Here is a 57671-nt window from a genome sequence, read left to right as displayed (position 1 = left end):
GGCAAACTGAATAGTGATTGCCGATACCATGTTAATCCATAATAATTGAGTGGGTTGTAAAGGCATCTCTTTTTGCATCAAAATTGTAAAAGCAATAATCAACCCTTCAGCAAAGGAAGTAGGCAATAAAAATAAAATACTTTTCTTAATATTGTCATAAATCCGTCGCCCTTCACGAATCGCCACCGACATTGTCCCAAAATTATCATCAGTCAAAATCATATCGGCGGAATCTTTGGCTACGTCAGTCCCTTTCATCCCCATTGCTACACCGATGTCCGCCCGTTTTAAAGCTGGCGCATCGTTGACTCCGTCACCAGTCATGGCAGTTACCTTGCCGCTATCTTGGAGGGCTTCAACGATATCCATTTTATTTTTTGGCGTGGTGCGGGCAAAAACTTGATTATTTAAAACCGCTTGTTTAAAATCTTCACCGGTTAATTCATCTAATTCGCCGCCAGTAATGACTTTAATTTTAGGCGCCAATCCTAATTTTTCACCGATTGCCTTAGCAGTTAAAGGATGGTCACCGGTAATCATTTTGACTGCAACACCAGCATCGTTCATTTCTTTCAAAGCTGGAATAACTTCTTCTCGTGGCGGATCGATAATTCCAGCGACACCGATTAGACAAATCCCTGCTTCTAATAATTCATGGGTAATTTCCGTCACACTGGCTGGCATTTTTTGGTAGCCAACCGCCACTACCCGTTTGCCTTCTGCCGATAAATCAGTGACATGTTTTTGCCAATAATTCTTATCAAAATCACTTTCTGATTCTTCCGCCATCACAAATAATTTATCTGGCGAGCCTTTGATAAATAAGATTTTTTCACCTGCAGGATTTTCGACTAATTTTGCCATGTAACGATAATCGGAATCAAATGGCAGCATGTCAATCTCTTGATATTCAGGTGCGTCACAGCCTAATGCTTTATAATATAAAGTTAAAAATGAGCCATCAGTTGGTTCACCATTGATTTGCCAGCGTCCGTCTTCTTCTACCAAAACTGTATCATTGGCTTCATAACCAGCCTCAAGAAAAAGTTTTAGTTGTTGGCTGATTGTCGCTTTTTGACCTTCTTGCAAAATTTCACCGGTTGGCTGATAACCATCACCAGATACTTGATAATGACAATCGCGGAAAATAATATCTTTAACAGTCATTTCATTTTTTGTCAGCGTACCAGTCTTATCAGTAGCTACTACGTCAACTGAACCTAATGTTTCAACTGCCGGTAAAGTTTTAACAATTGTGTGTTTATTTTTTGCCATGTCACTAACACCCATTGCTAAAACCACTGAGGTTGTTGCTGGTAATCCTTCTGGAATTGAACCAACAATCATTGTCACTACCGCTAATGATAAAACGGAAAGTGAATAAGTTTTCAAAAACAAACTCACAATAAACAATACAATCGCAACACCCATAATCACATAGGTAATCCCTTTTCCTAAATCATCAATTTCTTGCATCAATGGCGTTTTACGATCATCAGCATTATTGACTTCAGTGGAAATTTTCCCGATCTCCGTTTGAGCGCCGACAGCAACTACAACACCCTCACCACTACCAGAAGTGACTGAAGTCGAAGCAAACGCCAAATTATTTTGCTCAGCTAAGGGAGTTTCACTATTTTCCAACGCTTCGATTTCTTTTTCAACGGAATCGGGTTCACCTGTCAACGCTGATTCCTGAATGCGTAGATTATCAGCCTCAACAATTCTCAAATCTGCCGGCACATTGTCCCCAGCTTCTAAGAAGACAACATCGCCTACAACAATGTCTTCTGCTGGCACATCGGTTCGAATGCCTTCACGATAAACCGTTGCCTCTGCTGACATCATTTCCTTAATTCGTTCTAATGCGTCAGAGGCGTTGGCTTCTTGGAAATAACCAATCAAAGCATTGACGATGACTACAATAGCAATAATCATCGCATCAGAACGGTGCCCCATGATTAACGTTAACAACGCTGAAATCATCAAAATATAAATAATCATATTGTTAAACTGTCGTAAAAACAAACGCCATTTTGGTGTTTTTTTACTTTCAATTTTGTTGGGACCATATTTGGCCAATTGTTCTTTGACTTGTTGTTCTGACAAACCTTCTGTTAACTCATTAATCTGATATTTTTCTAAAGTTTCTTCTACAGTTAATTGAAAATCTTTTTTATTCATGTGTCTCTCCATCCTATTTTTTAAATTCAAACAAACAAAATAAGCCCCTTAAACCACACTTGATAAAAGTGCCGATTAACGCGCCAAAGCCTGTTTATTCACGTAAAAAATAAGTTAAAGCTACTAAGATTTTCTGCTCACCGTCGGGGGAGTCACTACTCATGATTTTACCACCTCCAAATTTTTTTGATGACTAAATCATAACAGCAGTTCTGGCCAAATGTCAAATTCAGAGAAAACATTTTAACAAAATGCTCTCTCTAAAAAGTAATCTCAAACACCGAAATTTCTGGTATCACACCAAAACGGGCATGCACTGAGGTCGTACCAATTCCAGTGTTAACATACAGTTTGGTGCCGTCAGCTAAAGTATACAAACCACGAGTATACTTTTTGGCTAACACATTGGTAACTTGATAAAAAGGTAACCAAACTTGTCCACCATGACTGTGTCCAGCTAAAACTAACTGGGTATCCGTTCCAATAAAATCATCCGCCACGTCTGGTTCGTGAGTCAATAAAATCGAATAATCGACTTGCGAACGATAACTTAATGTAGCATCGACTGATGGATTTCCTAACAACGAATCATCCAATCCGCCAATAAAAACTTGCTTCCCATTCACATCAATCGTTTCGCCATCATTTTGCAAGACAGTAAAATCGGCACTATTCATCACATAACGATAAATATTGGCAGCCCCTCCGCCATAATCATGATTGCCCCAGACAGCATACTTACCAATTGTTGCTTGCATATTTTTCAGCTGTTGAATAATTTCTGTTTCATTGGCATATTGACTGTAATTATCAAATAAATCACCGGTAAAAACAATGATATCTGGCTTTTTTTGATTTACTTTATCGACAATTTTGGTTAAACGATTGGCTTGATAACTTTCTGAAACTTGAATATCTGATAACTGCAGAACTTTTAATTCAGTCTTCGCTTCCCCGTAAGACAAAGGAATATGATGAACCACTGATAACCGAGGTTCAATTTTAAAAGCGTAAATCGGAATGAATACGACGATTAAAAAAAGTAACAGTAGGATTTTTTTGATTATTTTTCTTGTCTTCATTTATTTCTCCCGACTGGCACGATCGTCCCAATGTTTTCAGCTAATTTTTGATAAAGGATCACAATTGATAATCCGATAGTCACAGTTAAAGCGATCGCTAGTATTTTAATAATTAATTGTCTTTTTTGTTTGTTGGTCATGTTGTCATCTCCTCTTTAAAAAGAATAAAGAAGAAATGTGCAAAACTTGTGCAAAAAAAGAAGCAATGTCAAAAACATTACTTCAAAGGTAGTTTTATTACTGCAATAAATTGATTGTCTGCTTGCCTTAATTCCAACTGTCCACCTAAAGCGACCAAAGCTTCTTGGACAATCGACAAACCTAAACCTGTTCCAGCTAGATGCTGATTACGAGAAGTTTCTCCTACCACAAAAGGATCTGCTAAATGCGCCAACAGCTCAGCTTCAAGATTATTGGCATTATTCTTGAAGGTTACATAGTAAGCCCCGTTTTTTTCTTTGCCACTAATTTCCAATCTTTTATCTAAACTATATTTCATACCATTCGTAATCAAATTCAATAAAATAATTCGCAACAATTCTAGATTCGTTGTTAACTGACAATCTGCAATCTTTACCGTAAATTGAAATTTCGGATCAATTTTCTGGGCTTGTTGGATTTCTTGCAGGATTACTGGCTGAATCGCTACTTCAGTCATCGTTAAGGCTTCTTTCTCCTGTTGACTAAAGTTAAGTATTTGGCCAACCAGTTGATTCATTTGGTGAATCTGCTGATCTAAATCAGCTAAAAAAGTTGGACTAGTGATACCCATTTTTTCACTATCCACCAGTAGCTGCATTACCGACATGGGAGTTTTAATTTCATGAGCTAAATTACCGGCAAAATTTTTTAATTGCTGATTGCGTTTTAGTAGGCTGGTTTCATGTTGTTGCAGTGATTGATTCATTTGATTAATTGACTGACTTAACAATTTTAACTCATTGGTTTCTTCCACTGGGGTTTCCGCAAAATCTAGTTGCGAGATTTGACTCGTCCGCTGAACCAACCGATTAACCGGTTGAATGATTTGTTTGCGGACAATCAAGTACAATAAACCACTTAAAATCAATAAAAACAATACGACAGCCAATAAAACCAACGGTAACATAATACTCAATGCCTGACGGAAATTGGGAATACTTGTCCCCACCAAATACAAGGTTTGCCCTTTGTGGAAATAACGAGTATAAAAATCGGTTCCTTGGCGGCTTTGATTATACAATCGTTGCACCGCTTCTTGTTGGGTCAACTTCGCTAAAGAAGCTTGATCCACCCAAAATTTATTTAAAGAAATACCTTGTCGCTGTAATTTAAAGCTGATCGCATCATTCAAATCCGTCTCTGAAAAAGATTGATATTCCGGTATTTTGACAATTATGACAGCGGAATCCAGCTGAGCCTCTTGATTATTTTGAATCATTTTTTCGGCTGTTTTTACCGGCTGTTCCATCTTCCAATAATAATAGGTAGGGAAAAGATAGCGATAGAATAAACCAAAAACTGCCAACATCAAAACAAAGACTACTAAAATGCGCTTCATCAATGCCACCGTCAAACTATTTTTCGGGAATTTCAAAACGATACCCCCTGCCGTAAACTGTTTGAATCAGGTCTTTACCGAACTTGTCCCGCAAAATCCGCACAAAACTATCAACCGTTCTTACGTCATTTTCATTATCCATGCCCCAGACCGCTAATAGAATTTGTTCTCGTGATAAGACTAGCGCTTGATTTTGATAAAAATAGTAAAGCAATTCATATTCTTTTTTACTCAACTTTATTTCTTGATCTTCAAATAAAACTTGCTGCTTATCAGGAACCACAACCAATTTCTGGTTAGGAGCTTGACCTAAAATACCTAGTAATTTTGCAACCCGCGCTAATAAAACTTCTGCATGAAAAGGTTTGGCTAAATAGTCGTCTACACCCGATACTAGGGCTTCAACTTCATCATTGGGTAAATTTTTAGCCGTCAGCATCAAAATTTTGATGGTTGTTTCTTGTTTCATTTGTTTTGCTGCCGTCAAACCGCTGATTTTTGGCATCATCCAATCCATGATGACCAAATCAAATTTTGTTTGATAAAAATAATCCAATGCCTCTTCACCATCCCGTGCTTCCACCACTTGATAACCTTGATGTAGTAAAATACGACTAATGAGCTGACGCATCTGATCTTGATCTTCACATAATAATATTTTCATTTTTTTCCTCGTATCATTAATTATCCGCTTATTTTATCGGATTTTTATTCCAGTAGATAGTCCTTTTACAAAAAAATAAAAACCTTCTCGCTCTTGAGAAGGTTTTGACTTAAATAACTTGATCCATTTGCTGCAAAGTCTCTTTGACTTCACCTAGCAACTGTAATTTTCGGATTTTGCTAACAGCTTGTCGTTGCTTTAACATGGCATAATCTTTTTCGCGAATTACTGACAATTGTTCGCGATAAATCATTGCTGCGGCCAATAAAGCTGGTCGACAATCAGCATCGATTAACGGCATCATCACTAGAGAATCATCATATAGAGTTTCGGCATAATTAGCCAATTCTTCCCAGACAGTTACTAAAGCTTGCGTTGGTTTGCTATTGTTAAACATCTTTTCCGTTACGCCAAAAGCCGCTAACTGATCTTGCGGTAAATAAATTCGGCCCATCTGATAATCCTCACCAATATCTCGTAAAATATTGGTAATCTGCATAGCTTCACCTAATTTTTTCGCTGGTTCTTGAATCTCAGCTGCATGACTAGAAAGAATTGGCAACAGCATCAAACCTACGCTACCGGCAACATAATAACAATATTCTGTTAGCTCAGCTAAATCTTTCGGTTGCTTAAAATCAATGTCTCTTCTTTGACCAGCAATCATGTCATAAAAGGGTTGAATATCCATCGGAAAAGTCGCAAAAACAACCGCTAAAGCCCGCCAAATGGGGTCATCAGCTACTATCCCATTTTCAAAATCAACTAATTGATCAGCTAATACTTGCAATTGGACTTCATCTTGCGCCAAATCAATCAAATCATCGGCCCGTCGACAAAATGCGTAAACCGCATAAACACTTTGGGCTTTTTCTTTAGGTAATTGGGAAAAAGCTGTGTAAAAAGTTTTCGAATGTTTTTTGATAACTGTCTCGCAATAGGTAAAATCTTGTTTGTGGGCGCTAAAATCGGTTGAATTATTCTTCATCCTTTAACAACTCCTCTACTGCTAATTTGGCACTTTGCATCACAATCGGCACGCCAGCACCAGGATGGGTACTACTACCACAGAAATATAAGTTTTCCGCGTAGGCAAATTTATTATGGGGACGATAATAATTACTTTGCTTCAAAGTTGGTTTCAAGCCAAAAGTGGCGCCATTATACGCATTGAAATTTTCCTTAAAATCATCAGGCGTGTAATACGATTCTGAAATAATATGTTGATCAATATCGGTAAAATCGGTTTTAGTTTTGATTTTCGCAATAACTTTGTCTCGATATTTCGCCACGGCTTCATCTGACCAATCATCATATTTCGACAATTCTGGTACCGGAACCAAGACATACAAACCCTCTTGATTTTCAGGTGCTAAACTCTTATCCATTTTAGAAGGTCGGTATAAATAAAACGAAGGATCTTCTGGTAAATGACCTAGCTCAAATAAATCATCAACATTTTGTTTAAAATCATCAGCAAAATAAATACTGTGGAGATTTTTGCCTGCATATTCTTTATCCAAACCTAAATACAACAAGAAACAAGAACAAGAATATTCCATTTGCTGAATTTTTTTATCAGTATATTTACCGCGTTTTTTCTCGTCAGGAATCAATTTCTCCATCGCATAAGGAAAATCAGCTCCACAAACTACCGCATCCGCTGAAATTTTTTCACCATTTACTTTTACCCCAGTCGTTTTTTTATCTTCGATTACAATTTCTTCTATCGGAGTATTGTAATGAATCGTGCCGCCTAATTCCGTCAATAATTTTGCCAATGAGGTCGCTAAAGTGAACATGCCACCTTTAATAAAATAAACGCCATAAAATAATTCAATCATGGGAATAATGGTATAAAGTGACGGACCTTGATACGGCGAAACACCAATATATAACGTTTGAAAAGCCAATGACTTTCGTAGCCGTTCATCTTTTACAAACTTAGAAATTGAACTATATGCATCGTTAAAAGTCCGTAATTTCAAACCCGACCATAAAGATTTCGGATTATAAAAATCCCAAACACTACGAAATGATTTATTAATAAAAGCATCTTTGGCAATAATATAACGTTTATATATATCTGCTAAAAAGGCAAAATAACCTTGCGCATCTTCTTCTGAAATACTTTCCAACGTCTTCGTCAATTCCACCAAATCATTGGATAAAGTCAACGGTTCTTCTTGGGAAAAATATAGTTTCAACATCGGCTCCACTTTTTCCATCGGAATATAATCATCTGGATTGACGCCAGCAAAAGTAAAGACCTCTTGATAAATGTCCGGCATCATAACAATCGTCGGACCTACGTCAAAAGTAAAGCCATCTTTTTTAATTTGATTCATTTTGCCGCCAGGTTGACTATCTTTTTCAAACAATTCCACTTGATAGCCTAATTTTTGCAAACGAACCGCTGCACTAAGCCCCGCTACTCCTGCACCAACCACGATTATTTTTTTCATTTTTTTCGAACTCCTTAAAAATTTATCATTTGATTAAAATTATAGCAGTTTTCATCAATATTGTTTGTTTTACTGCTCTAAAAGAACTTTTTGAAAAAAGAAAAAATACCTAATCACAAACCGAAAGATTGTGGTTAGGCACTTTATCACTTTTTTTTATGGTATAGAATTTCTGATTGTATATTTTATTTAAATAATTTTGAAGCCAATAGATTTTTCAACTCAAAGCCAGTATTCATCTTCGAATAAATTGAACACACTACAAATAAATCCTTGTCAGCAAATTTTACAATCTTATAACGCCCAGAAGAAGCGGGAATATGATGATGTCCATGAATTGCACCGATAATCTGATAATCGGCAAATAATTGTTCAATCGCCGGATCCGAGCAAGTATAATCTTGATTGTAAGCCTCACTAGTCGCTGAAAGCATACTCAACTCATTAAACAACGGCGCATGAGAAACAATCACCGTCGGAATTTGATGATCTTCTGCCAATAATTGCTGCAATGTTTCCAGAATAAACTTCTGCTGCTCCTTCTTGCGATCAACCAACGAAACTGGAATCGTTAAACCAATATAACGTGTCCCTTCATGAATCACGCTGCTATTATGTAACACCGCCATTTGCGGAAATCTATTTTCAAGCTCAGTTTTTACTACCTGATAAAACGCATGATTTCCCGTCGGCAATAAATACCACGCTTCATCAGGATCAATTAAAAGCTGTTTGAACCACATATAATTTTTAAATGGCTGCCACTTTTCAGCCGTTGGATCTTCATTTAAAACATCGACAATATCATGATGTCCAATCAGATAAATCCCGCGGATCGCTCTATCTGTCACTTGTGAATCAGAACTATCACCAACTAAAATATTAAAATGCTGATTACTAAAAGGCAATTTGCCATCTGTTGCGTGAATATCAGAAACAACATTTATCAGATTGGTATTTTCAGTCTCATGAACATTTTCAAAATGAGTGGTTAATTCATCTGGATGAACACCATGAGCAATATAGTTTTCCCGCACTCTAGCTAGTTCAGCACCATATTCTGAGCGTAACAATGGTTTGGTGTTAACCTTTGGTACTTGATTTTCACCAACAATTGACCGTTGCAGTTCCTGCGGCAATAAAGCCAATGCAGAAGAAATGTCCGAATCAAAAGTCAATAATTGCTGCTGCTTCCCTTCACTTTGCGCTTCGGTAGCCAACAACTGGACACTTTTCCCATCGGTCATCAATGGTAACGACTGGGTCAACTGAACCACAAAATTCAAATACTCTGCCAAATAACCAGCAATCCCCGTCTTCACATTCTCACTAAATAAAAACTTCCCAGCCAAGTTCGCCGACAGCGGGCCCGTCTCATCATGCTGCAACAAACGCCCCAGAATCTGAATCTCCAACAAAGGATTATCCAAAATAGCCTGATACGCCTCAATCACTTCAGGCGAATCAGCCTCAACTCTTTTTCCCGTCACTTGAAAAATACTCAACGATAAATATTTCTCCAAATTTTTCTTGTGAGACACAACATATTTCCGCACTTCCTCCGGATAAAGCAAATACTGAATCGCTCCTCGCTGAATATAATTTCTCGCTGTATCATAAGGAATCGCCGAATACACCAAATCCCCCCTTGAAGAAATAGCCAAACTGTTTTCCCGCACATTACAAGTCAGTTGAAAATAATCATTTTTAAATAATGTCTTGTTGACGGGACGACGAGCGTTCTCTGGATAGAGGGCGAAACGGGTGGTGAGTTCGGGTGGAAGAAGTTGGATTATTTCAGATGGGAGGAAAGGAGATATATTCCTTTTTATTAAAGCATCGTTTGGTTTTTTTGAGTTCATTAGGTGATCTCCTTTACTAGTCATTCAATAATAACGATCATCTGGAAAAAAATTTTCCAATTAGTTTAAAAATAGCATTGAACAATTTCTTCAACATTTGATTTAAAACAGTGTCTCTCAGAATGTTTCATTTGTGCTTTGAACCAGTTGCTTATTTCTGGGATATTTTTAGCATCATATTCATCAAATAACTCTTCCCAAATTTCTAATAGTAAAATGCCAATTTCAAAAAGCTCGCCTTCCTCATCTTCGATATCAATAAATCCGATTTCATTTAAGCATGAGAATACTGAATTCAAATTAATTACGTTTATGTAGGTGTTTTCTTCCAATCAAAATAGGTTCTTCGATTAATACTATTTTACTACATCAATAAATCAAAAAACACCTAGCTTATAAGCTAAGTGTCAGTAGTTGATACCCATAATACAATGATCATATAAAAACTGTTTTATTTTTGATCAATCAGCAGTTTCGTGAAATGCAACCTAAACCCTTCCTAATTCCTAGTCACCAGATTCTAATCTATCTAGTTTTTTACTGCCAAACCATAAAATAATTCCAAATAAAATCACTACAACTCCTACTATTCCGTAGTTTCTTTGGAATAAAATTGGATTATTCGTCTCTATTAATGAATATATTTTAGGATATATCATCGTAGAGAAGAAAACTGCTACTGGCCAAAAACCTAATAAAAATCCCATCAGTTTTGCTGGGGCCAATTTGGTTATAAAGGCGTTCCCTAAAGGAGAAAAAACCATTTCACTGATTGAGAATAACAATCCAATTATCACAAACCAACCAAAAGAAGCATTCCCATTTCCAATTAAATCTGCAACAACCATGACTACGTAAATTAAACCTGCAAAAATTAAACCTAATGCAGTTTTTTTGAACATACTTATATCACCTTTTGGACGATTTGCCATCTTCGTCCAAAACCGTCCTATTATGGGACCCATGATTATACATCCTAATGCATTTATGGAGTCAACATAAGATGTTGGGACTTGGAAACCTAAAATAATCCAATTTGCTCGCTCCAAAAATCCTGGCCCATCTCCATAACCGAAATAGTAATATACAGGCATAAAAGCCATATACCAAACTGCCCAAAAAACGATCGATAGTAATGTCACTAAAACAATTGCTAATATTCTTTTCTTATCCCCATAAGACAAAGAGGCTTGATCATTATTATTTTTTCCTGCAGAATCATATTTTCTTTGATCTATTTTAAATGGGTATTTACCTGCATCACCTAATGATTTCATATTTAAAATAAACCATAGCGCATCAATAAAAAGAATGATGGCACAGACTAAAAATACTAGATTATATCCGATTACTGGAATTAATAATACTAAAAATGTTGTTCCAATAAACATACCTATGTTTACGAATGAATATTGAATTGAAAAAGCTTCGTTCAGCTCTTTTTCATCATTAAACAACAAAGCATTAACTCCAGATAAATTCCCTTTAAATAGTCCTGTGCCTACAGAAACAAACGCAATCATTAACCAAACCATCGACAAAGAGTTAGCTTGCCATGTAAATAAATATCCGACACCCATTAAAATCATTCCTATAGCTACACACAATCGAGGGCTTATCCAATAATCGGCTAACCAACCACCTAGCATCGGAGTTATATAAGTCATCGCTACGAAAGCGCCGGAAACAGCAGCGCCTTCTGCCGTAGTCAATCCTAACCCTCCAGCACTGACTTTTACAGCAATCCATATCGCTAACATATATTTAACTGTATAAAATGATATTCTTTCAAAAGAGAAACCTAAAGAACATACATAGAATCCAAACGGTTTTTTTATAATTTCCACCTTCTAACTCTTAGAATTTAAATTTTAGATTAATTATGATCCTGCATTTAAAATGCCAAAAGTTTCAGGTATAGTACTACCACCATCAATTACAATACCCTCTCCTGTTATATATGATGATTTATCTGATGCAAGAAATGCTGCTAGATTCCCGATGTCATCAATCGTCGCAAGTCTCTTTAATGGCACTGGTTCAGCCATATCTTTCAAAGCACTTTCTGGATCATCTGGTCTACTAATCTTTGCAGATCTTTCAGCCATTGGTGTTCTTACGTATCCAGGCATGATTGCATTAACAGTTATTTGATATTTAGCAGCTTCCACAGCTAACGCTCTTGTAAAACCTAAAATTCCTGATTTTGTTAGAGAATACGCACACATTCCTTCATCGCAAACGATTGGACCTGTTACTGATGAAGTATTTATAATACGTCCATATTTTTGTTCTTTCATATATTTATAAACGGCTTGTGTCATGTTCCAAACACCATAGATATTCACACCGAATATAAAATCTGTAACATCTTCTGTTTGATCTTCAAACTTGGCTCTTTTGTTTACTCCGGCATTATTGTGCAATATATCTATTTTCTTATATTTCTTAATTATTCTTTCGATAGTCTCCTCAACGTTACTCTTATTTCTAACATCAACAATCATACCTTCAGCTTTGTATCCATCCTTCATGATTTTTTCAGCACTGGAGAAAACGTTCTCATTAATGTCTAAAAGAATCACTGTTGCGCCATCTTCAGCCATCATTCGTGCACTTCCATAACCTATTCCCGATGCCCCTCCTGTAATAACTGCAATTTTATTTTCTAAATTCTTCATACAAACTCTCCTTTTCTTATTTGTAAGTTATTTCACAATACAACTTATTATACATCTTTATTATCATATATCAATAATAATCAATTTTTTCATATATATATATTTCGTAAATTTATCTCAGTCAATATATATATAAACATTATTTACATGCAAGAATAATCAAAATTAATTTAAGCAAAAAAAGACGCTTCGCAAAATGAATTGCGAAACGCCTGAAATTGTCGATATATAAAATATATTAACGTTTTGAAAACTGACTTGCTTTACGGGCTTTTTTAAGACCTGGTTTTTTACGTTCAACCATACGTGAGTCACGTGTAAGTAAGCCAGCGCGTTTTAAAGGTGTACGGAAATCAGGATCTACTTCTAATAAAGCACGAGAGATACCGTGACGGATTGCTCCGGCTTGGCCTCCGTAGCCTCCACCGTTTACGTTTACGAAAACATCGTATGAACCAGTTGTTTCAGTAATGCCAAATGGTTGGTTGATTACTAAACGTAGGTCAGCATGTGGGATGTATTCTTCAACGTCTTTTTTGTTTACAGTAATTTTGCCAGTTCCTGGTACTAAACGTACGCGAGCAACTGCATTTTTACGACGGCCTGTGCCGCTATATTGTACTTGTGCCAATGAAATTCCCTCCTTAAATTAAGTTTGTAATGTCTAATACTTCTGGTTGTTGCGCTGCATGTGGGTGTTCTGCGCCACCGTATACATGAAGCTTCATGCCTTGAGCACGGCCTAAAGTGTTTTTAGGTAACATGCCTTTTACAGAAGTTTCGATCAAACGACGAGAATTTTTAGCACGCAATTCTCCAGCTGTAACAGATTTTAATCCGCCTGGATACATTGAGTGACGGTAATAAACTTTATCATTTGCTTTATTACCTGTTAATTTTACTTTGTCTGCATTGATGACAATTATAAAGTCACCTGTGTCAATGTGTGGTGTGAATGTTGGTTTATTTTTTCCACGTAGCATTGATGCAACTACTGTTGATAGACGTCCCATAGGAACATCTGTTGCGTCTACTACGTACCATTTACGTTCTACTTCGCCTGGCTTAGCCATATATGTTGTACGCACGATTTCTTCCTCCAATTTCAGTTTCGAATGTTTGACAAACACTTGAGTTTCCGGGGCTCTCATGGGGCAAACAATACCATTTACCATAATACTTGCGAAAGTGCGCCATGTCAATCTTTTTCTCAGCTAAATAAAAATAAATATTCTCATTCATTTCCCATCTCTTCTATTGTATAAAAAATTTCTTGTTCGACGAAAATGAATAAACAAACACAAAAACAAAACTTTTTTGCATAAATATTTAAAAAGTGCTTGCGTTTTGTATTTTATGGTGCTAATATAACTACATCGCAAAGATGAAAATTGCATGAAATTTATTAACAAGGGAGAAATGCAGGATGAAAGAAAAAGTAATTTTAGCTTACTCAGGTGGATTAGACACCTCCGTATCAATTAAATGGTTAGTCGACGAAGGTTATGATGTGGTGGCTTGTTGCCTAGACATCGGTGAAGGTCGGGATACTGAATTTATTAAACAAAAGGCTTTACAAGTTGGCGCGTCTGCCTCTTATGCGATTGACGCTAGAGAAGAATTCTCACAAGATTTTGTTTTGATTGCTTTACAAGGCAATACTTATTACGAAAACTCTTACCCATTGGTTTCAGCTTTATCACGGCCGCTAATTTCTAAAAAATTAGTAGAATTAGCTCATGAGACTGGCGCAACAACAATTGCTCATGGTTGTACGGGTAAAGGAAATGACCAAGTACGGTTTGAAGTATCAATCCAAGCGTTAGATCCTAATTTAAAAATTATCGCACCTGTTCGGGAATGGAAATGGTCTCGGGAAGAAGAAATTAATTATGCCGCTGAAAAAGGTGTGCCAATTCCTGCTGACTTAGACAATCCTTATTCAATCGACCAAAACTTATGGGGGCGGGCTTGTGAATGTGGTGTGCTAGAAGATCCTTGGGCAACGCCGCCAAAAGGTGCTTACGATATCACTGCTGAATTAGAAGACACACCAGATGTTCCTTCTATAGTAGAGATTACTTTTGAAAAAGGTGTGCCAACTGAATTAAATGGTCAAAAAATGTTGTTGTCTGATTTAATCATGGAATTAAATGCAGAAGCTGGTAAACACGGCATTGGTCGGATTGATCATATCGAAAACCGGTTAGTCGGCATCAAATCACGGGAAGTTTACGAATGTCCTGGAGCGGAAGTTTTATTGAAGGCTCATAAAGAATTAGAAGATTTAACTTTTGTACGGGAAATGGCTCACTTCAAACCAGTGATTGAGCAACAATTATCACAAATGATTTATGATGGTTTGTGGTTCAACCCGATTATGGATTCATTGATTGCTTTCTTGAAAAAATCACAAGAAGTTGTAAATGGTACTTTGAGAGTGAAATTGTTTAAAGGCAACGTGATTGTTGAAGGACGGAAATCTCCAAACAGCTTATACAATGAAAACTTGGCAACTTATACTTCTGCTGACACATTCGATCAAGAAGCAGCGATTGGTTTCATTAAATTATGGGGTCTGCCAACAAAAGTGAATGCTGAAGTGCAAGCTGAAAGCAAACAACCAACTGTTTAAAATTTGAAAAATGCGGGTGTACTTGATGTGAGGTAGCTTTTACTTGCCGGTAAATAATGCTATCCGGTACACATCGCCATTGCTCTAGGCGAGTTTCTTTTCCCTGTAAGGAAATAAGGAAACCAGCAATGTTTTTTTCATCCTGAGGTATCTTTATGATGCCTCCTCCCTAAAAAATGAAGAGAATTTATGATAAAATCAAGAAAAAGGCCGCTGAGACGGTCTTTTTTGCTAAAAAAATGACGAGGTGAATTATGGCAAAACTTTGGGGCGGTCGTTTCGACGGCAAAAACGAAGCTTGGATTGATGCATTTGGCGCATCGATTCCTTTTGATCAAAAATTAGCCAAACAAGATATTATCGGCAGTCTAGCCCACGTAAAAATGCTAGGCGCAACTGGTATCATTACCACTGAAGAAGCATCTGAAATTACCAAAGGGTTAAATATCTTAGCTGAAAAAGTAGCGAATAACGAAGTCACTTTTACCATCGAAAACGAAGACATTCATTTAAACTTAGAAAAAATGTTAACTGACGAAATTGGCCTTGTCGCGGGGAAACTTCATACTGCCCGTTCACGTAATGACCAAGTAGCAACTGATATGCATTTATATTTGAAGGAACACGTACAAGACATCATCGAAAAAATGACTGATTTCCGAAGAGTTTTAGTGGAAAAAGCCGAGGAACATGTGGAAACCATCATGCCTGGTTATACCCACCTGCAACATGCCCAGCCGATTTCTTTTGGTCATCATTTGATGGCTTATTACGGAATGCTTAGTCGCGACCAAGCTCGTCTAGAAGAAAGCTTGAAGCGGATTGATCTGTCTCCTTTAGGTTCAGCAGCTTTAGCCGGAACAACTTTTCCGATTGATCGCTTTATGACAACAGAGGAATTGGGTTTCGCGGCACCATATAACAATAGTTTAGATGGTGTAAGCGACCGAGATTTTATCTTGGAATTTTTAAGTAACAGCTCGATTTTAATGATGCATCTTTCGCGGTTTTGTGAGGAAATCATTTTATGGTGTAGTAATGAGTTTAAATTTGTAGAATTAACCGATACTTTTTCTACTGGAAGCTCGATTATGCCTCAGAAAAAAAATCCTGATATGGCTGAATTAATTCGAGGAAAAAGCGGCCGGGTCTTTGGTGATTTGATTGGTTTATTGACTGTCATGAAAGGTTTGCCGCTAGCTTATAACAAAGATTTGCAAGAAGATAAAGAAGGCATGTTTGATACCGTCCATACTGTGGCAACCAGTTTAGAAATCATGACTGGAATGATTGCAACTATGTCTGTCAATACTATTCACATGGCCGAATCAACAGAAAAAGATTTCTCAAATGCGACTGAATTAGCTGATTATTTAGCTACTCGTGGGATTCCATTCCGTCAAGCCCATGAAATTGTCGGCAAATTAGTCTTAGATTGCACGCAAAAAGGCATTTATCTACAAGATGTGCCGTTGGAAGAATACCAAGCGATTACGCCGTTAATCGAAGTTGATATTTATGATACTTTAGCGTCTAAAACAGCGGTCATCCGTCGTCATTCTTTTGGCGGAACAGGTTTTGATCAGGTCAAAGCTCAAATTGACTTAGCAAAAAAAGAATTATAATTTTATTTCCCAGCGGTTTTTTACCGTTGGGATTTTTTTGCGTATATTTTTTGAGAAGGGACTGAGACGAACTATGGACAACTGGTCAAAAAAAATCACTAAAACACAAAATCATCTAGATCGCATAGGTATCACTACGATCGAAATTCATCTGCAAACGGATATTCTTAATCAAGCCATCCGAGTAAAAAGTATTTATGATCTTTCTCGCTTATTACACAAACAAGAATTCATTTATAAAATACAATATTTTGTTAAACCACGTGAAGTCTATGTCACACAAAATCATCAGCAAGCAATTCCAAAAATTTATTTAGAAATTTTAACTAAAAATATCTCTGAATATAATCAGGCCGTGGAAGCATTTGACTTTAATTTACCGATAAAAGTAGATTATCTTTGTAATGTTGAAAATAAATGGTTTTTATATCGAATCATTCATCCAACAGAATTTAAGCTAGGCGGCATTGTCTTGCAAGAATGGATGGGTCAGCTTGATCAGCAAGCACCACAGATATCGATTGAATTGGCTTGCCAAATTGAAGCAAAACTCAAATCGGTCTTCTTTTCAATGAAAGAAGAAGCTGACTATATCACCACCACTAGAAAAAATAAACGCACAAAATTTGTCAAAGAATTTTTAGATGATGCATATATTGATGAAGATCTTAAGGAATTGCGGAATTTTCTTTATCGAAGTCATGGTGAAATTAAAACGATTGATGCGCTATGCCATATGATAAAAGCAGACCATGCTAAAAATAACCGCCGAAAAACAAAAGTAAATTTTCAGTAATCTCAGTATTTCGCGTACCTTTATCTAAAGGGGGCAAATCGTCATGCTGCGTTTTATTTTTGGGACAATCATTGGGTCTTTTCTATGTTTAGTTAGTCAACGGTTACCACAAAAAATTTCCGTTGCTCGCCCTGCTTCTTATTGTTTTGACTGTCAGACTCCTTTGAAACCACTCGAAATGATTCCGATTGTCTCAATTTTACGTCAAAAATTCCGCTGTCGTCATTGTGGCAGTAAAATTCCTTTGGAAACCTTCTTGTTCGAACTTTTTTGTGGCGGGGCTTGTTGGTTTTTTCTAACAGAGTATACGTTTGAAAATTGCTGGTATTTATTTTTTATTCTATCTGTACTCGTTTTAGCAGTCATTGATTATCGTTATTTGATTGTGGAAATGCGCTGGTTTATTTTGACTAGCGGGGTTATTTTATTAGCTGCTATTCCTTTAAATATTCAAATTTACTGGGCCCATCCATTGGTCATTGTAGTTTGTTTTCTCTTTTTACAAATTGTCTTGCCAAAAAGTATCGGGTTAGGGGATTTGTGGGTGGTAGGATTTTGGAGCTTATTTTTAAGTGGCTTTGAATTATTGCTCTTACTTTTTATTGCTTCTTTGACTGGAATTATTTATGCTGTCTATCATAAAAAAAGACAGAAAGTGTTACCTTTTCTGCCTTTTTTATTTATTGGATTATTATTTATTTTTGTCAGACGCTATTTTTTCCAGTTTTGACGAATAAAGCCGGCACGGCCAGATCCTTCAGAATAGGCATTATAGTGGGCTGAGTTGGTACGGTAATAATCTTGATGATAGTCTTCTGCTGGATAGAAGGTTTGAGCAGGTTCAATTTTAGTAACGATCGGCTCTTTAAAACGCCCACTATTTTGCAGTTTTTCTTTTGAAGCTTCGGCGATTTCTCGTTGGTCTTCATTTTGATAAAAGATAACTGGACGATAAGAATCTCCTCGGTCAGCAAATTGACCAAAGGCATCCGTTGGGTCGGTTTGTTGCCAATAGGTTTCGACTAATTGATCATAACCAATCACATCGGGATCATAAGTAATCTCAACTGCTTCCGTATGACCAGTTAGACCACTGGAAACTTCTTGATAAGTCGGGTTTACAGTATGTCCACCGGTGTACCCTGAGACAACTTTCTTAATACCAGGTTGACTATCAAATGGTTTTACCATACACCAGAAACAGCCACCGGCAAATATTGCTTTTTCTTCTGCCATATTATTCTCCCCCTTTTTCTACACTATAATCAGATTCCAACAGATACGGTAATAATTTGCTTGAAAAATAATTTTTTAATTTTTTCTTACTATATAAGATGGTTCATCGTAAACTAAATTGTCAGAATTTTGATATTTTATTATTGACTTCTAATATTTCTTATCGTATACTCATATACATCAAACAGTTGGAGGTTATTTTTTATGAATCAGCAATTAAATAAGTGCCATTCACAACTGAATAACCGCTATTACTTTAGCTATTTTAGATAGTGTTTGTATTCATCAAGATGGATGCAAACAGTCAAGGTTTGTGTTTATCTATGATGGCTAGAGCTTTTTGCAATACCCAGCCACGTAGACGTACTAAGTGGCTAAGGGGAATTATAAACTCTTGGTAGATTCATCACCCACTTAGTCTTTCTAGGTGGGTGATTTTTATTTAAAAAAGGAGAGAATAATTATGAAAAAAATATTAGCAGGCATGGGATTAATTAGTTTATTGGTATTAGGAGCATGTGGTTCAAACAATACGGACGGAGACAGCGAAACAAAACGGGTCGGTGTTTTACAATTAGTTGAACATGCTTCATTAGACAATGCTTATGAAGGATTCAAAAAAGGGCTTGAGGCTGGTGGTTATACCGAAGGCGAAAACTTGGAAATTGATTATCAAAATGCCCAAAACAACCAAGACAATCTAAAAAGTATGAGCGAAAAATTAGTCAAAGAAGATCCAGACTTACTTTTGGCGATTGCTACACCAGCAGCACAAAGTTTAGCAACTGCGACAACCGAAATTCCAATTACCGTAACAGCAGTCACCGATTTAAAAGAAGCAAAATTAGTTAAAAGCGACAAGAAACCTGGCGGCAATATCACTGGAACAACTGACATGGTGCCTATCGACAAACAAATTGCTTTACTACTTTCAATCGTACCTGACGCTGAAACCATTGGCATTATGTATAACGCAGGTGAAGCCAATTCAAAAATCCAAGCAGATTTAGCTGAAGAAGCGTTAAAAAAAGCTGGCGTTAAGGTCGAAGTCAAAACAGCCAACACCACTAATGATGTCCAGCAAGTAACAGAATCATTAGCAACATCAACTGATGGCATTTACGTTCCAACTGATAATACCTTTGCCTCTGCTGCCTCAGTCATCGGCGAAGTCGTAAAAGAACATAAAATTCCGCTAGTTGCTGGTTCTACTGAACAAATCGATACTGGTGGTTTAGCAACAGTCGGCATTAACTATGAATCATTAGGTGAACAAACTGGTAAGATGGCTGCTAAAATCTTAGATGGCGATGCAACACCTGCTGATATGCCTGTTGAAGAATCAGATAATTTAGAATTAGTCGTGAATAAAGATATGGCCGAAGCATTAGGCATCGACCCTGAAACAATCAAAGAACCTTAAAAAGAAGAACCAGAAAGAAGGATGAATCATGAGTAATATTTTAGGATTATTATTATCAGCCACATCGCAAGGATTATTATGGTCGCTGTTGGCGATTGGGGTCTGGTTTACTTTTAGAATTTTAGACATTGCCGATTTAACAGCTGAAGGTAGTTTCCCATTAGGCGGGGGGATTGCAGCAGTCGGAATCGTTAATGGTCTAAATCCAGTTGCTGCTACTTTATTGGCATTTGTCGGCGGGATGGCTGCTGGCTTAGTAACCGGTATTTTAAACACAAAATTTAAAATACCTCCTTTATTGGCAGGGATCATCACCATGACCGGTTTATACTCAATCACATCTCGTGTGATGGGGGCACCAAACATTGCTTTATTAGGAGAAGATACTTTGTTTAGCGGGGTTCAAACTTTAGGGCTTTCCCGTAACAACTCAGTCATTTTAATTGGTTTGCTGATTGCATTAATTGCTATCATCTTATTGATTTTATTCTTCCGGACAGAGATTGGTTTAGCAGTTCGTGCGACTGGCGACAATCCTGATATGAGTGAAGCTAATGGTATCAAGATTGAAAACATGAAATTATTAGGTTACATGATTTCAAATGGTTGTATTGCTTTATCTGGTGCTTTATTAGCCCAAAACAATGGCTTTGCTGATTTAAACTCTGGTGTTGGAACCATCGTTATCGGCTTGGCTTCAATCATCATCGCTGAAGTATTATTACGTAACAAACCAATTGCGATTCGTTTAGGAACTATCGTAGTCGGCGCTATTTTATACCGTTTCATTTTAGCTTTGGTTTTCGAAATGAATGTCGAACCGTCAGATTCTAAATTAGCGTCTGCGATAGTCTTAGTCATTTGTCTATCATTACCGCAAATTCGAGAAAAATTAAACTTAAACATCGGAAAAAGCTCGAAACGAGAAAATAAAAAAGGAGAGAAAAGCAATGCAGCCAGTCTTAAAAATTAGTAACTTACATCAAACTTTTGAAAAAGGTACTGTCAACGAGAACCATGTATTGCGCGGCATTGACTTAGCTCTCTCACCTGGTGATTTCGTTACAATTATCGGTGGAAATGGTGCTGGTAAATCGACTTTATTAAATAGCGTGGCAGGAACTTTGCCTGTGGAAGATGGTCAACTATTCCTAAATGATACTGAGATTACCAAACAATCAGTCACTAAACGCTCAAAATATATCAGCCGGGTTTTCCAAGATCCTAAAATGGGTACAGCTGTCCGTTTAACAGTTGAAGAAAATCTTGCTTTAGCTATGAAACGTGGTCACAAACGCGGATTCAGCCGTGGTGTAAAAAGTAAAAACCGCAACTTCTTCAAAGAACAGTTAGCGACTTTAAACTTGAATTTAGAAAATCGCTTAGATGCTGAAATCGGCTTATTATCAGGTGGTCAACGCCAAGCCATCACATTATTAATGGCTACCTTACAACGACCAGATTTAATTTTACTAGATGAGCATACCGCTGCATTAGATCCAAAGACTTCCATTACGGTAATGGAATTAACGCAAAAATTAATCACCGAGCACCATTTGACAGCTTTCATGGTGACTCACAATATGGAAGATGCGATTCGTTATGGCAATCGTCTGATTATGCTACATCAAGGACAAATTGCCTTAGATTTAAAACAGGAAGAAAAACAAGATTTGACGGTGCCAAAATTAATGACGCTTTTCCAAAAAAATTCCGGTGTGGAATTAAAAGACGACGCTTTATTATTAGCCTAGAACTGGTTCATCCTTCTTTAGGACGGGAAGATTTTTCTTCTCGTCCTTTTTTTGATACACTGAGAAAAAATAGACTAGGAATAAAACAGTTCCTAATTAAAAAGGAGACGAGCCTGTGTCAACCAAAGAAATCGTATTACAACGCTTAAAGACTGCTGATCATGTCTTATCTGGCGAAACATTAGCCAAAGAAATTGGTGTTTCCCGTACAGCCATCTGGAAAGCAATCAAAGAACTGGAAAAAAAGGGCTATTTAATCCAACATACTGCTAATGGCTATCGCTATCAGCCTTCTGATATTTTAGAGCAAAAAGAAATCCAGCAAGGCTTAGACAACCGAGTGGCTGTAAAAGTATTGGCGACTTCTACTTCTACTATGAAAGACGCTCAGCTCTCTGTCTTAGAAGGCACGCCGACTCCTTTACTTGTCATAGCCGACATGCAAGAAGCACCTCGTGGACGCTTCAATCGTCCCTTTTTCGCAAAAGAAAAAGCTGGTATCTATATGAGCATGTTATTAGAACCAAAAGAACAATTAGCTGAGTTACCACAATATACAGTGCTAATGGCAGCTGCAGTTGCTGAAGTCATCGATGCATTAACACAACAAGACAGCCAAATCAAATGGGTCAACGATATTTATCTAAACGGTAGAAAAATCGTCGGTATCTTATCTGAAGCGATGACCGATGTGGAGACAAATTCACTCAAATACATCATTATCGGCATGGGCATTAATTTTTCGATTCCCCAAAATAGTTTTCCAACAGAACTTCAAGACAAAGCGAGCTCAATTTTTCCTGATGGCCAGCCAACAATTACCCGCAATCAATTAATCATTGAAATTTGGCAACGTTTCTTCAAACTATTAGCGGCCGACCCCGCTGAATACTTAGAAACTTATCGTAAAAAATCTTTTGTCTTAGGAAAAAAAGTCAGCTTCATTCGTCAAAAAGAAACTCATTACGGCACAGCTATTGCCATTACTAATACCGGCGAACTAGTGGTGGATGTCGATGGTGAACAAATGACCTTGTCTTCTGGAGAAATTAGTTTAAGCAGCATCCAATAAAAAAAGCAAATCCTCGTTGGATTTGCTTTTTATTTTCTAAATTTTTGGAAGCGACGAACTTCTCGCAAACTAAAGATCAAACAACCGAACCAACTCACCACACTCACCGCAAAACTCAAATAAATATACCACGGTACCAAATATTTCACTGTCAATTGATTTTTTCCAACCTTTTCAGTTACTGTCGGACTACCAATTTCTGATAAATCCGTATATTTTAATGGTTGGCCGTTTTGACTTAATTGCGTGCGGCGATAGACAATTACCGGCAAACGAGCCATGCCAGCTGTTTTACTCTCCCAAGTGACCGTCAATTCACCATTTTTAGCGGTTTTTTCAAAATTCTTATCGTTTAAAATTATTTGTTCTCCATATAATTGGTAACTATTTTTCTGATCGCTGTCATAGGTTGGCAAATAGTCTGGACTAGATTTTTGCATATCTTCTAAAGCCAGCTGTAAATCTTTACTGTAAAAATCCTTTTTGGTTTCCTCAACGTTTTTCATCCGATAAGTATGAGGTTTATTTAAAGAAATATTATCCCATCGAGCCAAGCGCAAATTAATTGTTGAAATCGATCCGAGGACACTCAGCAAACAAATGACTGCCATCACTCCATGCCACCAGCGTTTGAACATCAATTGCTCCAACATACTAGCTGCAAAAAATAAGAACAACATCGTAAAAGGCTCAAAGAAACGGAACGGAAATTGAATCAAAGACACAAAAGGTACATGATGCTGGACTAAAAAAGTCCACGGAATCAAACTAGTCGACAACAATAAAAAGAACAAGCTCGTGCCTAGCAACTGTTTGGTAAAGCCTTGAATTTTTTTATGGGTCACAATAAAGATCAGTAGCATCACAATTACTAAAGGTACTAGTATTTGCGGATAATCCAACCAATAACTTCCTTTTAAATTAATTGCCTTGTCACTCATATGATAATTAACAAACGGAAACTGCAAATGATTACCTAAATTCATCATTAATAGACTAGCCCAGACATTGACTGTTAATAATACATACAGCCCGATTGCTTTTACAAGTTGCCATAGTGTTTTTTTAATATCTGACTTTATTAAATAGCTAATGAAAAAAGGTATATAAATCCAACCTAACATAATAGCCGACAACATATGAATCTGGGTCAATACTGCTACACTCAAAGCTACTTTTACTACTGGAAAACGATGCCGCATACTCATATCGACAATCGGCAACAAACATAAAGGCATCAAGCTAGTTCCCCAACTGGTAAAGCCTTGATTAATCGTCCAATATAAAACCGTATAAGTAGTCATAAAAATAATTGCTGTCAATGTCGCCAAAGGTCGTTTAACTTTTCCATAACGTAATAAGCCATACATAGAGAAACCTGAAACTAAATATAAAATAAAATTCGACAGGATTTGATAGCGAAACCAAGTCCCTGCCGCTAAAACTAATAATCCTTGAAAATAAGCAAATACCGGTCCATAGACCGCATTAACCACTCGGGCAGACTGCTGAAAACCATACAATGAAATAAACGGTGAAAAATTATGATGTTTTATCTGCATCGCAGTCTCATAAAAACGATTGTAATGAAAAAGCGCGTCCGCCCCTAATACCATATTTTGACTAATAAAATGCGGCATAATAAATAAAATTGCTACCAACACAATGATCCCTGGATAAATTGCACGTTTCATTTACTCAACTCCTCCGCCTTATTGTACCGAAGTTAGCATTTTTTGAACAATAAAATGATAGATTTGAGAAAAAATTAAAAAAAACAAGACTGTCTTCTGACAGTCTCGTTCTCGTCATTATACTTTAGCTGGAACTTTTTCTTCAGTAGCATTTTTTACCGTCAAAGTAATCTTTCCTTTGCTGGCACCAATAGTCACTGAATCACCTAATTGAATTAAGCCCGACAATAAAGCTTCAGCCAGACGGTCTTCGACTTCTTTTTGGAGTGCCCGACGAATTGGTCGTGCGCCATATTCCGGATCAAAACCAACTTTTCCAATCACATCGATTGCTGCCGGTGTAATTTTAACTTTGATTTCGTGCTCGGTCATCCGCTCAACAATTGACTGGCTCATGATTTTCACGATTTCATGAATTTGATCTTGATTAAGGGATTGGAATACTAGTGTTTCATCAATTCGGTTTAAGAATTCTGGACGATAAGTCCGTTTCAATTCTTCAAAAATACGTTTTTCCATGCTGACATGATCTTGCATGATATCTTTAGCTCCAAAGCCGACACTCTTTTCTTCGCGGACTTCTCTGGCGCCGATATTTGATGTCATAATTAAAATTGTATTTCTAAAGTCTACTCGCCGACCCTTTGCATCGGTTAAGTAGCCATCATCTAAAACTTGTAATAAGATATTGAAAACATCTGGATGGGCTTTTTCAACTTCATCTAGCAAAATGACAGCATAAGGTTTTTGACGGATTTTTTCAGTTAGCTGACCACCTTCGTCATAACCAACATATCCTGGCGGTGAACCAATCAACCGACTCGTACTGAATTTTTCCATATATTCAGACATATCTACTCGAATCAATGATTCTTCAGAACCAAACATCGCTTCTGCTAATGCTTTCGCCAATTCTGTTTTACCCACACCAGTTGGACCTAAGAACATAAATGAGCCAATTGGTCGGTTTGGATCTTTCAGACCACTCCGAGCCCGACGAATTGCCCGCGAAATAGCTTTAACGGCATCTTCTTGTCCTACCACACGTTTATGCAATACATTTTCTAAATCCAATAACCGTTGACTTTCTTTTTTCTCTAATTGTTGCAATGGCACACCGGTCCACTGAGAAACCACTGCAGCGACATCTTCTTCTGTTACTTCATTCGCATAGCCTTTTTCTTGTTTGGCTTCTTTTAAAGCTTCTGCTTCAACAGCCTGTGCCATTTGCTTTTCTTTCAAACGTAGACGAGCAGCTGATTCAAAGTCTTGGTTTTGAATCGCTTTTTCTTTTTCTGCTGATAAGTTTTCTAATTCTTGTTTCAATTCTACCAATTCAGATTCTTCATCTGTCGTATCTAAGCGGACTTTCGCACCACTTTCATCCATTAAGTCAATGGCTTTATCTGGTAGTTGACGAGAATTAATATAACGAACTGATAAAGATACCGCCGCATGTAATGCTTCGTCAGTAATCTTAATCCCATGATGTTCTTCATAACGTGGGCGTAAGCCTTTTAAGATTTCTTCTGCTTCTTCAGGAGTTGGTTCTTCCACCTGTACCCGGGCAAAACGACGTTCCAATGCAGAATCTTTTTCAATATATTTTTGATACTCATCTAAAGTCGTGGCACCAATTGTTTGCAATTCACCACGAGCCAAAGCTGGTTTCAAAATATTTGAAGCATCGATCGCACCTTCTGCACCACCGGCACCAATTAAAGTATGCAGTTCATCAATAAATAAAATAATTTGGCCATCGTTATAGATTTCATCAATCACTTTTTTCAAACGATCCTCAAATTCACCACGATACTTTGTACCCGCTACTAATGCGCCCATATCTAACATCATTAGACGTTTTCCACGCATGTCTTCTGGCACATCATCCGTAATTATTCGTTGAGCTAAGCCTTCTACAATGGCTGTCTTACCAACACCGGGTTCACCCACTAAAACTGGATTATTTTTAGTTCGGCGACTTAAAATTTGAACAACACGACGAACTTCACTATCGCGACCTACCACTGGATCTAAACGTTTTTCCCGAGCTAGTTTGGTCATATCACGAGCCAAACTATCAAGCGTTGGCGTCCCTTGTGAATTGGTTGTCGCTTGTTTCGCTGGTTTTCTACGATTGTTTTGACCATTGCTACCAGTCATCGATTCGTTGACGCCCATTTTACGTAATAGCAATTGACGCATCTTAGGTAAGCTTAATCCAAGATTGACTAAAATATGAGAAGCCAAAATCTCATCATCCCGCAGTAAGCCCAATAAAATATGTTCAGTTCCAACCAATTTAGCATTGAAACGTTTGGCTTCATCATCAGCAAAAATCAAAATTTGTTTTGCTCGCGGTGAATAAGGTAAATAACTACCTTCTGCATAATTGGTCACTGAACCATAACCAGTCATATTTTCAATTTCTTCACGAATATCTGCTTCTGTAGAATTCATTTGACGCAAGGTTTTTCCGGCAATTCCCTGTTGTTCAATAACTAAAGCCAATAATAAATGCTCTGAACCAACTGAACGATGTTTAAAATACTTCGCTTCTTGTTGGGCAATCGTCAAGACTGCTTTCGCTCTTTCAGTATATAATTGATCCATCTATTTCACTCCTTTTTTTCATAACTCAAACGTTCTAAAAATCCATGTAATACACGCGCCCGTAATCTATTTTCAATTTGACTAATTCCCAATGTGTTTTTCGACAATGCACTCAGCATTAAATTTCCTTCATTTTCCGTCACAATTTTCTCTTCAAATAATTTTTGAATAATTCCAAAAGCATTTGCTTCCGAAATTTCCGTTCCAAAAGAATTCATTAACTGTTCTAAGAAATAGTGTTGATCGGAAATCTGTACTTTGCTAATCCGAATATAACCACCGCCACCTCGCTTACTTTCAACAATATATCCCCTCTGAAAAGTAAAACGAGTATTGATCACGTAATTAATTTGGGAAGGTACGCAATTAAACAATTGAGCCATTTCCGCTCGCCTGATTTCAATTATTTCATGGTCTTCTAAGATACCCTTCAAATATGCTTCGATTGAATCTGAGGTATTTCGACTCACTATTATCCTCTCCCATTATCTATTTCTGTTGACTATTTCTGACCTTAATTATAACGAATTTAGCATGTGAAAGAAAGAGTAATAGCTTATCTGTTTAAAAATGAGTAAAAAAAATAGAAGGTTTTCACCTTCTAAGAATCGGGAAGACAGGATTCGAACCTGCGACCCCTTGGTCCCAAACCAAGTGCTCTACCAAGCTGAGCTACTTCCCGTAAAAATAAAAAAAGACTACGCGCCCAAGAGGAGTCGAACCCCTAACCTTTTGATCCGTAGTCAAACACTCTATCCAGTTGAGCTATGGGCGCATCATTATTCGTACTAATGCCGAGGACCGGAATCGAACCGGTACGGTGATCACTCACCGCAGGATTTTAAGTCCTGTGCGTCTGCCAGTTCCGCCACCCCGGCATGTCCCTGGTCTTTTCAGAGAAAGCGGAAAACGGGGTTCGAACCCGCGACCCCCACCTTGGCAAGGTGGTGCTCTACCACTGAGCTATTTCCGCAAACTTTCGTTGCTTTTCTTAAAAAAGTGCCGGCTAAAGGACTTGAACCCTCGACCCTCTGATTACAAATCAGATGCTCTACCAACTGAGCTAAGCCGGCGTTTTATTTAATGCGGGTGAAGGGACTTGAACCCCCACGCCCGAAGGCGCTAGATCCTAAATCTAGTGCGTCTGCCAATTCCGCCACACCCGCATATCTTTATGAGCCGTACAGGGCTCGAACCTGTGACCCTCTGATTAAAAGTCAGATGCTCTACCAACTGAGCTAACGGCTCATATGGAGGTTAACGGGTTCGAACCGCTGACCCTCTGCTTGTAAGGCAGATGCTCTCCCAGCTGAGCTAAACCTCCATAAATCAAAAAATTCGCGTGGCGACGTCCTACTCTCACAAGGGGCAACCCCTCACTACGATCGGCGCTAAAAAGCTTAACTTCTGTGTTCGACATGGGAACAGGTGTATCCTTCTTGCTATCGCCACCACACTATTTAGTTGAGTAAACTTCGCTCACTCAAAACTGGATCAAAAAACATTCCATCTTTTTTTAACTTCCGAGTCCATTTTATCTTGGTTAAGTCCTCGATCGATTAGTATCAGTCCGCTCCGTACATCACTGCACTTCCACTTCTGACCTATCTACCTGATCTTCTCTCAGGGATCTTACTTTCTTTAAGAAATGGGAAATCTCATCTTGAGGTGGGCTTCACACTTAGATGCTTTCAGCGTTTATCCCTTCCCTACATAGCTACCCAGCGATGCCTTTGGCAAGACAACTGGTACACCAGCGGTAAGTCCATCCCGGTCCTCTCGTACTAAGGACAGATCCTCTCAAATTTCCAACGCCCGCGACGGATAGGGACCGAACTGTCTCACGACGTTCTGAACCCAGCTCGCGTGCCGCTTTAATGGGCGAACAGCCCAACCCTTGGGACCGACTACAGCCCCAGGATGCGACGAGCCGACATCGAGGTGCCAAACCTCCCCGTCGATGTGGACTCTTGGGGGAGATAAGCCTGTTATCCCCAGGGTAGCTTTTATCCGTTGAGCGATGGCCCTTCCATGCGGAACCACCGGATCACTAAGCCCGACTTTCGTCCCTGCTCGACTTGTAGGTCTCGCAGTCAAGCTCCCTTGTGCCTTTACACTCTGCGAATGATTTCCAACCATTCTGAGGGAACCTTTGGGCGCCTCCGTTACTCTTTAGGAGGCGACCGCCCCAGTCAAACTGCCCATCTGACACTGTCTCCCATCACGATTAGTGATGCGGGTTAGAGTGGCCATAACACAAGGGTAGTATCCCACCATTGCCTCCGTCGAAACTAGCGTCCCGACTTCTACGGCTCCTACCTATCCTGTACATGTGGTACAGACACTCAATATCAAACTGCAGTAAAGCTCCATGGGGTCTTTCCGTCCTGTCGCGGGTAACCTGCATCTTCACAGGTACTAAAATTTCACCGAGTCTCTCGTTGAGACAGTGCCCAAATCGTTACGCCTTTCGTGCGGGTCGGAACTTACCCGACAAGGAATTTCGCTACCTTAGGACCGTTATAGTTACGGCCGCCGTTTACTGGGGCTTCAATTCGTACCTTCGCTTACGCTAAGCACTCCTCTTAACCTTCCAGCACCGGGCAGGCGTCAGCCCCTATACTTCATCTTTCGATTTTGCAGAGACCTGTGTTTTTGATAAACAGTCGCTTGGGCCTATTCACTGCGGCTGATCGTTAGATCAGCACCCCTTCTCCCGAAGTTACGGGGTCATTTTGCCGAGTTCCTTAACGAGAGTTCGCTCGCTCACCTTAGGATACTCTCCTCGACTACCTGTGTCGGTTTACGGTACGGGTCATTGTTTTCTCACTAGAAGCTTTTCTTGGCAGTGTGACATCAGAAACTTCGGTACTTGTATTTCCCTCCCCATCACAACTTGTCCTTATAAAGATAAGCATTTGACTCATCTTAAGACTCATTGCTTAGACAGACATTTCCAATCGTCTGATTTCTTAGCCTACTGCGTCCCTCCATTGCTCAAACAAAAACAACGAGTACAGGAATATCAACCTGTTATCCATCGCCTACGCCTTTCGGCCTCGGCTTAGGTCCCGACTAACCCTGGGCGGACGAGCCTTCCCCAGGAAACCTTAGTCATACGGTGGACAGGATTCTCACCTGTCTTTCGCTACTCATACCGGCATTCTCACTTCTAAGCGCTCCAGCAGTCCTCACGGTCTACCTTCAACGCCCTTAGAACGCTCTCCTACCATTACACCCTAAGGTGTAATCCACAGCTTCGGTAATATGTTTAGCCCCGGTACATTTTCGGCGCAGGGTCACTCGACTAGTGAGCTATTACGCACTCTTTAAATGGTGGCTGCTTCTAAGCCAACATCCTAGTTGTCTGTGCAACCCCACATCCTTTTCCACTTAACATATATTTTGGGACCTTAGCTGGTGGTCTGGGCTGTTTCCCTTTCGACTATGGATCTTATCACTCACAGTCTGACTCCCAGAGATAAATGTATGGCATTCGGAGTTTATCTGAATTCGGTAACCCGAGATGGGCCCCTAGTCCAAACAGTGCTCTACCTCCATCATTCTTACTCTGAGGCTAGCCCTAAAGCTATTTCGGAGAGAACCAGCTATCTCCAAGTTCGTTTGGAATTTCTCCGCTACCCACACCTCATCCCCGCACTTTTCAACGTACGTGGGTTCGGTCCTCCAGTGCGTTTTACCGCACCTTCAACCTGGACATGGGTAGATCACATGGTTTCGGGTCTACGACCACATACTCATTCGCCCTATTCAGACTCGCTTTCGCTACGGCTCCGTCTCTTCGACTTAACCTCGCATGGGATCGTAACTCGCCGGTTCATTCTACAAAAGGCACGCCATCACCCATTAACGGGCTTTGACTTGTTGTAGGCACACGGTTTCAGGATCTATTTCACTCCCCTTCCGGGGTGCTTTTCACCTTTCCCTCACGGTACTGGTTCACTATCGGTCACTAGGGAGTATTTAGCCTTGGGAGATGGTCCTCCCGGATTCCGACGGAATTCCTCGTGTTCCGCCGTACTCAGGATCCTCCTAGGTGTGATTCAAATTTCATCTACGGGGCTTTTACCCTGTCTCGCAGACCTTTCCAGGTCCTTCGATTATTTCAATCAACTACCATATCGGAGTCCTACAACCCCAAGAGGCAAGCCTCTTGGTTTGGGCTTTTCCCGTTTCGCTCGCCGCTACTCAGGGAATCGATTTTTCTTTCTCTTCCTGCAGGTACTTAGATGTTTCAGTTCTCTGCGTCTACCTCCATTCAGCTATGTATTCACTGAACAGTAACATCCTGTTAAAGATGCTGGGTTTCCCCATTCGGAAATCTCCGGATCAAAGCTTACTTACAGCTCCCCGAAGCATATCGGTGTTAGTCCCGTCCTTCATCGGCTCCTAGTGCCAAGGCATCCACCGTGCGCCCTTATTCACTTAACCTTATCAACCTTACGGTTGGGTCTTTATCTTCCCTCTAGCGATAGAGTTCCAATAAATAAAAATAAGCAATTGAACTATTAAAAAACTCATTCAACGCGGTGTTCTCGGTTTGTTTTAAAAATTTTTGGTTTGTTTTTTGTATCCAGTTTTCAATGAACGATTTGAGAGTAGACCTCTCAAAACTGAACGAATAAAGATAAACTTGTGTAGTCTCCGTAATTTTCCTTAGAAAGGAGGTGATCCAGCCGCACCTTCCGATACGGCTACCTTGTTACGACTTCACCCCAATCATCTATCCCACCTTAGGCGGCTGGCTCCATAAAGGTTACCTCACCGACTTCGGGTGTTACAAACTCTCGTGGTGTGACGGGCGGTGTGTACAAGGCCCGGGAACGTATTCACCGCGGCGTGCTGATCCGCGATTACTAGCGATTCCGGCTTCATGTAGGCGAGTTGCAGCCTACAATCCGAACTGAGAGAAGCTTTAAGAGATTAGCTTAGCCTTGCGACTTCGCGACTCGTTGTACTTCCCATTGTAGCACGTGTGTAGCCCAGGTCATAAGGGGCATGATGATTTGACGTCATCCCCACCTTCCTCCGGTTTGTCACCGGCAGTCTCGCTAGAGTGCCCAACTAAATGATGGCAACTAACAATAAGGGTTGCGCTCGTTGCGGGACTTAACCCAACATCTCACGACACGAGCTGACGACAACCATGCACCACCTGTCACTTTGCCCCCGAAGGGGAAGCTCTATCTCTAGAGTGGTCAAAGGATGTCAAGACCTGGTAAGGTTCTTCGCGTTGCTTCGAATTAAACCACATGCTCCACCGCTTGTGCGGGCCCCCGTCAATTCCTTTGAGTTTCAACCTTGCGGTCGTACTCCCCAGGCGGAGTGCTTAATGCGTTAGCTGCAGCACTGAAGGGCGGAAACCCTCCAACACTTAGCACTCATCGTTTACGGCGTGGACTACCAGGGTATCTAATCCTGTTTGCTCCCCACGCTTTCGAGCCTCAGCGTCAGTTACAGACCAGAGAGCCGCCTTCGCCACTGGTGTTCCTCCATATATCTACGCATTTCACCGCTACACATGGAATTCCACTCTCCTCTTCTGCACTCAAGTCTCCCAGTTTCCAATGACCCTCCCCGGTTGAGCCGGGGGCTTTCACATCAGACTTAAGAGACCGCCTGCGCTCGCTTTACGCCCAATAAATCCGGACAACGCTTGCCACCTACGTATTACCGCGGCTGCTGGCACGTAGTTAGCCGTGGCTTTCTGGTCAGATACCGTCAAGGGATAAACTTTCCACTCTTATCCTTGTTCTTCTCTGACAACAGAGTTTTACGATCCGAAAACCTTCTTCACTCACGCGGCGTTGCTCGGTCAGACTTTCGTCCATTGCCGAAGATTCCCTACTGCTGCCTCCCGTAGGAGTTTGGGCCGTGTCTCAGTCCCAATGTGGCCGATCACCCTCTCAGGTCGGCTATGCATCGTTGCCTTGGTGAGCCGTTACCTCACCAACTAGCTAATGCACCGCGGGTCCATCCTCCAGTGACGCAATTGCGCCTTTCAAAAGAAAACCAGGCGGTTTTCTCTGTTATGCGGTATTAGCACCTGTTTCCAAGTGTTATCCCCCGCTGGAGGGTAGGTTACCCACGTGTTACTCACCCGTTCGCCACTCCTTTTCTTTCGGTGGAGCAAGCTCCGGTGAAAGAAAAAGCGTTCGACTTGCATGTATTAGGCACGCCGCCAGCGTTCGTCCTGAGCCAGGATCAAACTCTCATTAAAAAGTTTGCACAGTCTTGCGACTGTTAGCTCAATTGTATTAATTGACTTGTTGCTAGCATATTGCTTGCTTTGTATTGTTTGTTCCTATAAATAGGAACGCCCTACACATTTGGTTCGTCTTATTCGTTCAGTTTTCAAAGGTCTATTTCTGTTGCATCAGCAACTTTTATATCTTATCACCTTGCCAAGTGAAAGTCAACAACTTTTTTGAATTAATTTTCAAAAAAATAATTTGAAGATTTTCTATTTAATGGCTCTGATTGGCATGTCCTCAACGAGAACATAAAATAATATAACAGTTTTCAAGGCGTTGGTCAACGAAAAAAAAATATTTTTATTCACTTTTTTTAAACCCGATGTATAAATATAAATCAGTGTTTTTTCGTTCGTTTTTTTTGCTTTAATTGATGGAAATCAGCGTTCCCTAAATTATATCTTTCGCTATTTCTATTATTGATTTTTCCTTAACCTGTAGTGATGTTTTTTCACTTCCTAAAGATTCTTTGGTAAAATGGAATCATACCCTTATATAGGAGGAATTAGACAGATGAGAATTTTAGTTGCAGACGATGATAAAGAAATTGTTGAACTATTGAGTATCTATTTACACAATGAAGGTTACGAAGTTGTGAAAGCTTATGATGGCAAGGAAGCATTAAGTAAATTACGGACAACTACGGATATTGATCTTTTAATTTTGGACATCATGATGCCAGTGATGGATGGAATGCAAGTTGTCAAAGAATTGCGGAAAGAATCGCAAATCCCAATTATCATGTTGACTGCCAAAACAACCGACATGGATAAAATTAAAGGATTGGTTGCTGGTGCAGATGATTATGTAACAAAACCATTTAATCCTTTAGAAGTAATGGCACGGGTAAAATCTTTGTTACGCCGAACAAAAATGGCAGTTGCCGAAGAACAACCGGATATTTTAGAAATCCAATCATTGATTATTAACAAAGATTCCCATGAAGTTAAAACAATGGATGGCAAAGAAATCCAGCTAACAGCTTTAGAGTTTGGAATTTTGTATTTATTAGCTAGTCATCCAAATCGGGTTTTCTCAGCCGATGAAATATTTGAACGAGTGTGGAAACAAGAAAGTATCGTTTCAGCAAAAACTGTTATGGTTCACGTAAGTCACTTGCGGGATAAAATTGAAGACGCAACCGACGGTGAAAAAGTCATTCAAACAGTTTGGGGTGTAGGATACAAGATTGATGCCAAATAGAGTAGAAAAAAAGCGGCGAATCACTTTAACTTCAAAGGAAATCAGTGAATTAATTGCTGAAGGGATCGTGACGGTAATTATTTTACTTCTATTAAATGTCGCATTAATGGTACTGATTTCTCAATTATTAAATAATTCGCCAGATTTACAAGATGCAGTCTACCGTTCTAGAAATATTTTTGCTAACAACTACAACAGCGATATTTTTTTAAGCGGCCGCTATTTTATTATTCCTTTTTTCTTAGTAGTGGATGCCTTAGTCGTCTTTTGGCGTTTGATTCGTCGTTATCGTCAAATGCAGCTGCGTCACATCATCAATGAATTACATTTTATTGCTAATGGCAATTATAATTACCGGATTCCTTTCGAATTGCGGGGGGATTTGAGTAAAGTAGTTTCAAGTATCAATGGTTTAGTTGATAGTACTGTTGCTGCGATCGAAGATGAGCGGGCGATTGAAACTTCTAAGGATGAATTAATAACAAACGTCAGCCACGATATCCGTACTCCATTGACTTCAATTATCGGCTATTTAGGTTTAATTGAAGATGGTCAATATCAAAGTGAAGAGGAATTACGTAAGTATACTGGCATTGCTTATTCCAAAGCTAAACAGATGAAATCCTTAGTAGAAGATTTATTTGAATATACGAAAGTCCGTCAACCAAGCGTCCCTGTGAATTTTATTTCCTTTGACATGGTGCAGTTATTAGAGCAACTAGCTACTGAATTTGAACTAGAAGCTACCAAAAAAAACGTCACGATTCAAGTGAAAACTACAGAGAAAAAACTCTTTATGGATGGGGACACAGAAAAATTAGTGCGGGTTTTTAATAACCTCATTTCTAATGCTTTGAAATACGGTGGCGGAGCTGATCAAATTATTATTTCGATTGAGAGAGAAAATACAGAAGCTGTTATCACAGTGAAAAATAACGGTATACCAATACCCCGTGAATCATTAGACCAACTTTTTGATCGTTTTTACCGAGCAGACACTTCTCGCTCACAAGAAATTAGTGGCACTGGTTTAGGCTTAGCGATTGCCCAAAATATTGTGAATCTTCATGGTGGTTATATTTTTGCTCAGTCGGATGAGAATTGGACTTCGTTTATTATTCACTTGCCTTTAGTCAGTAATGTAAAAAATTTAGAAAAGCGTTGACAATAAATTTTTGATTGCTTATACTGTAGTCAATTCATAACAAGCAGGAAACCAAGTACTTCCCTTTTCTTTTTAGAGAGTTGATGGTGGGTGAAAATCAACAGTTAAAGGTTAGGAAATCCAGTTTCATTATTCTGTGCTTTTTGAAAGAGAAGCCGGCCAGCAACCGATATCTGCTACGAGGAGCAGCTGATTTCAGCTGAACTAAGGTGGTACCGCGAAATTCAACATCGTTTCGTCCCTAGACAATAGGGATGAGACGGTGTTTTTTTATTTTAAAGGAGGAAAAGGAAAATGTTAGACGTAAAAATGATTCGTAATAATGTAGAAGAGGTCAAAGAAAAATTAGCGACTCGAGGTGTAGAAGCTGACGTTTTAACTAGATTTATTGATCTAGATGAAAAACGCCGCGAGCTTTTAGTCAAAACCGAAGAGCTTAAAAAATATCGTAATGACGTTTCCAATGAAATTGCCAACTTAAAACGTGAAAAACAAAATGCCGATGAGAAAATTGCTGAAATGCAAGAAGTCGGTGTGAAGATTAAAGACTTTGACGAAGAAGTAGCTGCTATCGATGCACAATTAACTGAAATTGCAACAACTTTACCTAACTTGCCTCATGCCGATGTACCGATTGGTGAAGATGAAGATGCCAATGTAGAAAATCGTCGTTGGGGAAAACGAACAACTTTTGAATTTGAACCAAAACCCCATTATGAAGTAGCGGAAGCTTTAGATATTTTAGATTTCGAACGGGGAGCAAAAGTTGCTGGTAGCCGTTTTGTTTATTACAAAGGTTTAGGCGCTCGCTTAGAACGCGCTGTTTATAACTTTATGTTGGATCAACATATTTATGAACACGGTTATACTGAAATGATTACGCCTTATTTGGTAAACAGCCAAGCAATGTTTGGGACTGGTCAATTTCCCAAATTTAAAGAAGATGTTTTCCAAGTAGAAGACCGCGATTTGACTTTGATTCCAACTGCTGAAGTGCCATTAACTAATTATTATGCTAACGAAATTTTAGAAGGCCGTGACTTACCGATTTACTTTACGGCAATGTCTCCTTCTTTCCGTTCTGAAGCTGGTAGTGCTGGTCGCGATACGCGTGGGTTAATTCGTTTACATCAATTCCACAAAGTTGAAATGGTAAAATTTGCCGACAAAGATACTTCTTATGATGAATTGGAAAAAATGGTCGAAAATGCTGAAGACATCTTACAAAAACTAGAATTACCATACCGCGTAATTACGTTATCAACTGGTGATATGGGCTTCAGTGCAGCGAAAACTTATGACTTAGAAGTTTGGGTACCTGCTCAAAATACTTATCGCGAAATCAGCTCTTGCTCTAACTGTGAAGATTTCCAAGCCCGTCGCGCAATGATTCGTTACCGCGATGCAGATGGTAAAGTCCAATATGCCCACACTCTAAACGGTTCTGGTTTAGCTGTTGGTCGGACAGTTACTGCCATTTTAGAAAATTACCAAAATGCGGATGGTTCTGTGACTGTTCCAGAAGCGTTGGTTCCTTACATGGGTAATGTGCGCGTAATTACCAAAGAAGCTTAATAACAGGAAAAAGATTGATTGAATCGATACTTGATTCAATCAATCTTTTTGTTTGGGATAATTCATTTGAGTTTGCCATACTGCATCTGAAATTGTTGATATCACCATCTCGGCATCGGTTACTTGATTGGTATACACCGTTAATATATAAGGATGTTCACCATAAAAAATGCCTACATCATGAACATACGTATCGTTGGTCCCGATTTTATGGGCTACTTGATTGACAGTATTCTCAGTTGCCAAACGTTCATTGAAAATAGTTTGTTGCATGTCCTTAATCAAATTTTGATAACCTTGATTATCAGCTGCATGCGCATTTAAAATCGCTAGAAGCTTCGCCATATCAGCAGAACTGATTGTATTTTCGCCATTGCTTAGACGCTTTAAATAAGTAACATACCAATCTTTTACGCCTGTCTCATAACCGCCAACTAAATCATAGAGCATATTTTTGGCAATATTATCAGATACTGTAATTACAAGTTCAGTTAATTCCTCGACTGTATAAGCAGGCTGAATGTCATTTTGAATCGTACCCGTACCTGATTCAAAGAAAGCCTCTTGATAGGGAATTTCTTGCTCCCAAGATAGATTTCCAGCAGCTATTTGATCGCTTATCAGCATTACTAATGGAACTTTTGTTGTGCTGGCAGCTACAAAAGTTTGTTCACCATTAATAGAAGTTTCTTGACCAGTTGCCAAATCCAAATATGTAACGGCAATTTCACCATCGATTTGCTGAGCTTGATTTTCTAGCGTAGTTTGCATTGTTTGATAAAACTGTTTTTCCTCGGTTGTTGGTGTTTTTTTTATAAAGTCGCTTGTATCATTTACGGTAACTTTGAGTGTTTTTGTATCACTGGCTTGACTGCTATCTGGCTGCAGTTGAATAAAATACCAAAAGATACTGGTAATAATCACTGCACTGGTGGTAAGCCACTTCATTATTTTTTTACTCTTCACTTAATCGACACCTTATTGTTATCATTTTTTTCGTCTGTCGCTTATTTTAGCAAACTATTCAGAAAAAAACAGGAATAAATCATAAAAATATGGCGAAAATTAGCCAATCTTGCGTTGAGTAAATTTCCAACTACCATCAATTTTTACTAAACGATGGTTAATTTGGCTAACGTCAGCAATCGTTTTGTTTTCTTTTTCGACAATTAACAAAATCGAAGTCGCTTCCGCGGTCTGATCTGTTAGCTGTGTAATCATGATTGAGTTCGTAAGGTGAAGATCATCGGACTCTTTTTCCCAAGTGCGAGCAATAAAATTAGCCAATTGTTCTTGACCTGTAGTACTACCTAAAACTCCGGTAATTTCACCATCTTCTGTAAACAAAGCAAGATATTCTTTAACTTTTCGCTGATTGGCATATTGATCAGCCAAAGTAATTAATTGATGGATTTCCATGTAATCTTGATTATTCATTTTTTTCACCTCGCAAGGATTGGTTGATTTGTTGAGTTAATTTTTGGTCGAAAACATTTTTTGGAATTTTAACATGAATTTCTTTTGGCGGTTTAGTGGCATAAGCTGTCTGAATTTGGTTCGCATATTGTGTCACTCTGAAATCCATCACCATTGAAGCTAAAGAATAAACTTCTGATTCATCTAAATCAGTGGTAATCGACAGCCAATCAATTACATTTCTTAAACCATTAACTAAAGCATCATCTAAACTTTCATCAGAAAAACCAAAAGTATACCAAGCATCTTCAGTTTCAACGACTGGTACTTTGATGCTACCTTTACGAATTGTTACCTTCAGATCTAAGCGTTCTGCTGCTGTTTCAATTCCAGTTTGATCCACCACACCCTCGCCTTCTCGGGCATTAATATTTCCAATCCACAAACGTCCACCTGGTTTAAAAACCGGCAAGAAAAGTGTTGCTCCCACAGCAAATTGCGGCAACACTAAATTTCCTCCGTAATTTCCTGCTAGAATCGCACTGGTTTCCTCTTCACCTGCTGGCTCTACGCCAATCACTCCTAAAAAAGGTCGTAAATCAAAACTCACCCCTTTAACAAAATGAGTATGCGTCCGGGCTTCATTGAACTTAAAATAATGCAAATAAGGTTCTTTAAAATCTTCAGGTAAAGCACCGACACCTAAAGGAAATGAGTTCCACCCCCAACTAATTGGTCGTAATTTAGTCAAATTTATTTCTAAAATATCGCCTGGCTGTACTTCTTTCACTACTACTGGGCCATTCATTGAATAAGGACCTTTAGGATATTTATGACGTAACGGCTCTCTTGAGGCAAAATCCAACCCATAAGTTGCTTCATTGCCCCAATGAGTCCATGTGTTAACGTAACTAACCGTTTCACCAGAATCAATTTCAACTGCTGGTGGTGCTTTAGGGTCTAAAAAACCTGAACGAACGGTATCTTGGTTAGAGACTATTTCTTTCATGATAATCACTCCTGACATTTTCGCCATTATACACCTTTTCGTAAAATTCCAATAAAAAAAGAGCTAAGCACAAGCTTAACTCTAAAAATATCATTGTTCTACTGAATAGTTTGGTGCTTCTTTTGTGATTTGAACATCGTGAGGATGTGATTCCCGTAAGCCATTGCCACTCATTTGAACAAATTGGGCATTGTCTCGTAAATCTTTCAAATTCGCCGCTCCAACATAACCCATACCAGCTTTTAATCCGCCAGTCATTTGGAAAATAATGTCTGAAACTTCACCTTTGTATGCTACACGACCCTCTATTCCTTCAGGAACCAATTTATTAGCTTCATTTACACCACTTTGGAAATAACGATCACTTGAGCCTTTTTCCATCGCACCTAATGAACCCATGCCACGATATGTTTTAAAGCGACGGCCTTGATAAATTTCAAATTCACCTGGTGATTCATCCGTTCCGGCTAACATTGAACCTAGCATTACAGCATGTCCGCCGGCAGCTAAAGCTTTTACAATATCACCAGAATATTTGATACCGCCATCGGCAATAATTGCTTTACCATATTGACGCGCCACTGAAGCGGCATCGTAAATAGCCGTTAATTGAGGAACCCCAACACCCGCAACTACTCGAGTTGTACAAATTGAACCAGGACCGATACCAACTTTTACCACGTCTACACCAGCATCATACAAAGCTTTTGCACCTTCAGCTGTCGCAATATTTCCAGCAATCAAAGTCGCTTCTGGGAAAGTTTTGCGGATTTCAGAAATCTTACGAATAACACCAGCACTATGACCGTGGGCAGTATCGATGACAATTGCATCAACACCTGCTTTAATCAATGCTTCAGAGCGTTCAAAAGTATCACTCGTCACACCAACAGCAGCTGCTACTAACAAGCGACCATGTTCATCTTTGGCAGCATTAGGAAATTCAATTACTTTTTCAATATCTTTAATTGTAATTAAACCACTCAAACGACCATCTTCATCAACAATCGGTAATTTTTCAATTTTATGTTGTTGTAATAAGACTTCAGCATCTTCTAGTTTCGTCCCAACCGGTGCCGTCACTAGATTGTCTTTAGTCATTACTTGGAAGATTTGTTGATTGTAATCTGTCACAAAACGCATGTCACGATTGGTAATGATTCCAACTAATTTGCGATTTTCCATTGTTTCAACAATTGGCACACCGCTGATACGATAACGACTCATTAAGTTTTCAGCGTCTTGTACTTTATGTTCTGGTGTTAAGAAGAACGGATCGATAATTACGCCGCTCTCTGAACGTTTTACTTTACGAACTTCGTCTGCTTGGTCTGCAATGCTCATGTTTTTATGAATCACGCCTAAACCACCTTGGCGCGCCATGGCAATTGCCATTTTACTATCCGTTACAGTATCCATACTAGCACTCATTAACGGTATATTTAATTGCAAGTTCTTTGCTAATTTGACACTCATGTCTACTTCATTTGGCAATACATGACTTTCCGCTGGAATCAATAGCACATCATCAAAGGTTAATCCTTTTTTTGCAAATTTCGTTTCCCAATTAGACATTGTTCGTTACCACTCCTTGATTGATTTTATTTTTATCAATCAAAGTAACAGATGAAAAGAAACTAGTCAATAAGTTCCAGTAAATTCCTCATCTAACCTTCATTATTTTTCATGAAATTGCTTAAATCATCATTAGAAAGGGAATAATTTTTCGGCAAAACTTCAAAATATACTTTTTCTGTTAACTGATCACGAATCAATAAAAGCTCTTCTTCTCCTTCAAAACCAGCCAAATGAACAGTTGTATAGCGATCATTAAAAGTGTTGATGCCACGATAAATTAAATGAAATAAAATTTTCGCCTGATGAATATCCCGTTGCTGCTCTTGAGCTTTTTCAACTGCAGTAGTCAAAGTAAAACCTTCATCTAAATAACTTTTAATCATTTCAACTTTTACCACAACCGGCAAACGATAACGACGATTGCCTTTATTTTCTGTATCTATCGATTCGATATAACCTTTTTCCTCCCAATAACGCAATTGGCGAGGAGAGACTTCTGTCATTTTACTTAATTCACTGATACCGACTACTAAATCATCGCTTTCCAATAATTGTCTGACCGTCGATTTTTTCATTCAGTGCACCTCATTTCATTTATAAATTATACTTTCTCTATCAAGCGTGTCAAGTAAGTTGACAAAAATCACAAGTAGCAGTAAATTAACAAACGGATATTAATATTTCAGAAAATTTTCACAAGAGAGGATGTGAAGATCGTGAGTAAATCTCAAACGGTCGATATTTATGGAAAACCTTACAATCGTTCCTTATTAGTAATGGTCTTATTAATTGGAACATTTTGTACGGTTTTGAATCAAACTTTACTAACAACAGCCTTCCCAACTTTAATGAAGGCTTTTAACATTTCAGCCTCAAGTGTCCAATGGTTGACGACTGGTTTCTTACTAGTCAATGGGATTATGATCCCCATCAGTGCTTTTTTAATTAATCGTTTCGAATCAAAGAAACTTTATTTAGGAGCCATGAGCATCTTTTTAGCAGGAACAATCATTTGTTTCTTCGCTCCTAGCTTTGTTATTTTGTTAACTGGACGTTTAGTACAAGCAGCTGGTGTTGGTATTTCAATGCCCTTATTACAAAACATTATGTTGTCGATTTTCCCACCTGAAAAACGTGGTTCCGCCATGGGAATGAGCGGGATCGTTATCGGACTTGCACCTGCCTTGGGACCAACTTTATCTGGTTTTATTATTGATAATTATCAATGGCGAGATCTTTTCGGAATGGTTATTCCGATTGTGGTGTTAGTTTTAATCTTGGCTTTCTTCTTAATGAAGAGCGTCATCCAATTAACACATCCTACAATTGATGTTTTATCTGCTTTACTATCAACGATTGGATTTGGTAGCTTACTTTACGGCTTCTCTTCTGTTGGAGATGATGGTTGGGGCAGTGCTAAAGTATTAGGCTTTTTATTTGTCGGTGTTGTGGTAATTATAGCTTTTGCATGGCGTCAATTGCATTCTGAACACCCATTCTTAGAACTACGGGTATTTAAATCCCCTACCTTTACAATCGCTGCTATCTTATCTGGGGTAGTTAATATGGCCATGGTAGGAGCCGAACTAGTACTTCCATTATATATTCAAAATATTCGCGGTGAATCAGCCTTTCATTCTGGCTTAATGTTATTACCAGGTGCTTTGGTAATGGCACCAATGATGCCAATTACTGGTGCTATTTTTGATAAATATGGTGCCAAACGCTTAGCCATTAGCGGCATGTTTATTTTAACGGCAGCAACTTTACCTTTTGCCTTTTTAACAGCTGAAACACCAATTGCCATGATTGTAATTTTATACGCCATCCGGATGTTTGGGATTTCAATGGTCATGATGCCCGTCACAACTTCTGGGATGAATGCTCTGCCAATGAACTTAATTTCTCATGGTACAGCAGTGAATAATACTTTCCGCCAAATTGCCAGCTCCATCGGGACAGCTATTTTAATTAGTATTTTAACAAATGTTACTAAAGGGAATTTACCTTCTAATGGTTTATTAAAAGCTTTACCATTGCAATACAAGCATCAAGCCCTTAACGCTACTTTGTCTGGCTATCATGCAGCCTTTTATACAGCCGTAGCATTTGGATTAGTTGGTTTTGCTATCACCTTCTTCTTAAAGAAAAAAGAAGTTCTTGTTAAAGGAGGCGTAGCAAAATGATTTTATTGATTACTGTATTAAGTGTTGTCGCCTTTGCCTTTACTAATATTTTTGCTAAAAAAACTTGGCAAACATTTCTATCGGTCATTTTTGCAGGAGTTTTTATTTTAAGTCTTGGTTTAATTGTCGCAAATGATCAATATCATTACGGTATGAAAAAAGAAACTGTGACAACCACAAAAACATTGAAATCTAGTAGTCCCAATTCACCAGTCAACATGCTTTTATATCAGCCTTTAGGTAATGGTACAGAAAAAATTTATTTGTATAAAACCAATGAATCACAAAAAAAATTAAGTCAAACTGGTACGGATAAAGTCACCAACAAAGTGAACGAACACGCTGCTAACAATCAAATTGTTACGAAAAAAATACGTTGGGTTTATCAAAATGATACAATAAAAACACTCTTTGGTTTAACTAGTAAAAATAAAGAAAAGATCAAAGAAATAAATACATTTGATGTTTCTGATAACTGGCTCGTTTTAAGTACTACCCAAGCAAAAAAGCTAGCTAAACAAGTGGAAGAAAATCAAGCAAACATGCAAACAGAAGCACAAGCTTTTGTAACAGACAGGATAAAAACCGCCTTGATGGCAAATCCTAGCTTAACTGCTGATCAACAAAAACAAATTCAAGCAGAAGCAACTGCTGAATATCAACAACAAGCAATTGCAAAATTAGTCACTGAAATCAAATAAAAAAGACTTGAGAAACCTAATTTATAGGTATCTCAAGTCTTTCTTTTTATTCTTGAACGACGTGGACTTTAATCACACCACTCACCTGAGTGTGTAATTTTACCGGTACATTCGTATAGCCTAATGCACGAATTGGATTTTCCAATTCAATTTTTCGTTTGTCCAATTTTAAATCATATTGTTTTTTCAAGCCATCTGCAATTTGTTTTGATGGAATCGAACCGAACAGTCGGCCATCTTCCCCTGCTTTAGCCGTTAATTCTACAACTGTATCTTCTTGGGCTAAAAAGTCAGCTTGCTTTTGAGCAGCTGCTAGGTTCTCGGCATCTTTTTTATCTTGTGCTTTCTTCTGAGCACTTAATTCCGCAATTGCACCTTTATTAGCTTCTTTAGCTAAATTATTTTTCAGTAAGTAATTTTGCGCGTAGCCAGTCGGTACTTCTTTAACTTCGCCCTTTTTACCTTTGCCTTTTACATCTGCTAGAAAAATTACTTTCATTCTAATCTTCCTCTCCTTCTGACAATTGCTTGTGAATCGCATCTAATAATTGTTCTTTTGCGCCTTCAATGGTGGTATCAGCTAATTGAGCTGCTGCGTTGGTAAAATGACCTCCTCCGCCTAATGCTTCCATCACCAATTGTACATTGATATTGCCTGCACTTCGAGCTGAAATAGCTGTGACACCATCTTCACGTTTGACGATCACAAAAGCAGCATTGATGTCCACCATAGCCATTAAAGTATCCGCCGTCTTAGCAGCTGTAACACTGTCATATTGTTTCGTGTCACTTCCAGTTGCGATGACGATATCTTTGCTGACATATTCACTCTCACCAATCAGCTTACTAATTTCAAGATACGATTGAATGTCAGTACTTAATAAATATTGTACTAAAGAAGCATCTGCCCCACAAGTTTTCAAATAACTTGCTACATCAAAAGTTCTTGATGTCGTGCGAACAGCAAAATTCTTCGTATCCACCGTAATACCCGCTAATAATAAAGTTGCTTCCAGTTTAGACATCCGTTGATGATCATTACTTTCAAATTGAATTAATTCAGTCACCAACTCTGATGCTGAGGAAGCTGAAGACTCAATATAAGTCAACAAAGAGTTCTCTGGAAACTCTTCACCGCGACGATGATGATCAATAATCACGATATTATCAAACTGTTCATATAATTCTTGAGAAATCGATAGTGATGGCCTATGGTAATCAACCATAACTAATAAATCTCCTGTTTTACGTTGGCGTTTTGCTGCTTCTGGAGAAATTAATAAGCCTTCTAATTCCCCACTTTTGTGAATCTCAGCCAGACAACGCTCCACATCAGGAATTGTTTCTTTTTCATTAATCACAACTTGGACTTTCTTATCATGGAAACGTGCTAAGCAAGCGACACCAAAAGCCGAACCAATCGCATCCATGTCAGGAAAACGATGTCCCATCACAAAAACATTCCCAGTTTGTTTAAACACATTTTTTAAAGCCGTCGACATTGCCCGCGATCTGACTCTAGTTCTTTTTGTTGCACTTGCAGAGTTACCACCATAAAATATCGGTCTAGACCCATCGCTCGTGTCTTGTACAACAACCTGATCACCGCCTCGTACTAGAGCAATATCTAAATTATTTTGTGCCGTATCACCAATGACCTCTAAAGATGATTTACCATAACTAATACCCATACTAACGGTTAATACCATATCTTCTTTTTCAGCCGAAATGCGAATATGTTCTAACAGATCAAAATTGTCTTCAATCATTTTCTCTAAATCTTCGTAACGTGCTAAAAAGAAAAAACGTTCAGCATTGATTCGTTTGTAATAAATTTGATAAGAATCCATCCAGTCAGATATAATAGTTGTAATGAACGAGTTGACGTAAGATATTTCTTTGTCATCTCGTTTATCTGTCACATCATCATAATTATCCACAGATAATATACCGACAACTGATTGCAAATTCTTCTCTTGTTTTTCCAAATCAACTTCTTTGGTAATATCAATCAAGTAAACAATTCGCTTATCTAAATCTAAGTTGAAACGAAATATGGTATCATCCAGTCGGTAATTATATTTCTCTTTTTCATTTCGCTGAATTAATTCATTGACCATATCTTGTTGATCAGCTTGATTTAATTCTGAAATCTTATCTGTGATATAGGGATTGGTCCAAGTAAACATTTGTTTTTCATTCCAAACAATAATCCCCACAGGCATTTCTTTTGAAACATAGGTAAGAGCATCCTCAGCAACTTGACTCGCTTGAGTAATTTTTTGTTGATTAGTAATCATGACATTATTACGCTCAACAAACAAAAAACCTAATAGCATTATGTCAATTAAAACAACAATTATTATGGTAATAAGATTAATTGGTAAAAAAGCAATTGCCAAAAATTGCATTACCAATAGAACTAAGAAGATTAAAAAAGGCCAGTTTAAGTTGGCAGTTTTTCTCATATAAAACCTCCTAACAAGCCTTATTTTACCACATTCTATGCTTTGAGGCGAGACTCTATGTTTCACGTGAAACTTACAATTATTTTCAAAAAAAAGAATCGATTAGCAACGAGCCAATCGATTCCTGTCTGCATATTATTCGTCAACGCCAACCATTACTGATGTTGCTTTGACAATTGCATAAGCTTCTTTTCCAACTTCTAATCCTAAAGATTTAATTGAATCCATAGTAATTGATGAAACAATCTCTTGTCCATCTGCAATTTCGATTGTTACGATACCATTTACGGCACCTTCTTTAATATTAGTGATTTTACCTTTAATTTGATTGCGAGCACTAAATTTCATTATTTTTCCTCTTTTCTATTTTCTGATTTCTTATAAATTATATCATAAATAATAAAAAGATATAAGAAAAAAGATTAGCTTTTCAGCTAATCTTCATTATTTTTAATTTATTCTTCTGAAACAAATGGTAAAAGACCCATAATACGAGCGCGTTTAACTGCGATAGTAATTTTACGTTGGTTTTTAGCGCTTGTGCCTGTTACACGACGAGGTAAAATTTTACCACGTTCTGAAATGAATCGTTTTAATAATTCAGTATCTTTATAATCAATATATTCAATATGGTTCGCTGCAATATAGTCTACTTTACGACGTTTGCGACCTCTTCTTTGTTGTGCCATCCTGTTTCCCTCCTATCAATTGTTAGAATGGTAAATCATCATCTGAAATATCAATCGCGGAACCACTAAATGGATCACTGTCACGATCGAAATTCGGCATGCTGTTATTTGCTGACTGTTGTGGTGCTTGTCCTTGATCAAAATTGTTGTTGAAATTATTGCCACCAGCATTCGCAGTATTACCAATATTATTGTTAGGATTTGGTTGGCGTTGCTCATTCGCTCCGCGCGGTTCTAACATTTGGAAATTGTCTGCAACCACTTCGGTTACATAAACTTTTTGTCCTTGTTGATTTTCATAATTTCTCGTTTGAATTCGACCAGTCACACCAATAAGTGAACCTTTACGAGCAAAGTTCGCAAAATTTTCAGCTGCTTTACGCCAAATTACACAATTGATAAAGTCTGCTTCACGATTACCACTTTGGTTCGTAAAATTACGATTAACCGCTACGGTAAAAGTTGCTACAGCTTGACCACTAGATGTATAGCGTAAATCGGGATCCTTAGTTAAACGACCTACTAAAACAACATTATTAATCAAGTAAAGCCAGCTCCTCTCTCTTTAACTGTTTCACGTGAAACAATTACTCTTCAATTTTAACGATCATGTGACGGATAATGTCGTCATTGATTTTTGCAAGACGATCAAATTCGTTTAATGCATCAACTGAAGTTGGAGCAGTTGCATTGATGATGTGGTAGATACCTTCATTGAAGCCGTTAATTTCGTACGCTAAACGGCGTTTTTCCCAATCTTTAGAATCGATAACTTCGGCACCGTTATCTTTTAAGATCGTATCAAAACGTTCTACTAAAGCAGTTTTTGCTTCTTCATCAATGTTTGGACGAATGATGTATGTGATTTCATACTTCGTGTTCATTGATTTTCACCTCCCTATGGACTTTGGACCCTTAAGCTTTCTTAAGAGTAAGGAGAGTTATCTAAAAATATAGATACTCACAATCATTCATTATACACTTTGCTCTTGCAAAAATCAAGTTTCATAAATAAGATACGAAAAACAATCAAATTATTTTTATTTAATCACGTAAAAATAAACATTTCTAAAAATAAGCAATCAGCCGTTTACCAATCTGATTAACCATTATATAAAATAAAACCAGTAATATATAACGTTTCATTAGTCTTTGTCATTCTGTTTCTGTAAAATACTCCTTAAATTCTTCTGTAGCATTTGTTTTAAATAAATCTCTCTACTCACTTTTTTCCTGGTAATAATTATTTCTCAGTGGCTAATTTACAGCGGATTTGCCACACTATAATTAATTTTAGACCATAAATAAGCTCATGCTAGTAATAAAAGTTTTGTCTGAAAAGTACAAAAAAACAGCTGGAAAAATTTAATTCCCAGCTGAAAAAATTATTTTTTTATTCTTGTGAATCCGAATTTTCTTCAATTGTTTCAATCACTTCAGTTGAATCGGTTTCTTCAATCAATTCTTCTTTTTCCACAATTGCCATGGTGACTACTTTTGCATCGTCTTCCATCTTCATTAAGCGTACACCTAAAGTTGCCCGCCCAGTTTGAGAGACAGCTGCTATATCAAAGCGTATAATCACACCTTTATTGGTAATTAATAAAATATCCTCATCACCACTGACACTAGTTAAACCAGCTAATGGTCCGTTTTTAGCAGTAATATTAGCCGTTTTAATTCCTTTACCACCACGACCTTTGATTGGATACTCAGAAGCTTTAGTACGTTTACCATATCCATTTTCAGTAATGACTAAAACTTCTTGATCTTCTTTCAAGACTGCCGCGCCGATTACGTAATCGTCATCTCTTAGACGAACACCACGAACACCACTAGCAGTTCGGCCCATATCTCGAACATTGACTTCTTTAAAGGTCACTGAGTAACCAGCATGGGTACCTAAAATAATTGTTTCTTCCCCATTGGTTTGTAAAACATTAACTAATTCGTCTTCCTCTTTCAAGCCAATCGCAATTAAACCATTACTGCGAATGTTAGAAAAAGCATTAACCGTTGTCCGTTTTACTGTCCCTTTCTTAGTAACAAAGAATAAGAAATGATCTTTATCCGATTGTCCAGAAACTGCAATGACTGCTTGAATGGTCTCATTAGAATTAACTTCTAATAAATTAATGATTGGAATCCCTTTAGCAGTTCGACCGTATTCAGGGATTTCGTACCCTTTGGCGCGGTAGACTCTACCAGTATTAGTGAAGAATAACAGCGTATCATGAGTTGAACATGAGACAAGATTTTTAACAAAGTCATCATCATGAATGCCCATTCCTTGAACACCTCGGCCGCCACGACGTTGGGCTCTGAACTCGCTTGACGCTACTCGTTTAATATAACCATTATTGGTTAATGTAATCACGACATCTTCTTCTTCAATTAAATCTTCATCTTCTAAACTTAATACTTCTCCGACTAATAACTCAGTTCGGCGATCATCACCATATTTTTGAGAAACTTCTCCTAATTCAGTTTTGATGATTTCAATCACTCGCTCAGGACGGGCTAAAATGTCTTCTAAGTCGCTGATTGTTTTCAGCAGCTCTTGGTATTCATTTTCTATTTTCTCACGTTCTAAGCCTGTTAAACGGCGTAAACGCATATCTAGGATTGCTTGTGCTTGTCGATCAGACAATTCGAAGCGTTCTATTAAGGTACTTTTTGCTACATCATCTGATTCAGAACCACGAATAATCGCAATAATTTCATCAATGTGATCTAGCGCAATTCTTAATCCTTCTAAGATATGTGCTCTTGCTTCAGCCTTGCGTTTATCAAAATTAGTCCGACGAATAATAACTACTTTTTGATGTTCAATATAGTTCACCAAAATTTGTTTTAAGTTTAAAATTTTTGGTACGCCATTTTCAATCGCCAACATGTTAAAGCTAAATGATGTTTGTAATGATGTTAATTTATACAAATTATTCAAAATAACTGATGCACTCATATCACGGCGGACATCTATCACGATCCGCATACCTTCACGAGAAGATTCATCTCGTAAATCAGTAATTCCTTCAATCCGTTTGTCACGATGCAATTCAGAAATTCGTTCGATTAATTTCGCTTTATTGACCATATATGGTAATTCAGTGACTAAAATTCTTTCTTTACCATTTTTTTGTTCAACAATTTCAACTTTTGCTCGAACTGTAATCGAACCGCGACCTGTCTCATAAGCCCGGCGAATGCCGGATTTTCCCATCACCAAACCACCTGTTGGAAAGTCTGGTCCAGGAACGCATTCCATTAATTCAGCTGTTGTTGCATCCGGATTCTCCATCAATAAACCCACTGCTTGACTGACTTCTCGCAAATTGTGGGGTGGAATATTAGTCGCCATCCCTACGGCAATCCCAGTTGCTCCATTGACTAAAAGATTCGGAAAACGAGCTGGTAAAACATCTGGTTCTTGTTCGCTATCGTCGTAGTTACCGTGGAAATCAACTGTATCTTTATTGATGTCTCGTAGCATTTCCATCGCAATTTTACTTAAACGGGCTTCCGTATACCGCATCGCTGCTGCACCATCACCATCGACTGAACCGAAGTTTCCATGGCCATCTACCAACATATTACGGAAACTAAAAGGTTGCGCCATCCGTACCATTGAATCATAAATTGCTGAGTCACCATGGGGATGATATTTCCCCATTACATCGCCGACAATCCGAGCTGATTTTTTATGAGGCTTATCAGGTGTCACTCCTAGTTCATTCATACCGTATAAAATACGACGGTGAACTGGTTTTAATCCATCCCGCACATCTGGTAAAGCACGGGCAACAATCACACTCATGGCATAATCAATGAAGGATTCTCGCATTTCACTGGTTAGATTGACGTCTTGAATATTCTCTCTTCTATCTTCCAAAATTGATCCTCCTCATTAAATATCTAAGTTCTTCACATAGTGGGCATTTTCTTCAATAAAGGCCCGGCGTGGTTCTACCCGATCGCCCATCAACATTTCAAAAACTTGATCGGCTTCAATCGCATCTTCTACACTCACTCGTAACATCAAGCGATTTTCTGGATCCATCGTAGTTTCCCATAGTTGATGATCATCCATTTCTCCCAAACCTTTATAACGTTGGACGTTTGGTTTTGGTGAAGCTGGTAGAGCATCGATTTTTTCTTGTAATTCAGTTTCAGCATTTTTGCTTGGTTGAATATACGTAATATTTTTTCCTTGTTTAATTCCGTATAAAGGTGGTTGTGCAATATAGACATAACCTGCTTCAACAATTGGGCGCATGTAACGATAAAATAACGTTAATAACAAGGTCCGAATATGGGCACCATCGACATCAGCATCGGTCATAATAACTAATTTATGATAACGAGCTTTAGCTACATCAAAATCGGCACCAAAACCGGTACCCATTGCAGTAAATAAAGAACGAATCTCTTCGTTGGCTAAAATTTTATCCATGGAGGCTTTTTCAACATTTAGGATTTTTCCGCGAATTGGCAAAATTGCTTGGAATTCTCGGTCACGACCTTGTTTAGCTGATCCACCGGCTGAATCTCCTTCGACGATAAATAATTCACATTTTTCTGGGTCATTTGATGAACAATCAGCCAGTTTCCCAGGTAAGTTAGAAATTTCTAAGGCACCTTTACGGCGAGTCACTTCACGGGCTCTTTTGGCAGCTAAACGCGCTCTAGCCGCTAACATACCTTTTTCAACGATTTGACGACCGATAGAAGGATTTTCCATCAAGAATTTCGTGAAATTTTCCGAGAACAAACGATCGGTTACGGTTCGAACTTCAGAATTACCTAATTTAGTCTTGGTTTGTCCTTCAAATTGTGGTTCTGGATGCTTGATAGAAATAACCGCAGTTAACCCTTCTCTAACATCTTCACCAGAAAGATTTTCATCATTGTCTTTCATAATTTTTTGTTTGCGGGCATAGTCATTGATGACCCGAGTCAAGGCTGTTTTGAAACCAAACTCATGAGTCCCACCTTCATAAGTATGAATGTTATTAGCAAAACTTAAAATATTTGTATGGAAACCGTCGGTATATTGCATAGCTACTTCTACAATAATATCTTGCTGTTCACCTTCAACAAAAACTGGTTCTGGGAAAATAACTGATTTACTAGCATTTAAGTGCTCAACATAGCTCTTAATTCCGCCTTCATAATGGTATTCTTTCAAGACAGGTGTTTCTTCACGCTTATCTTCAATCGAAATTTTTAAACCACGATTTAAAAAGGCTAGTTCTCTTACCCGTGTTGCTAATTTATCAAAATTAAAAACAATACTTTCAGTAAAAATTTCAGTATCGGGAATAAAATGAACTTGAGTCCCATGTTTTTCCGTTTCACCGATAACTTTTAAATCGTCAACTACTGCACCACGACGATATTCTTGGAAATAAATTTTGCCGTTTTTGAAAACACGGACATCTAAGCTACTAGATAAAGCATTAACTACTGACGCTCCGACACCATGCAAACCACCAGAAACTTTATATCCGCCACCGCCGAATTTACCGCCAGCATGTAAAATAGTGTAAACTGTCTCAACCGCTGGTCGACCAGTTTTGGCTTGGATATCAACCGGAATTCCTCGGCCATCATCACTGACAGTGATACTATTATCTGCTTCAATCACCACATGAATATGTGTGGCAAAACCTGCTAAAGCTTCATCAATCGAATTGTCGACAATCTCCCACACAAGGTGATGTAAACCTTCCGTTGAAGTAGAACCAATATACATACCTGGACGCTTACGAACGGCCTCTAAGCCTTCTAAAACCTGAATCTGGCTGGCGTCGTATTCAAGCGCTCGTTCTTGTAAACTTTTTTCTTCTTCTGCCATTTAATTCTCTTTCCTTTCAATCTGACCATTAGATACTTGAAAAATGTCTGGATGAACCGTTAATTTGCCTTTAACGTGGTTTAAAGTTGTCGTTGTTAAAAACGTCTGAACTTTATTCTCAATCGTCTCTAGTAAGTGAATTTGACGGCTGTCGTCTAGTTCACTCATCACATCATCAAGTAATAACAAAGGGTATTCACCCGTTTCTTGTTTCATTAGATCAATTTCTGCAAGCTTAACGCTTAATGCGGTCGTTCGTTGTTGCCCTTGAGAACCATAAACTTGGACATCTAAATCATTCACAAAAAAATGCAAATCATCACGATGTGGTCCAATAAAAGTGTTCCCTTTAAATAATTCACGGCTGCGATTTTTCTTTAACTCTGCTAAAAAAACTTCCGCAATAATTGTTGGATCTTCCGAGTCAATCGGAAAGCTCGCTTGATAAGCCAGCCGTAGCTGTTCTTTTTTATTGGTAATTTTTTGATGCAATTCATTTGACCAGTATTCCAACTGTTTAATGAATTTCAAACGCTGTGCCAAAACTTTACTGCCAAAATCGACTAGTTGTTCACTTAAAACGTCTAAATAAATCTCATCATTGGCTTTCTTTTCTGACAATTGCTTTAAATATAGATTTCTCTGTTTTAAAGTTTGTTGATACTGCGCCAAATCATACAAATAGATCGGATTGATTTGCCCTAATTCCATATCAATAAAACGACGTCTGACTTGCGGCGAACCCTTGACTAAAGACAAGTCTTCTGGCGCAAATAAAATTACGTTTAACTGACCGATATAACTACTGAGTTTTTTTTGCTCGATATGATTAACTTTTGACTTACGGCCTTTTTTTGTTAGCTGTAACTCCAATTCAACTTCTGAGCTTCCTCGTGATATTCGGCCAACAATTTTAGCAAAATCATCCTGCCAACCAATCAATTCTTGCTCACTATTGGTACGATGGCTTCGTGTTAAAGCCAAAACATAGATACTTTCCAATAAATTGGTTTTTCCTTGGGCATTTTCACCTAGGAAAATATTTAATCGGTTAGGAAATTCCATACTCAACGAAGCGTAATTTCGATAATTTGTCAGTTCTAGCTTATTCAGCTGCATCTTTTTTATCTCTGGTCATAAAAAAAGTACCTACTGTAGGAATCTCAATCATCATTCCCGAGTAGAGCTTTCGACCGCGGCGATTTTCTGGTTCACCATCTACAAAGACTGTTTCTTCTGCTAAAAACCATTTCGCTTGTCCACCACTAGAGATTAGATTAATCTCCTTTAACAGCTGGCCAAGTGTCATGTACTCTGTTTCTAGAAAAATTTTTTGTTTCACATTCATCCCTCATTTTCATTTCAGAAACACCTCTATATTATACCCTTTTTCTAAGGATAAAACAAATTTAGCTAGCTTATTTTTCGATTTAAGCAATTTTGATCGTTTTAAGGTTTTTTCCTTAGAAAAGAGTAAAAGGTCTTAAAATTAAATTTAAGACCTTTTACTCTCGTTTTTCTTATTTTAGAATATTTTCAAGAAATTTGTGGAACAAATGAATAACATTTGTTTCTAACTAAGTTATTTCTTAGCTTAGTTTGTTCGAACTGGAGTAATTAATTGAATAAATGACGCTTCTCCTTCAGTTGGCTCTAAAGTAAATGGACGAATCGGCGAAATGAAACGAATTTTAATACTCATATCACCAAAAGCTCTTAAAGCGGCTTTCATATAATCTGGATTAAATGAAATTTCTAATGGATCACCAGTGACTTCTTCATAAACCAATTCTTCCTCAACTTTTCCGATTTCTGGTGAGTTCCCAAATAGAACCACTGAATCTGCATTGATGGCTAGACGAACAATATTATTGCGGCCTTCATGAGAAAGTAGCGATGCCCGTTCAATTGCTGCTAATAAAGCTGGTCCAGAAAAATTAATTTCAGTGTTAAAACTGTTAGGAATTAAACGATTGGTATCAGGATAATTTCCTTCTAACAAACGAGAATAGAAATACATAGTTGGCGTTTTAAATAAAACTTGGTTATCCATAATTGAAACTTCGATTTCAGCTTCTTCATCAGGTAGTGAACGAGAAAGCTCCACTAATGCCTTACCAGGAATCACGATATTAAAATCAGCTGTCGCATTTTCAATAGGTACGATTCTTTGACTTAAGCGATGAGAGTCAGTAGCAACCGCTAATAATTGACCATTATCTAAAGTAAAGTGAACCCCAGTTAAAATTGGTCGACTTTCATGAGCAGAAACAGCAAAAACGGTTTCGCTGATTAACTTTGTCAACATGTGGACAGGTAATTTTAATTGATTTTGTTCTTCCACAACAGGTAGGTGTGGATAATTATCGGCGTCTAAACCATTAACGGTAAACTCAGCTGCACCTGAAGTAATTGCTACTTGGTAGTTATCTAAAACTTCTAAAGTAAATGTATCTTCTGGTAAACGACGAATAATTTCACTGAAAAAACGTGCCTGTAAAACAATTTCTCCAGGTGATTCAACCATCATTTGAGCTTTCTCATCATCAACAGCTAAGAAAGTTTCGATTGAAATATCAGCATTACTCCCAGTCAGATTTAAACTTTCACTGGTTAAAACAATTTTTACCCCAGTTAAAATCGGAATGGTTGTTTTAGAAGAGATAGCTCTTTGGACTGTTTGTAGCTCTTGAATGAAGCGAGAACGATTGATTGTAAATTTCATTTGGTTGCGACTCCTTATATATTTATTTATTAGTAAAATTAATAGTAATAGTAGTAGGTCCTGTGTATCATGTGGACAACTTAAAAAATGCTATATTCTACAGGGTTTTTAACATGTGGAAAAGCTGTGCATAAAAATTTAATTTTTCCACACTTATTCACAGCTAATTTAAGAGTAGATTTTTCAGTTCAGCAATTTCTTGTTGGAATTGATTGTCTTTTTTTACTAACTGAGCAATTTTCTCATGGGCGTGAATCACAGTTGTGTGATCTTTCCCACCAAATTCAGCACCAATTTTTGGCAACGAGCTGTCCGTCATTTCTCTCGATAGATACATAGCAATTTGGCGTGGCACAACGATAGTTTTGACACGTTTTTTCCCTTTTAAATCTTTGACATGGACGTGGTAATATTTTGCCACTTCATCTTGGATTTTACTAATGGACAATTGTGTATTTCCAGTTCCTTTTAAACTTTTCAGGGCATCTGCCGCCACACTTGTTGTAATTTCAGTCTTGTTCATCGCTGAAAAAGCTTGAACACGAACCAAAGCACCTTCTAGTTCACGAATATTGGAATCAATTTGACCGGCAATATAACTTAAAGTATCGTCAGGAATTTCTAAATTCTCTGCTTGGGCCTTTTTCCGTAAAATGGCTGTTCGAGTCTCTAAATCTGGTGGTGTAATATCCACTGATAAGCCCCAAGCAAAACGGGAAACTAACCGATCTTGCAGCTTTGGAATTTCATTAGGTAAACGATCACTCGTTAAAACAATTTGTTTACTATCATTATAAAGATTTTCAAAGGTATGGAAAAATTCTTCTTGTGTTCCTTCCTTATCAGCAAAAAATTGAATATCATCGACTAACAATAGATCAACGTTACGATACTCTTGCCGAAATTCCTCAGATGTTTTGTTTTGAATAGATTTAATGAAATCATTGGTAAAAGTTTCACTGGAGACATAGCGAACTTTTGCCTCTGGATTGATTTCAAGCATTTGATGACCGATGGCGTGCATCAAATGGGTTTTTCCTAAACCAACACCACCATAGAAAAATAGCGGATTGTAAACAGATCCTGGTGATTCAGCAACAACTAGGGCAGCAGCATGAGCCATTTGATTGCCTTTTCCGATAACAAACGTATCAAACGTGTATTTAGGATTCAGCATGCTTTTTTTCACAGTACTTTTGGCAGCCGGTATTTCTGGTTCTACTTTTTTAGCAATACTTACCTGTGGTGCTTGATCTGGTGTAATAAAAATAGGCATAATTTCTTCACCGGTTATCTTATAACCGATTTCAACGATTTTTGCTGCTAGATTTTTCTCCCAATAGGTTTTATGAAGATCGCTAGTTACTTCAATCGTTAATTGTTGATTATCTAAAGACAATGGATTTGCGGTTTCTATCCATGCGTCATAGCTAGCAGGATTCAAGTCCTCTTTGTAGCTAGCTTTTAATTCCTTCCACAGATCTTGTACTGAGGTCAA

The 57671-nt window shown here is 38.2% G+C and carries 47 protein-coding genes, 8 tRNA genes and 3 rRNA genes (1 of these 58 running past the window's edge); 13 read left to right on the top strand and 45 right to left on the bottom strand.

Annotated features, from left to right (window positions below; translation table 11 throughout):
* From ACVWNY_RS00290 to rplM, 13 genes are all read right to left on the bottom strand, one after another.
* A protein-coding gene (locus ACVWNY_RS00290) for an HAD-IC family P-type ATPase (RefSeq protein ID WP_218327133.1) crosses the window boundary here: on the bottom strand, nt 1-2184 show its 5' portion. 465 nt of this gene lie to the left of the window's left edge; the window shows 2184 of its 2649 coding nt (coding positions 1-2184); the start codon lies at nt 2182-2184; its stop codon lies beyond the left edge, outside the window.
* Between the two features lie 260 nt (nt 2185-2444).
* Nucleotides 2445-3266: a metallophosphoesterase gene (locus ACVWNY_RS00285; protein WP_454071488.1), complete on the bottom strand. Its 822-nt coding sequence runs from the start codon at nt 3264-3266 to the stop codon at nt 2445-2447.
* Nucleotides 3263-3406 carry a hypothetical protein gene (locus ACVWNY_RS00280; protein ID WP_218327135.1) on the bottom strand — a complete coding sequence of 48 codons (144 nt, stop codon included), beginning with the start codon at nt 3404-3406 and terminating at the stop codon, nt 3263-3265. The genes ACVWNY_RS00285 and ACVWNY_RS00280 overlap by 4 nt, the downstream gene beginning before the upstream one ends.
* Before the next feature lie 77 nt (nt 3407-3483).
* Nucleotides 3484-4842, bottom strand: a complete 1359-nt coding sequence (locus ACVWNY_RS00275; protein ID WP_454071487.1) for an ATP-binding protein — start codon at nt 4840-4842, stop codon at nt 3484-3486.
* Nucleotides 4823-5470 (bottom strand): response regulator transcription factor, encoded by a 648-nt coding sequence (locus ACVWNY_RS00270; protein ID WP_454071486.1) that lies wholly within the window; start codon nt 5468-5470, stop codon nt 4823-4825. The genes ACVWNY_RS00275 and ACVWNY_RS00270 overlap by 20 nt, the downstream gene beginning before the upstream one ends.
* Nucleotides 5471-5579: 109 nt before the next feature.
* Nucleotides 5580-6458: a phytoene/squalene synthase family protein gene (locus ACVWNY_RS00265; RefSeq protein WP_454071485.1), complete on the bottom strand. Its 879-nt coding sequence runs from the start codon at nt 6456-6458 to the stop codon at nt 5580-5582.
* The gene (locus tag ACVWNY_RS00260; RefSeq protein WP_454071484.1) at nt 6448-7935 is read right to left on the bottom strand and encodes a phytoene desaturase family protein; all 1488 of its coding nucleotides are present in this window, start codon (nt 7933-7935) and stop codon (nt 6448-6450) included. The genes ACVWNY_RS00265 and ACVWNY_RS00260 overlap by 11 nt, the downstream gene beginning before the upstream one ends.
* 185 nt (nt 7936-8120) lie before the next feature.
* Nucleotides 8121-9797, bottom strand: coding sequence for a metallophosphoesterase family protein (locus ACVWNY_RS00255; RefSeq protein ID WP_454071483.1), 1677 nt, complete (start codon nt 9795-9797; stop codon nt 8121-8123).
* 65 nt (nt 9798-9862) lie between these two features.
* Complete coding sequence (locus ACVWNY_RS00250) at nt 9863-10129, bottom strand: hypothetical protein (protein WP_454071482.1); 267 nt, start codon at nt 10127-10129, stop codon at nt 9863-9865.
* 174 nt (nt 10130-10303) lie between these two features.
* The gene (locus ACVWNY_RS00245; protein WP_454071481.1) at nt 10304-11644 is read right to left on the bottom strand and encodes a peptide MFS transporter; all 1341 of its coding nucleotides are present in this window, start codon (nt 11642-11644) and stop codon (nt 10304-10306) included.
* 33 nt (nt 11645-11677) lie between these two features.
* Complete coding sequence (locus ACVWNY_RS00240) at nt 11678-12478, bottom strand: glucose 1-dehydrogenase (RefSeq protein ID WP_218327141.1); 801 nt, start codon at nt 12476-12478, stop codon at nt 11678-11680.
* A gap of 238 nt (nt 12479-12716) precedes the next feature.
* Entirely contained in the window at nt 12717-13109 is a 393-nt protein-coding gene (rpsI, locus tag ACVWNY_RS00235; protein ID WP_218327142.1) for a 30S ribosomal protein S9, read from the bottom strand.
* 13 nt (nt 13110-13122) lie between these two features.
* Nucleotides 13123-13569 carry a 50S ribosomal protein L13 gene (rplM, locus tag ACVWNY_RS00230; RefSeq protein ID WP_343214734.1) on the bottom strand — a complete coding sequence of 149 codons (447 nt, stop codon included), beginning with the start codon at nt 13567-13569 and terminating at the stop codon, nt 13123-13125.
* 335 nt (nt 13570-13904) lie between these two features.
* Between rplM and ACVWNY_RS00225 the strand changes: the two genes are divergently transcribed.
* The 4 genes from ACVWNY_RS00225 to ACVWNY_RS00210 all read left to right on the top strand — a co-directional run bounded on the left by ACVWNY_RS00225 (nt 13905) and on the right by ACVWNY_RS00210 (nt 18264).
* Entirely contained in the window at nt 13905-15113 is a 1209-nt protein-coding gene (locus ACVWNY_RS00225; RefSeq protein ID WP_218327144.1) for an argininosuccinate synthase, read from the top strand.
* 254 nt (nt 15114-15367) lie between these two features.
* A complete protein-coding gene (gene argH, locus ACVWNY_RS00220) occupies nt 15368-16738 on the top strand; it encodes an argininosuccinate lyase (protein ID WP_438719119.1) in 1371 nt (456 codons plus the stop codon).
* A 73-nt stretch (nt 16739-16811) separates the two neighbouring features.
* Complete coding sequence (locus tag ACVWNY_RS00215; protein WP_218327146.1) at nt 16812-17534, top strand: hypothetical protein; 723 nt, start codon at nt 16812-16814, stop codon at nt 17532-17534.
* 43 nt (nt 17535-17577) lie between these two features.
* Nucleotides 17578-18264, top strand: a complete 687-nt coding sequence (locus ACVWNY_RS00210) for a prepilin peptidase (protein ID WP_218327147.1) — start codon at nt 17578-17580, stop codon at nt 18262-18264.
* On the opposite strand, the gene msrA is transcribed toward ACVWNY_RS00210, so the two are convergent.
* Complete coding sequence (gene msrA / locus ACVWNY_RS00205; RefSeq protein WP_218327148.1) at nt 18246-18770, bottom strand: peptide-methionine (S)-S-oxide reductase MsrA; 525 nt, start codon at nt 18768-18770, stop codon at nt 18246-18248. The two genes, ACVWNY_RS00210 and msrA, sit on opposite strands and share 19 nt — an antisense overlap.
* 460 nt (nt 18771-19230) lie before the next feature.
* Between msrA and ACVWNY_RS00200 the strand changes: the two genes are divergently transcribed.
* The 4 genes from ACVWNY_RS00200 (at nt 19231) to ACVWNY_RS00185 (ending at nt 23019) form a co-directional block, all read left to right on the top strand.
* Nucleotides 19231-20193 carry an ABC transporter substrate-binding protein gene (locus ACVWNY_RS00200; RefSeq protein WP_218327165.1) on the top strand — a complete coding sequence of 321 codons (963 nt, stop codon included), beginning with the start codon at nt 19231-19233 and terminating at the stop codon, nt 20191-20193.
* Nucleotides 20194-20221: 28 nt separating this feature from the next.
* The gene (locus tag ACVWNY_RS00195; RefSeq protein WP_218327149.1) at nt 20222-21166 is read left to right on the top strand and encodes an ABC transporter permease; all 945 of its coding nucleotides are present in this window, start codon (nt 20222-20224) and stop codon (nt 21164-21166) included.
* Nucleotides 21144-21947: an ABC transporter ATP-binding protein gene (locus tag ACVWNY_RS00190; RefSeq protein WP_218327150.1), complete on the top strand. Its 804-nt coding sequence runs from the start codon at nt 21144-21146 to the stop codon at nt 21945-21947. Before ACVWNY_RS00195 ends, ACVWNY_RS00190 begins: the two co-directional genes overlap by 23 nt.
* Before the next feature lie 115 nt (nt 21948-22062).
* On the top strand, nt 22063-23019 hold the full coding sequence (locus ACVWNY_RS00185; protein WP_454071480.1) for a biotin--[acetyl-CoA-carboxylase] ligase: 957 nt from the start codon (nt 22063-22065) through the stop codon (nt 23017-23019).
* A 29-nt stretch (nt 23020-23048) separates the two neighbouring features.
* On the opposite strand, the gene ACVWNY_RS00180 is transcribed toward ACVWNY_RS00185, so the two are convergent.
* The 14 genes from ACVWNY_RS00180 to ACVWNY_RS00115 form a co-directional block, all read right to left on the bottom strand.
* Nucleotides 23049-24713 (bottom strand): hypothetical protein, encoded by a 1665-nt coding sequence (locus tag ACVWNY_RS00180; RefSeq protein ID WP_218327152.1) that lies wholly within the window; start codon nt 24711-24713, stop codon nt 23049-23051.
* A gap of 117 nt (nt 24714-24830) precedes the next feature.
* Nucleotides 24831-27326 carry an ATP-dependent Clp protease ATP-binding subunit gene (locus ACVWNY_RS00175; RefSeq protein ID WP_438719125.1) on the bottom strand — a complete coding sequence of 832 codons (2496 nt, stop codon included), beginning with the start codon at nt 27324-27326 and terminating at the stop codon, nt 24831-24833.
* 5 nt (nt 27327-27331) lie between these two features.
* The gene (locus ACVWNY_RS00170) at nt 27332-27799 is read right to left on the bottom strand and encodes a CtsR family transcriptional regulator (protein WP_218327166.1); all 468 of its coding nucleotides are present in this window, start codon (nt 27797-27799) and stop codon (nt 27332-27334) included.
* A 135-nt stretch (nt 27800-27934) separates the two neighbouring features.
* Nucleotides 27935-28008, bottom strand: a tRNA-Pro gene (locus tag ACVWNY_RS00165).
* A gap of 19 nt (nt 28009-28027) precedes the next feature.
* A tRNA-Arg gene (locus tag ACVWNY_RS00160) sits at nt 28028-28101 on the bottom strand.
* 17 nt (nt 28102-28118) lie between these two features.
* Nucleotides 28119-28204: transfer RNA gene (locus ACVWNY_RS00155), tRNA-Leu, on the bottom strand.
* Between the two features lie 23 nt (nt 28205-28227).
* Nucleotides 28228-28299 (bottom strand) — tRNA-Gly (locus tag ACVWNY_RS00150).
* Nucleotides 28300-28326: 27 nt separating this feature from the next.
* Nucleotides 28327-28399 (bottom strand) — tRNA-Thr (locus ACVWNY_RS00145).
* Between the two features lie 11 nt (nt 28400-28410).
* Nucleotides 28411-28492, bottom strand: a tRNA-Leu gene (locus tag ACVWNY_RS00140).
* A 9-nt stretch (nt 28493-28501) separates the two neighbouring features.
* Nucleotides 28502-28574 (bottom strand) — tRNA-Lys (locus ACVWNY_RS00135).
* A gap of 3 nt (nt 28575-28577) precedes the next feature.
* Nucleotides 28578-28650 (bottom strand) — tRNA-Val (locus ACVWNY_RS00130).
* Between the two features lie 16 nt (nt 28651-28666).
* A 5S ribosomal RNA gene (gene rrf, locus ACVWNY_RS00125) occupies nt 28667-28782 on the bottom strand.
* 83 nt (nt 28783-28865) lie between these two features.
* A 23S ribosomal RNA gene (locus tag ACVWNY_RS00120) occupies nt 28866-31778 on the bottom strand.
* Between the two features lie 229 nt (nt 31779-32007).
* A 16S ribosomal RNA gene (locus ACVWNY_RS00115) occupies nt 32008-33567 on the bottom strand.
* Together the 16S, 23S and 5S rRNA genes with 8 tRNA genes alongside form the textbook arrangement of a ribosomal RNA operon.
* A gap of 547 nt (nt 33568-34114) precedes the next feature.
* On the opposite strand from ACVWNY_RS00115, the gene croR reads away from it, so the two are divergent.
* The 3 genes from croR (at nt 34115) to serS (ending at nt 37544) form a co-directional block, all read left to right on the top strand.
* Nucleotides 34115-34804 carry a response regulator transcription factor CroR gene (croR, locus tag ACVWNY_RS00110; RefSeq protein ID WP_218327423.1) on the top strand — a complete coding sequence of 230 codons (690 nt, stop codon included), beginning with the start codon at nt 34115-34117 and terminating at the stop codon, nt 34802-34804.
* A complete protein-coding gene (locus ACVWNY_RS00105; RefSeq protein ID WP_438719126.1) occupies nt 34794-35969 on the top strand; it encodes a sensor histidine kinase in 1176 nt (391 codons plus the stop codon). Before croR ends, ACVWNY_RS00105 begins: the two co-directional genes overlap by 11 nt.
* A gap of 294 nt (nt 35970-36263) precedes the next feature.
* Entirely contained in the window at nt 36264-37544 is a 1281-nt protein-coding gene (gene serS, locus ACVWNY_RS00100; RefSeq protein ID WP_454071479.1) for a serine--tRNA ligase, read from the top strand.
* A 39-nt stretch (nt 37545-37583) separates the two neighbouring features.
* Here the strand turns inward: serS and ACVWNY_RS00095 are convergent, their stop codons facing one another.
* The 5 genes from ACVWNY_RS00095 to ACVWNY_RS00075 all read right to left on the bottom strand — a co-directional run bounded on the left by ACVWNY_RS00095 (nt 37584) and on the right by ACVWNY_RS00075 (nt 42122).
* The gene (locus ACVWNY_RS00095) at nt 37584-38492 is read right to left on the bottom strand and encodes a serine hydrolase (RefSeq protein WP_218327420.1); all 909 of its coding nucleotides are present in this window, start codon (nt 38490-38492) and stop codon (nt 37584-37586) included.
* Between the two features lie 117 nt (nt 38493-38609).
* Nucleotides 38610-38981 carry a nuclear transport factor 2 family protein gene (locus tag ACVWNY_RS00090; protein ID WP_218327419.1) on the bottom strand — a complete coding sequence of 124 codons (372 nt, stop codon included), beginning with the start codon at nt 38979-38981 and terminating at the stop codon, nt 38610-38612.
* Nucleotides 38974-39969 (bottom strand): acetamidase/formamidase family protein, encoded by a 996-nt coding sequence (locus ACVWNY_RS00085; RefSeq protein WP_218327418.1) that lies wholly within the window; start codon nt 39967-39969, stop codon nt 38974-38976. Before ACVWNY_RS00085 ends, ACVWNY_RS00090 begins: the two co-directional genes overlap by 8 nt.
* Nucleotides 39970-40059: 90 nt before the next feature.
* Entirely contained in the window at nt 40060-41544 is a 1485-nt protein-coding gene (guaB, locus tag ACVWNY_RS00080) for an IMP dehydrogenase (protein WP_218327417.1), read from the bottom strand.
* Between the two features lie 92 nt (nt 41545-41636).
* Entirely contained in the window at nt 41637-42122 is a 486-nt protein-coding gene (locus tag ACVWNY_RS00075) for a MerR family transcriptional regulator (protein WP_218327416.1), read from the bottom strand.
* Nucleotides 42123-42263: 141 nt separating this feature from the next.
* Here ACVWNY_RS00075 and ACVWNY_RS00070 point away from each other — a divergent pair, with 141 nt between their 5' ends.
* Both ACVWNY_RS00070 and ACVWNY_RS00065 read left to right on the top strand, forming a co-directional pair.
* Nucleotides 42264-43733 carry an MDR family MFS transporter gene (locus ACVWNY_RS00070; RefSeq protein WP_218327415.1) on the top strand — a complete coding sequence of 490 codons (1470 nt, stop codon included), beginning with the start codon at nt 42264-42266 and terminating at the stop codon, nt 43731-43733.
* Complete coding sequence (locus ACVWNY_RS00065; RefSeq protein ID WP_454071478.1) at nt 43730-44434, top strand: DUF4811 domain-containing protein; 705 nt, start codon at nt 43730-43732, stop codon at nt 44432-44434. The genes ACVWNY_RS00070 and ACVWNY_RS00065 overlap by 4 nt, the downstream gene beginning before the upstream one ends.
* Before the next feature lie 46 nt (nt 44435-44480).
* Here the strand turns inward: ACVWNY_RS00065 and rplI are convergent, their stop codons facing one another.
* The 12 genes from rplI to dnaA all read right to left on the bottom strand — a co-directional run bounded on the left by rplI (nt 44481) and on the right by dnaA (nt 57653).
* The gene (gene rplI / locus ACVWNY_RS00060; RefSeq protein WP_218327413.1) at nt 44481-44933 is read right to left on the bottom strand and encodes a 50S ribosomal protein L9; all 453 of its coding nucleotides are present in this window, start codon (nt 44931-44933) and stop codon (nt 44481-44483) included.
* Between the two features lies 1 nt (nt 44934).
* On the bottom strand, nt 44935-46902 hold the full coding sequence (locus ACVWNY_RS00055) for a DHH family phosphoesterase (RefSeq protein WP_438719135.1): 1968 nt from the start codon (nt 46900-46902) through the stop codon (nt 44935-44937).
* A gap of 135 nt (nt 46903-47037) precedes the next feature.
* The gene (locus ACVWNY_RS00050) at nt 47038-47250 is read right to left on the bottom strand and encodes a TOBE domain-containing protein (protein ID WP_218327411.1); all 213 of its coding nucleotides are present in this window, start codon (nt 47248-47250) and stop codon (nt 47038-47040) included.
* Nucleotides 47251-47357: 107 nt separating this feature from the next.
* A complete protein-coding gene (gene rpsR / locus ACVWNY_RS00045) occupies nt 47358-47591 on the bottom strand; it encodes a 30S ribosomal protein S18 (protein ID WP_218327410.1) in 234 nt (77 codons plus the stop codon).
* A gap of 22 nt (nt 47592-47613) precedes the next feature.
* On the bottom strand, nt 47614-48135 hold the full coding sequence (gene ssb, locus ACVWNY_RS00040; RefSeq protein ID WP_218327409.1) for a single-stranded DNA-binding protein: 522 nt from the start codon (nt 48133-48135) through the stop codon (nt 47614-47616).
* A gap of 43 nt (nt 48136-48178) precedes the next feature.
* Nucleotides 48179-48475, bottom strand: a complete 297-nt coding sequence (gene rpsF, locus ACVWNY_RS00035; RefSeq protein WP_218327408.1) for a 30S ribosomal protein S6 — start codon at nt 48473-48475, stop codon at nt 48179-48181.
* Between the two features lie 509 nt (nt 48476-48984).
* On the bottom strand, nt 48985-51483 hold the full coding sequence (gyrA, locus tag ACVWNY_RS00030) for a DNA gyrase subunit A (RefSeq protein WP_438719138.1): 2499 nt from the start codon (nt 51481-51483) through the stop codon (nt 48985-48987).
* A gap of 15 nt (nt 51484-51498) precedes the next feature.
* Nucleotides 51499-53448, bottom strand: coding sequence for a DNA topoisomerase (ATP-hydrolyzing) subunit B (gyrB, locus tag ACVWNY_RS00025; protein WP_218327407.1), 1950 nt, complete (start codon nt 53446-53448; stop codon nt 51499-51501).
* Nucleotides 53449-54567 carry a DNA replication/repair protein RecF gene (gene recF, locus ACVWNY_RS00020; RefSeq protein WP_218327406.1) on the bottom strand — a complete coding sequence of 373 codons (1119 nt, stop codon included), beginning with the start codon at nt 54565-54567 and terminating at the stop codon, nt 53449-53451.
* Nucleotides 54554-54790 carry a S4 domain-containing protein YaaA gene (yaaA, locus tag ACVWNY_RS00015; protein WP_218327405.1) on the bottom strand — a complete coding sequence of 79 codons (237 nt, stop codon included), beginning with the start codon at nt 54788-54790 and terminating at the stop codon, nt 54554-54556. The genes recF and yaaA overlap by 14 nt, the downstream gene beginning before the upstream one ends.
* Before the next feature lie 252 nt (nt 54791-55042).
* Nucleotides 55043-56173: a DNA polymerase III subunit beta gene (gene dnaN, locus ACVWNY_RS00010; protein ID WP_218327404.1), complete on the bottom strand. Its 1131-nt coding sequence runs from the start codon at nt 56171-56173 to the stop codon at nt 55043-55045.
* A gap of 163 nt (nt 56174-56336) precedes the next feature.
* Nucleotides 56337-57653, bottom strand: coding sequence for a chromosomal replication initiator protein DnaA (gene dnaA / locus ACVWNY_RS00005; RefSeq protein ID WP_454071864.1), 1317 nt, complete (start codon nt 57651-57653; stop codon nt 56337-56339).
* Nucleotides 57654-57671: the final 18 nt, after the last annotated feature.

The organism is Enterococcus sp. JNUCC 77 (assembly GCF_054819945.1).
Note: the sequence above shows the minus strand (reverse complement) of the source record. Positions and strands in the feature narration are given on the sequence as shown.

What these genes read in the sequence shown, in the direction of transcription:
- croR (WP_218327423.1), top strand. Translation starts at nt 34,115, where the DNA reads ATGAGAATTTTAGTTGCAGACGATGATAAAGAAATTGTTGAACTATTG.
- ACVWNY_RS00105 (WP_438719126.1), top strand. Translation starts at nt 34,794, where the DNA reads ATGCCAAATAGAGTAGAAAAAAAGCGGCGAATCACTTTAACTTCAAAG.
- serS (WP_454071479.1), top strand. Translation starts at nt 36,264, where the DNA reads ATGTTAGACGTAAAAATGATTCGTAATAATGTAGAAGAGGTCAAAGAA.
- ACVWNY_RS00175 (WP_438719125.1), bottom strand. Translation starts at nt 27,326, where the DNA reads ATGGATCAATTATATACTGAAAGAGCGAAAGCAGTCTTGACGATTGCC.
- ACVWNY_RS00055 (WP_438719135.1), bottom strand. Translation starts at nt 46,902, where the DNA reads ATGAGAAAAACTGCCAACTTAAACTGGCCTTTTTTAATCTTCTTAGTT.
- rpsF (WP_218327408.1), bottom strand. Translation starts at nt 48,475, where the DNA reads ATGAACACGAAGTATGAAATCACATACATCATTCGTCCAAACATTGAT.
- ACVWNY_RS00240 (WP_218327141.1), bottom strand. Translation starts at nt 12,478, where the DNA reads ATGAAGAATTTAGAAAATAAAATTGCAGTTATTACAGGAGGGGCATCG.
- ACVWNY_RS00260 (WP_454071484.1), bottom strand. Translation starts at nt 7,935, where the DNA reads ATGAAAAAAATAATCGTGGTTGGTGCAGGAGTAGCGGGGCTTAGTGCA.
- ACVWNY_RS00075 (WP_218327416.1), bottom strand. Translation starts at nt 42,122, where the DNA reads ATGAAAAAATCGACGGTCAGACAATTATTGGAAAGCGATGATTTAGTA.
- ACVWNY_RS00085 (WP_218327418.1), bottom strand. Translation starts at nt 39,969, where the DNA reads ATGAAAGAAATAGTCTCTAACCAAGATACCGTTCGTTCAGGTTTTTTA.
- ACVWNY_RS00095 (WP_218327420.1), bottom strand. Translation starts at nt 38,492, where the DNA reads ATGAAGTGGCTTACCACCAGTGCAGTGATTATTACCAGTATCTTTTGG.
- recF (WP_218327406.1), bottom strand. Translation starts at nt 54,567, where the DNA reads ATGCAGCTGAATAAGCTAGAACTGACAAATTATCGAAATTACGCTTCG.
- ACVWNY_RS00065 (WP_454071478.1), top strand. Translation starts at nt 43,730, where the DNA reads ATGATTTTATTGATTACTGTATTAAGTGTTGTCGCCTTTGCCTTTACT.
- argH (WP_438719119.1), top strand. Translation starts at nt 15,368, where the DNA reads ATGGCAAAACTTTGGGGCGGTCGTTTCGACGGCAAAAACGAAGCTTGG.
- dnaN (WP_218327404.1), bottom strand. Translation starts at nt 56,173, where the DNA reads ATGAAATTTACAATCAATCGTTCTCGCTTCATTCAAGAGCTACAAACA.
- ACVWNY_RS00050 (WP_218327411.1), bottom strand. Translation starts at nt 47,250, where the DNA reads ATGAAATTTAGTGCTCGCAATCAAATTAAAGGTAAAATCACTAATATT.
- ACVWNY_RS00280 (WP_218327135.1), bottom strand. Translation starts at nt 3,406, where the DNA reads ATGACCAACAAACAAAAAAGACAATTAATTATTAAAATACTAGCGATC.
- ACVWNY_RS00090 (WP_218327419.1), bottom strand. Translation starts at nt 38,981, where the DNA reads ATGAATAATCAAGATTACATGGAAATCCATCAATTAATTACTTTGGCT.
- ACVWNY_RS00210 (WP_218327147.1), top strand. Translation starts at nt 17,578, where the DNA reads ATGCTGCGTTTTATTTTTGGGACAATCATTGGGTCTTTTCTATGTTTA.
- ACVWNY_RS00190 (WP_218327150.1), top strand. Translation starts at nt 21,144, where the DNA reads ATGCAGCCAGTCTTAAAAATTAGTAACTTACATCAAACTTTTGAAAAA.
- msrA (WP_218327148.1), bottom strand. Translation starts at nt 18,770, where the DNA reads ATGGCAGAAGAAAAAGCAATATTTGCCGGTGGCTGTTTCTGGTGTATG.
- ACVWNY_RS00215 (WP_218327146.1), top strand. Translation starts at nt 16,812, where the DNA reads ATGGACAACTGGTCAAAAAAAATCACTAAAACACAAAATCATCTAGAT.
- ACVWNY_RS00285 (WP_454071488.1), bottom strand. Translation starts at nt 3,266, where the DNA reads ATGAAGACAAGAAAAATAATCAAAAAAATCCTACTGTTACTTTTTTTA.
- rpsR (WP_218327410.1), bottom strand. Translation starts at nt 47,591, where the DNA reads ATGGCACAACAAAGAAGAGGTCGCAAACGTCGTAAAGTAGACTATATT.
- ACVWNY_RS00180 (WP_218327152.1), bottom strand. Translation starts at nt 24,713, where the DNA reads ATGAAACGTGCAATTTATCCAGGGATCATTGTGTTGGTAGCAATTTTA.
- gyrB (WP_218327407.1), bottom strand. Translation starts at nt 53,448, where the DNA reads ATGGCAGAAGAAGAAAAAAGTTTACAAGAACGAGCGCTTGAATACGAC.
- ACVWNY_RS00255 (WP_454071483.1), bottom strand. Translation starts at nt 9,797, where the DNA reads ATGAACTCAAAAAAACCAAACGATGCTTTAATAAAAAGGAATATATCT.
- ACVWNY_RS00225 (WP_218327144.1), top strand. Translation starts at nt 13,905, where the DNA reads ATGAAAGAAAAAGTAATTTTAGCTTACTCAGGTGGATTAGACACCTCC.
- ACVWNY_RS00195 (WP_218327149.1), top strand. Translation starts at nt 20,222, where the DNA reads ATGAGTAATATTTTAGGATTATTATTATCAGCCACATCGCAAGGATTA.
- guaB (WP_218327417.1), bottom strand. Translation starts at nt 41,544, where the DNA reads ATGTCTAATTGGGAAACGAAATTTGCAAAAAAAGGATTAACCTTTGAT.
- ACVWNY_RS00270 (WP_454071486.1), bottom strand. Translation starts at nt 5,470, where the DNA reads ATGAAAATATTATTATGTGAAGATCAAGATCAGATGCGTCAGCTCATT.
- ACVWNY_RS00265 (WP_454071485.1), bottom strand. Translation starts at nt 6,458, where the DNA reads ATGAAGAATAATTCAACCGATTTTAGCGCCCACAAACAAGATTTTACC.
- rplI (WP_218327413.1), bottom strand. Translation starts at nt 44,933, where the DNA reads ATGAAAGTAATTTTTCTAGCAGATGTAAAAGGCAAAGGTAAAAAGGGC.